At 69.1% G+C, this 56611-nt stretch carries 54 protein-coding genes (2 of these 54 running past the window's edge); 25 read left to right on the forward strand and 29 right to left on the reverse strand.

Features of this window, described 5'->3' with window-relative positions; all coding sequences use genetic code 11:
* The 3 genes in view from K883_RS07225 to K883_RS07235 are tightly spaced (at most 20 nt apart) and all read left to right on the forward strand, a layout consistent with a single transcriptional unit that may run on beyond the window.
* Positions 1 to 678, forward strand: partial view of a PPE family protein gene (locus K883_RS07225; protein ID WP_036454140.1) — the 3' portion only. The gene continues 573 nt to the left of window position 1, outside the view; only the last 678 of its 1251 coding nucleotides appear in the window; its start codon lies off the left edge, out of view; the stop codon is at positions 676 to 678.
* A gap of 14 nt (positions 679 to 692) precedes the next feature.
* Positions 693 to 2063 carry a PPE family protein gene (locus K883_RS07230; RefSeq protein WP_036454142.1) on the forward strand — a complete coding sequence of 457 codons (1371 nt, stop codon included), beginning with the start codon at positions 693 to 695 and terminating at the stop codon, positions 2061 to 2063.
* A gap of 20 nt (positions 2064 to 2083) precedes the next feature.
* Positions 2084 to 2434, forward strand: a complete 351-nt coding sequence (locus K883_RS07235; protein ID WP_020823774.1) for a DUF732 domain-containing protein — start codon at positions 2084 to 2086, stop codon at positions 2432 to 2434.
* Between the two features lie 24 nt (positions 2435 to 2458).
* On the opposite strand, the gene K883_RS07240 is transcribed toward K883_RS07235, so the two are convergent.
* The gene (locus K883_RS07240) at positions 2459 to 3613 is read right to left on the reverse strand and encodes an NAD-dependent formate dehydrogenase (protein ID WP_020823775.1); all 1155 of its coding nucleotides are present in this window, start codon (positions 3611 to 3613) and stop codon (positions 2459 to 2461) included.
* A 109-nt stretch (positions 3614 to 3722) separates the two neighbouring features.
* Positions 3723 to 4634 (reverse strand): LysR family transcriptional regulator, encoded by a 912-nt coding sequence (locus tag K883_RS07245; RefSeq protein WP_008261812.1) that lies wholly within the window; start codon positions 4632 to 4634, stop codon positions 3723 to 3725.
* A gap of 87 nt (positions 4635 to 4721) precedes the next feature.
* Between K883_RS07245 and K883_RS07250 the strand changes: the two genes are divergently transcribed.
* Together K883_RS07250 and K883_RS07255 are read left to right on the forward strand one after the other, a co-directional pair.
* A complete protein-coding gene (locus tag K883_RS07250; RefSeq protein WP_020823776.1) occupies positions 4722 to 4934 on the forward strand; it encodes a hypervirulence associated TUDOR domain-containing protein in 213 nt (70 codons plus the stop codon).
* A gap of 19 nt (positions 4935 to 4953) precedes the next feature.
* Positions 4954 to 5511 (forward strand): DUF488 domain-containing protein, encoded by a 558-nt coding sequence (locus K883_RS07255; protein WP_020823777.1) that lies wholly within the window; start codon positions 4954 to 4956, stop codon positions 5509 to 5511.
* A 45-nt stretch (positions 5512 to 5556) separates the two neighbouring features.
* Here the strand turns inward: K883_RS07255 and K883_RS07260 are convergent, their stop codons facing one another.
* Positions 5557 to 6261, reverse strand: a complete 705-nt coding sequence (locus K883_RS07260; RefSeq protein ID WP_020823778.1) for a helix-turn-helix transcriptional regulator — start codon at positions 6259 to 6261, stop codon at positions 5557 to 5559.
* A gap of 167 nt (positions 6262 to 6428) precedes the next feature.
* Between K883_RS07260 and K883_RS07265 the strand changes: the two genes are divergently transcribed.
* Together K883_RS07265 and usfY are read left to right on the forward strand one after the other, a co-directional pair.
* Positions 6429 to 6866 carry a hypothetical protein gene (locus tag K883_RS07265; RefSeq protein ID WP_230487594.1) on the forward strand — a complete coding sequence of 146 codons (438 nt, stop codon included), beginning with the start codon at positions 6429 to 6431 and terminating at the stop codon, positions 6864 to 6866.
* Between the two features lie 16 nt (positions 6867 to 6882).
* Positions 6883 to 7158, forward strand: coding sequence for a protein UsfY (usfY, locus tag K883_RS07270; RefSeq protein WP_225336761.1), 276 nt, complete (start codon positions 6883 to 6885; stop codon positions 7156 to 7158).
* Positions 7159 to 7193: 35 nt separating this feature from the next.
* On the opposite strand, the gene K883_RS07275 is transcribed toward usfY, so the two are convergent.
* Entirely contained in the window at positions 7194 to 7667 is a 474-nt protein-coding gene (locus tag K883_RS07275; RefSeq protein WP_020823780.1) for a DUF309 domain-containing protein, read from the reverse strand.
* Positions 7668 to 7685: 18 nt separating this feature from the next.
* A complete protein-coding gene (locus K883_RS07280) occupies positions 7686 to 9335 on the reverse strand; it encodes an acetolactate synthase large subunit (RefSeq protein ID WP_020823781.1) in 1650 nt (549 codons plus the stop codon).
* Positions 9336 to 9415: 80 nt separating this feature from the next.
* On the opposite strand from K883_RS07280, the gene K883_RS07285 reads away from it, so the two are divergent.
* A complete protein-coding gene (locus K883_RS07285; RefSeq protein WP_036429637.1) occupies positions 9416 to 10834 on the forward strand; it encodes an NADP-dependent succinic semialdehyde dehydrogenase in 1419 nt (472 codons plus the stop codon).
* Between the two features lie 4 nt (positions 10835 to 10838).
* On the opposite strand, the gene K883_RS07290 is transcribed toward K883_RS07285, so the two are convergent.
* From K883_RS07290 to K883_RS07300, 3 genes are all read right to left on the reverse strand, one after another.
* On the reverse strand, positions 10839 to 11780 hold the full coding sequence (locus K883_RS07290) for a R2-like ligand-binding oxidase (protein ID WP_008261828.1): 942 nt from the start codon (positions 11778 to 11780) through the stop codon (positions 10839 to 10841).
* Entirely contained in the window at positions 11777 to 12463 is a 687-nt protein-coding gene (locus K883_RS07295; RefSeq protein WP_008261830.1) for a TetR/AcrR family transcriptional regulator, read from the reverse strand. The genes K883_RS07290 and K883_RS07295 overlap by 4 nt, the downstream gene beginning before the upstream one ends.
* Before the next feature lie 189 nt (positions 12464 to 12652).
* Positions 12653 to 14362 carry an acyl-CoA dehydrogenase family protein gene (locus K883_RS07300; protein WP_008261831.1) on the reverse strand — a complete coding sequence of 570 codons (1710 nt, stop codon included), beginning with the start codon at positions 14360 to 14362 and terminating at the stop codon, positions 12653 to 12655.
* Between the two features lie 124 nt (positions 14363 to 14486).
* Here K883_RS07300 and K883_RS07305 point away from each other — a divergent pair, with 124 nt between their 5' ends.
* The 3 genes from K883_RS07305 (at position 14487) to K883_RS07315 (ending at position 18156) form a co-directional block, all read left to right on the forward strand.
* Positions 14487 to 15467 carry a phosphotriesterase family protein gene (locus K883_RS07305; RefSeq protein WP_008261832.1) on the forward strand — a complete coding sequence of 327 codons (981 nt, stop codon included), beginning with the start codon at positions 14487 to 14489 and terminating at the stop codon, positions 15465 to 15467.
* Positions 15460 to 16941, forward strand: coding sequence for an AMP-binding protein (locus K883_RS07310; protein WP_008261833.1), 1482 nt, complete (start codon positions 15460 to 15462; stop codon positions 16939 to 16941). The genes K883_RS07305 and K883_RS07310 overlap by 8 nt, the downstream gene beginning before the upstream one ends.
* A 192-nt stretch (positions 16942 to 17133) precedes the next feature.
* A complete protein-coding gene (locus K883_RS07315) occupies positions 17134 to 18156 on the forward strand; it encodes a methyltransferase (protein ID WP_008261834.1) in 1023 nt (340 codons plus the stop codon).
* Positions 18157 to 18209: 53 nt separating this feature from the next.
* On the opposite strand, the gene K883_RS07320 is transcribed toward K883_RS07315, so the two are convergent.
* The gene (locus K883_RS07320) at positions 18210 to 18653 is read right to left on the reverse strand and encodes a hypothetical protein (protein ID WP_008261835.1); all 444 of its coding nucleotides are present in this window, start codon (positions 18651 to 18653) and stop codon (positions 18210 to 18212) included.
* 88 nt (positions 18654 to 18741) lie between these two features.
* Entirely contained in the window at positions 18742 to 19977 is a 1236-nt protein-coding gene (locus K883_RS07325) for an acyltransferase family protein (RefSeq protein WP_085976860.1), read from the reverse strand.
* 119 nt (positions 19978 to 20096) lie between these two features.
* On the opposite strand from K883_RS07325, the gene K883_RS07330 reads away from it, so the two are divergent.
* A complete protein-coding gene (locus K883_RS07330) occupies positions 20097 to 21410 on the forward strand; it encodes a cell envelope lipid trafficking protein PgfA (protein ID WP_157884951.1) in 1314 nt (437 codons plus the stop codon).
* Positions 21411 to 21430: 20 nt separating this feature from the next.
* Entirely contained in the window at positions 21431 to 23149 is a 1719-nt protein-coding gene (locus K883_RS07335) for an MmpA family trehalose lipid delivery protein (RefSeq protein WP_008261839.1), read from the forward strand.
* Here K883_RS07335 and K883_RS07340 read toward each other — a convergent pair.
* The 3 genes from K883_RS07340 to K883_RS07350 are packed head-to-tail and all read right to left on the reverse strand — an operon-like array spanning position 23133 to position 26228.
* Entirely contained in the window at positions 23133 to 24299 is a 1167-nt protein-coding gene (locus K883_RS07340; protein WP_008261840.1) for a glycosyltransferase family 4 protein, read from the reverse strand. The two genes, K883_RS07335 and K883_RS07340, sit on opposite strands and share 17 nt — an antisense overlap.
* A gap of 46 nt (positions 24300 to 24345) precedes the next feature.
* Positions 24346 to 24957, reverse strand: coding sequence for a DedA family protein (locus tag K883_RS07345; protein ID WP_008261841.1), 612 nt, complete (start codon positions 24955 to 24957; stop codon positions 24346 to 24348).
* Positions 24958 to 24998: 41 nt separating this feature from the next.
* Entirely contained in the window at positions 24999 to 26228 is a 1230-nt protein-coding gene (locus K883_RS07350) for a TerC family protein (RefSeq protein ID WP_008261842.1), read from the reverse strand.
* A 117-nt stretch (positions 26229 to 26345) separates the two neighbouring features.
* Here K883_RS07350 and K883_RS07355 point away from each other — a divergent pair, with 117 nt between their 5' ends.
* The 4 genes from K883_RS07355 to K883_RS07365 all read left to right on the forward strand — a co-directional run bounded on the left by K883_RS07355 (position 26346) and on the right by K883_RS07365 (position 29760).
* A complete protein-coding gene (locus K883_RS07355; RefSeq protein WP_008261844.1) occupies positions 26346 to 27116 on the forward strand; it encodes a class I SAM-dependent methyltransferase in 771 nt (256 codons plus the stop codon).
* Between the two features lie 103 nt (positions 27117 to 27219).
* Entirely contained in the window at positions 27220 to 28689 is a 1470-nt protein-coding gene (locus tag K883_RS07360) for an aldehyde dehydrogenase (RefSeq protein WP_008261845.1), read from the forward strand.
* A gap of 277 nt (positions 28690 to 28966) precedes the next feature.
* On the forward strand, positions 28967 to 29098 hold the full coding sequence (locus K883_RS28170; protein WP_014381414.1) for a hypothetical protein: 132 nt from the start codon (positions 28967 to 28969) through the stop codon (positions 29096 to 29098).
* On the forward strand, positions 29095 to 29760 hold the full coding sequence (locus K883_RS07365) for a TetR/AcrR family transcriptional regulator (RefSeq protein WP_172417544.1): 666 nt from the start codon (positions 29095 to 29097) through the stop codon (positions 29758 to 29760). Before K883_RS28170 ends, K883_RS07365 begins: the two co-directional genes overlap by 4 nt.
* Positions 29761 to 29765: 5 nt before the next feature.
* On the opposite strand, the gene K883_RS07370 is transcribed toward K883_RS07365, so the two are convergent.
* The 3 genes from K883_RS07370 to K883_RS07380 form a co-directional block, all read right to left on the reverse strand.
* Entirely contained in the window at positions 29766 to 30062 is a 297-nt protein-coding gene (locus K883_RS07370; RefSeq protein ID WP_008261847.1) for a hypothetical protein, read from the reverse strand.
* Between the two features lie 20 nt (positions 30063 to 30082).
* Positions 30083 to 31600, reverse strand: coding sequence for a class I adenylate-forming enzyme family protein (locus tag K883_RS07375; protein ID WP_008261848.1), 1518 nt, complete (start codon positions 31598 to 31600; stop codon positions 30083 to 30085).
* A 178-nt stretch (positions 31601 to 31778) separates the two neighbouring features.
* A complete protein-coding gene (locus K883_RS07380) occupies positions 31779 to 32321 on the reverse strand; it encodes a methyltransferase family protein (RefSeq protein WP_008261849.1) in 543 nt (180 codons plus the stop codon).
* 98 nt (positions 32322 to 32419) lie between these two features.
* Between K883_RS07380 and K883_RS07385 the strand changes: the two genes are divergently transcribed.
* Positions 32420 to 33010 carry a TetR/AcrR family transcriptional regulator gene (locus K883_RS07385; RefSeq protein WP_008261850.1) on the forward strand — a complete coding sequence of 197 codons (591 nt, stop codon included), beginning with the start codon at positions 32420 to 32422 and terminating at the stop codon, positions 33008 to 33010.
* On the opposite strand, the gene K883_RS07390 is transcribed toward K883_RS07385, so the two are convergent.
* The 5 genes from K883_RS07390 to K883_RS07410 form a co-directional block, all read right to left on the reverse strand.
* On the reverse strand, positions 33007 to 33783 hold the full coding sequence (locus tag K883_RS07390; protein WP_008261853.1) for a crotonase/enoyl-CoA hydratase family protein: 777 nt from the start codon (positions 33781 to 33783) through the stop codon (positions 33007 to 33009). The two genes, K883_RS07385 and K883_RS07390, sit on opposite strands and share 4 nt — an antisense overlap.
* 126 nt (positions 33784 to 33909) lie before the next feature.
* On the reverse strand, positions 33910 to 35319 hold the full coding sequence (locus K883_RS07395; RefSeq protein WP_008261856.1) for a WS/DGAT/MGAT family O-acyltransferase: 1410 nt from the start codon (positions 35317 to 35319) through the stop codon (positions 33910 to 33912).
* A 44-nt stretch (positions 35320 to 35363) separates the two neighbouring features.
* Positions 35364 to 36569, reverse strand: a complete 1206-nt coding sequence (locus K883_RS07400) for an alpha/beta hydrolase (protein WP_014385999.1) — start codon at positions 36567 to 36569, stop codon at positions 35364 to 35366.
* Positions 36570 to 36737: 168 nt separating this feature from the next.
* A complete protein-coding gene (locus tag K883_RS07405; RefSeq protein ID WP_008261863.1) occupies positions 36738 to 37400 on the reverse strand; it encodes a class I SAM-dependent methyltransferase in 663 nt (220 codons plus the stop codon).
* A gap of 226 nt (positions 37401 to 37626) precedes the next feature.
* Positions 37627 to 38400 (reverse strand): alpha/beta fold hydrolase, encoded by a 774-nt coding sequence (locus tag K883_RS07410; RefSeq protein WP_071196530.1) that lies wholly within the window; start codon positions 38398 to 38400, stop codon positions 37627 to 37629.
* Between the two features lie 129 nt (positions 38401 to 38529).
* Here K883_RS07410 and K883_RS07415 point away from each other — a divergent pair, with 129 nt between their 5' ends.
* Positions 38530 to 39429 carry an alpha/beta hydrolase gene (locus K883_RS07415; protein WP_008261865.1) on the forward strand — a complete coding sequence of 300 codons (900 nt, stop codon included), beginning with the start codon at positions 38530 to 38532 and terminating at the stop codon, positions 39427 to 39429.
* An 8-nt stretch (positions 39430 to 39437) separates the two neighbouring features.
* Here the strand turns inward: K883_RS07415 and K883_RS07420 are convergent, their stop codons facing one another.
* From K883_RS07420 to K883_RS07430, 3 genes are read right to left on the reverse strand one after another with little or no spacing between them, the layout of a single operon-like run.
* Positions 39438 to 40751, reverse strand: coding sequence for an amidohydrolase family protein (locus tag K883_RS07420; RefSeq protein ID WP_008261866.1), 1314 nt, complete (start codon positions 40749 to 40751; stop codon positions 39438 to 39440).
* On the reverse strand, positions 40745 to 41935 hold the full coding sequence (locus K883_RS07425) for a CoA transferase (protein WP_008261867.1): 1191 nt from the start codon (positions 41933 to 41935) through the stop codon (positions 40745 to 40747). Before K883_RS07425 ends, K883_RS07420 begins: the two co-directional genes overlap by 7 nt.
* A 23-nt stretch (positions 41936 to 41958) precedes the next feature.
* On the reverse strand, positions 41959 to 42975 hold the full coding sequence (locus K883_RS07430; protein ID WP_014712515.1) for a MaoC family dehydratase: 1017 nt from the start codon (positions 42973 to 42975) through the stop codon (positions 41959 to 41961).
* Positions 42976 to 43099: 124 nt separating this feature from the next.
* On the opposite strand from K883_RS07430, the gene K883_RS07435 reads away from it, so the two are divergent.
* Together K883_RS07435 and K883_RS07440 are read left to right on the forward strand one after the other, a co-directional pair.
* Positions 43100 to 44245 (forward strand): acyl-CoA dehydrogenase family protein, encoded by a 1146-nt coding sequence (locus tag K883_RS07435; protein WP_008261869.1) that lies wholly within the window; start codon positions 43100 to 43102, stop codon positions 44243 to 44245.
* 85 nt (positions 44246 to 44330) lie between these two features.
* Positions 44331 to 44828, forward strand: a complete 498-nt coding sequence (locus K883_RS07440) for a CD225/dispanin family protein (RefSeq protein ID WP_008261870.1) — start codon at positions 44331 to 44333, stop codon at positions 44826 to 44828.
* Positions 44829 to 44868: 40 nt separating this feature from the next.
* Here the strand turns inward: K883_RS07440 and K883_RS07445 are convergent, their stop codons facing one another.
* On the reverse strand, positions 44869 to 45810 hold the full coding sequence (locus tag K883_RS07445; RefSeq protein WP_008261871.1) for an enoyl-CoA hydratase/isomerase family protein: 942 nt from the start codon (positions 45808 to 45810) through the stop codon (positions 44869 to 44871).
* A gap of 3 nt (positions 45811 to 45813) precedes the next feature.
* Complete coding sequence (gene fadD4 / locus K883_RS07450) at positions 45814 to 47343, reverse strand: fatty-acid--CoA ligase FadD4 (protein ID WP_008261872.1); 1530 nt, start codon at positions 47341 to 47343, stop codon at positions 45814 to 45816.
* A gap of 191 nt (positions 47344 to 47534) precedes the next feature.
* Between fadD4 and K883_RS07455 the strand changes: the two genes are divergently transcribed.
* Complete coding sequence (locus tag K883_RS07455) at positions 47535 to 48620, forward strand: GGDEF domain-containing protein (protein ID WP_008261873.1); 1086 nt, start codon at positions 47535 to 47537, stop codon at positions 48618 to 48620.
* Here the strand turns inward: K883_RS07455 and K883_RS07460 are convergent, their stop codons facing one another.
* From K883_RS07460 to K883_RS07470, 3 genes are all read right to left on the reverse strand, one after another.
* On the reverse strand, positions 48621 to 50447 hold the full coding sequence (locus tag K883_RS07460) for a phosphoenolpyruvate carboxykinase (GTP) (RefSeq protein WP_008261874.1): 1827 nt from the start codon (positions 50445 to 50447) through the stop codon (positions 48621 to 48623).
* A 139-nt stretch (positions 50448 to 50586) separates the two neighbouring features.
* Entirely contained in the window at positions 50587 to 52143 is a 1557-nt protein-coding gene (locus K883_RS07465; protein ID WP_014383464.1) for a hypothetical protein, read from the reverse strand.
* On the reverse strand, positions 52140 to 53240 hold the full coding sequence (locus K883_RS07470; RefSeq protein ID WP_008261876.1) for a hypothetical protein: 1101 nt from the start codon (positions 53238 to 53240) through the stop codon (positions 52140 to 52142). The genes K883_RS07465 and K883_RS07470 overlap by 4 nt, the downstream gene beginning before the upstream one ends.
* Before the next feature lie 156 nt (positions 53241 to 53396).
* Between K883_RS07470 and trmB the strand changes: the two genes are divergently transcribed.
* The 3 genes in view from trmB to K883_RS07485 are tightly spaced (at most 58 nt apart) and all read left to right on the forward strand, a layout consistent with a single transcriptional unit that may run on beyond the window.
* Entirely contained in the window at positions 53397 to 54179 is a 783-nt protein-coding gene (gene trmB, locus K883_RS07475) for a tRNA (guanosine(46)-N7)-methyltransferase TrmB (RefSeq protein ID WP_170320636.1), read from the forward strand.
* A gap of 14 nt (positions 54180 to 54193) precedes the next feature.
* On the forward strand, positions 54194 to 54916 hold the full coding sequence (locus K883_RS07480) for an NYN domain-containing protein (RefSeq protein ID WP_008261879.1): 723 nt from the start codon (positions 54194 to 54196) through the stop codon (positions 54914 to 54916).
* Between the two features lie 58 nt (positions 54917 to 54974).
* Positions 54975 to 56611 carry the 5' portion of a trehalose monomycolate exporter MmpL3 gene (locus tag K883_RS07485; protein WP_008261885.1) on the forward strand. Its footprint extends 1216 nt past the window's final position, so only the first 1637 of its 2853 coding nucleotides appear in the window; its start codon is at positions 54975 to 54977; its stop codon lies beyond the right edge, outside the window.

The following is a 56611-nucleotide window of genomic DNA, read 5'->3' on the forward strand; positions in this document are numbered from 1 at the left end:
TCGGCGAGTTCGAACGTGGAATCCGCGGTCTCCCAGGCGCTCTCGCAGGCCCCGGCCGCGGCACAAACCGCGGCGACGACGTCGCCGGGAATCTCGCTCGGTCTCGGGGAAGCCACGGGGGGCCTCAAGAGTTTCAACAGCTTCCTCAGCACCCTTACCGGGCCCTACTCGCCGCTCGGGGTCGCAGACGCGGGGAAGGGTTTCTATCAGCTTGCGCTCAACACCAAGGCGATGGGCGGCAACGTTCAAAGTGTCGACCCCACACTGCATCCCAAGGGTCTCCATGGGGTTCTGGCGCCGTTGCTGCACAGCGATCTGCTGACCGGCTCCACCTCCTTTCAGGCGCCGAGTGCGGGAACGGTGTCGGCGGCGGTGGGCCGTGCCGGTGTCGTCGGATCGCTGTCGGTGCCCGCGAACTGGGCCTCGGCCGCGCCCGCGATCAGGACCCTGGCCGCCGAGCTGCCCGAGACGATGCTGGACGCCGCACCGGCGATGACCGTCAATCCCGGCCAGGGCCTGTTCGGCCCCACCGCCCTGTCGAGCCTGGCCGGACGCGCCGTCGGGAGCAGCGCCACCCGCGCGGTGGCCGGGCCGGCGGTCCGGGTGCCCGGGGCGGTGGCCGTCGATGACCTCGCCACCACCTCCACGGTCATCGTGATCCCGCCGAACCCGAAATAAGGAAAGGCACCGCCATGGTTTTCACCGATTTCGCAGCGCTCCCACCAGAGGTCATCTCCACCCAGCTCTACGCCGGCCCCGGCGCGGCGCCCATGCTGTCCGCGGCCGCCGCATGGCAGGCGCTAGCCGCCGAATTACATGCCACCGCATCCTCCTACGGCGCGGCGATCTCCGAACTCATCGGCGAGGACTGGCAGGGCCCGTCGTCGGCCTCCATGGCGTCCGCCGCCGCACCGTACGTGAACTGGATCTCGACCACGGCGGGCCTCGCTGAGCAGACCGCCGCCCAAGCCCAGGCCGCGGCCAGTGCCTATGAGTCCGCGCTGGCCTCCGTCGTCCCCCCCGAGCTGATCGCCGCCAACCGCACCCAGCTGGCAGCGCTGCAGGCGACCAACCTGTTGGGCCAAAACGGCGCGGCGATCGCGGCCACCGAAACCGAATACGCCCAGATGTGGTCCCAAGACGTCACCGCGATGTTCGGCTACGCCGCCGCCTCCCAGTCCGCCGGGGAGCTGGCGCCGTTCGAGCAGGCACCCGCTGTCAGCAAGGACACCGGGTCGGCGACCCAGGCGAGCACCACGGCCGCCGCGGCGTCGAGCTCGTCGTCGTCGTGGATGCAACAACTGCAGGACTACATCAACTCGCTTTCCACGGGATACACCCAATCGTGGCAGAAGCTGATCGAGGGCATGACCGGCAGTAAGGAGGTCGCGCCGCTGTGGGAGGCGCTGTTCTCCAGCGTCAAGGGCGTCGGCGGGCAGGCCACCTGGACCAACGTCGTCGGCGCCAGTGGCGGCCTGGGCGTCTCGGAATGGAAGGGGGCCTTCGTCTACGCCCCCTGGAGCGCCGGCTTGCCCAAAGCGTCACTGGGCGCGGGTCTGGCCTCCCCCGGAGGCCTTGGCGCCGGCGTCCCGGTGCGTCCCGTATCGGCGGTGCTGGGCACCGCGCCGACCGTGGGAAAGCTGTCGGTGCCCTCGAGCTGGGCCACCGCCGCCCCCGCCATCCGGCTGGCCTCCACCGCACTGCCGGCCACCAGCGCGGCCGCGGCCGCCGCGGCGGGTTTCCCCGCCGAGCTGGTCAACGACGCCACCCTGGGCAGCCTGGCCGGCGGCGCACTCGGCGGCCCCGCCGCCCGCGTCCTCAACACCACCACCGCCATCCAGACCCGCGCGATCGCCGGCCAACGCCGCACCCAACCGGTCAAACTCGACCGCATCATCGCCCAACTACAAGAAATGCCCGACCAGGTGCAGCACTGGAACGTCGACGAGGCCGGCCTCGACGACCTGGTCGCCCAACTGCGAACCACACCCGGAGTGCACGCCGTGCACGTCAACGACGAACCGGCGCCCGCCGCCGCACACCCCGAATCCCAGCTGGGATAACCACACCGAAGGAGGCTCCAATGAAACGGCTGCTCGCGCTTCTCACCGTATCGGCGGGCATCACGATCGCGGCACCCGCACACGCCACGCCGGGCGAGGACGAGGCACCCGCCGATGACAACAACGGATCCTTCCTGTCCGACCTCCACACCGTCGGGATCAGCTTCAAGGACCCGGGCCAGGCCGTCGCCGCGGGAAAGTCGGTATGCGGCATGATCACTCGCGGCGTATCCGGTCTACAACTGCTCACCGACATCCGCGACAACAACCCCGCCCTGACCACCAGCGGCGCCGCCCAATTCGCCACGATATCGGCGAAGGCCTACTGCCCCGGACAACTCGAAGAGAGCAAGGGCAAAGGCGGGGGCTGAGCGCCAACCGGCAGATGCCCGCGACTACTTCTGGTAGGACAGCGCCCCGGTGCCCGCGAGCCTGCCGCCCTCGACGATCAGGTACTCCGGACGGATCGGCGTGCCGGCGAACCAGCTTTCCAGGATCTCCCGGGTGCCGGCCGCGTAGCGCGCCTGCGCCGACAGGGTCGTCCCCGAAACATGCGGCGTCATCGCGTTATTCGGCATCGTCCGCCACGGATGGTCGACCGGCGGGGGCTGCGGGTACCACACGTCGCCGGCGTAGCCGCCGAGTTGCCCGCTGCTCAGCGCGTCGGCAATCGCTTCCGGGACGGTCTCCTCGGCGCGGGCGGTGTTGACGATGTAAGAGCCACGCCGCATCGTCGAGATCAGCTTCTCGTCGAACATCGCGCGGGTGTCCGCGTACAGAGGCGAGTGGATCGAGACCACGTCGACCGCCCGCACCAGCTCCTGCACCGTGGGATGGAACGTCACGTTCAGTTCCTTTTCGACCTCCGGTGCCAACCGGCGGGTGTCGGTGTAGTGCAGGTTGACGTCGAACGGCGCCAGCCGGCGCAGCACCGCACGCCCGATCCGTCCGGCGGCGATCACACCCACGTCCATGCCCTCGAGGTCGTAGGCGCGTTCGACGCAGTCGGCGATGTTCCAGCCGCCCTCGGCGGCCCACCGGTGGGACGGGACGAAATTGCGGACCAGTGCCAGGATCTGCATCACCGCGTGCTCGGCGACGCTGATGCTGTTGCTGTAGGTCACCTCGGCCACGGTGATCCCGCGCTCCTTGGCCGCATCCAGATCCACGTGGTCCGAGCCGATGCCGGCGGTCAGGGCCAGCTTGAGCTTGGGCGCCTTGGCGATGCGCTCCTTGGTCAGGTAGGCCGGCCAAAACGGTTGCGAGATCACGATTTCGGCGTCGGGCAACGCGCGTTCGAACTCCGAGTCGGGTCCGTCCTTGTCCGACGTCACCACCAGTTCGTGGCCCGCGTCTTCGAAAAACTTGCGCAGCCCGAGGGCGCCCGACACGCAGCCGAGCAACTCACCGGGCGTGAAATCGATCGTTGACGGGGTCGGCACGGTGCTGCCGTCGGGGTATCGGTGGATCGTCGGGATGCTGTCCCGCGCGTAGGCCGGCGGGTATCCGTCGACGGGGTCGGGATAAAGCACCATCACACACTTGGCCATTGAATTCTCCTTAGCTGGCGATCAACCCCAGTCTCACGGCGCGGCCACGGGCTGTCCAAGATGTGATTCCGACTGGCTGATAGGCGGCGCCGATCAGTGGAGACGGGGGCTAGGACCGCTCGGAGAGCGTGGCGCCGATGCGGGCCTCGCGCGCGGTCCGCCGCAACGCCCGCGCCAGCAACGAACCCGGCTCGGCCCGGTTGGTGACCAACGCGATCAGCGCGGTGACCGAGGGCCGGCGCAGTCGCAGCACGCTGGCCCCGGCGGGGATGCCCAGGGTGTGGATCCACGGTTGGGGCACGATGCTCGCCCACCGGCCGGTGCGCACGTGCGCGAACAACGCTGCCACGGAGTCGGTTTCCAGCTGCGGTGTCACCTCGAGGCCGTGGGTGGCCAACGCGTCGTCGATGACCCGGCGCCCGCGCATGCCCTGGGTGAGCAGGCACAGCGGCAGCTGCACGGCATCCGACCACGCGATGGTGTCCGACTCGCCGCCCAGCAGCTCGGCGGCGGCGATGAGCACCGGCTGTTCGTGGTAGAGCGGGGTGACCAGCAGGTCGGCCGTGTCCTGTTGGTCCGGATAGAGGATGCCCGCGTCCAATTCGAACTTGCGGACGCGTTCGACGATGCCGGCCGAACGCAGATTGACCTCGAGCCGGACCCGCACCAGGGGATGCGCGGCACAGAACGGATCCGTAAGCAGCGCAACGGTGGTCGAGGCCGCCGGGACCACCCCGAGCCGCAACTCGCCGGTCAGCCCGGCCTGCAGCGCGGTGACCTCCCGTTTGAGCGAGTCGCGGTCGGCCAGGATGCGCCGTGCCCAGGGCACCAGCCGCTCGCCTTCGGGGGTGAGGCCTTCGAACCGCTGCCCCCGCCGCACCAGCGGGACGTTGAGTTCGGATTCGAGCTTGCGGATGGCCTCCGACAGCGCGGGCTGCGACACGTAGCACGCCCGCGCGGCGCGCGCGAAGTGGCGCTCTTGCGCGAGCGCGACGAAGTACTCCAGCTGACGAAACAGCATGCGCCCATTCGACCACGCGCACGGTTACTCGTCGCGGTGGTGGGGGAACCCACGGAGCGAACGCAACGCACGCGAAGGAGGCGCACGGTGGCCAAACAGTTCGAGGTCGGGGACCACGTCCGATGGAATTCGGAAGCCGGTCACGTCAGCGGCGTGATCGTCAAGAAGCACACCCGCGACACCGAGTACAAGGGCCACAAACGGCACTGCACGAAAGACGACCCGCAATACGAGATCAGAAGCGACAAAACCGACCACATCGCGATGCACAAGGGCGACGCCCTGGAGAAGATCGACTAGGACACGCCGCGACACCACCATGACCGACGACGGCGAGATCTGGACGATCGGGCATTGGACATGCCCGGTGCCCACCTTCCTGGAACCCCTCGATCAGGCCCGCATCGACCTGCTCGTCGACGTGCGCGCCCAGCCCGGCTCGCGACGCAATCCCCAGTTCGGCAGTGCGGAGATGGCGCGCTGGCTCGGCGACGCCGGCATCGGCTACCTCCACCTTCCCGCGCTCGGGGGACGACGCGGCCGGCAAAGCGTCGACCCCACCATCAACGCGGGCTGGCAGAACGCCAGCTTCAAGAATTACGCGGATTACACCCTCACCGACGAATACGGGCGCGGCCTGGCGGAACTGATCACGCTCGCCCGCTCCCACCGGGTGGCGATCATGTGCGGTGAGCCCGTGCCGTGGCGATGCCATCGGCAATTGATCGCGAACAGCCTTGTCGCCCAGGGCTGGACGGTATGGCACCTCATCAGCGGGTCCGCGCCGCGTGAGCATCGACTCGGGCAATGGGGCGCCACACCCGTCGTCGACGAGCGCAACCGTGTGACGTACCCGGCGAACGCCGGCAGCGCCTGAATAGTGCACTGACGCAACGGGTTTGGCACGCGGCGGCGCCGTGAGCTAGTCAGCGCTTGCTGCGACCACCACACAGCACCGGCCCGGCGTCGGCTGCAGCCGGGCATCCAGGCAATGCGGGGTCATCGCGTCCACCATCCCGTTGATCAGCGCGTGGTTCATGCCGCAGGCCAATTCGGTCTGTTCCTGAGCCAGCGCATGGAACGGGCAGTTGACCAGATACACGCCGTCGTCGTCGTGGCCCGGTTCATAGCCATACTCCCGCAACAAGCGGGCCACCAGTTTCAGCGCCGCACGCGCGTCGGCCGGCCGCCGGCGGGCCGCGCTCAGCGCGCTCTCCGCGATGCTTCGGCCGTAGTCGTGGGCGTTGCGGTGCAACACCTCTACGACGGGCGCGCCGCTCTGCTGGGATTGGACGATGGCCCGGCCCATCAGCCGCCCGGCCAACTCGTACTGACGTTGCGGCAAACTGACGGCGATGTCGCGACGGACACGTCGGTACAGTTTCGAGGTGCGCCCCGCTCCCGGGCCGGTCCGGCCGGTCAACCGGGCGTAGTCACATTCCAGCAGGCCTTCGGCCGTCAGCCGGTCGAGATGAAACTTCGCCTGGTGCCGGGCGATTCCCACCACTTCGGCCGCCTGATCGCGGCTCACCGGTCCGGGCTGCGAACACACAAACTGATACAGCTCGTAGCGCACGGGGTCGGCGAGGGCGCCGATTCCGGCGGCATCGCGTTGCAGTTGGTCCATCGCGCCCACTTCTAAATCACAAGAGTCTTGACGTTACAGCGCATAATTTCTAAAGTTTAATTACTTATCTGTTAGTTTTCAGGAGCCGCCATGGTCACCTTGCCAACCAGCGCCGCCCACATCCATCGGTTCGACGATCAGGCTACCCGCGCGCATCGTCGACCACGATGCGATATCGCCGTGGTAAAGCGCCCGGTGTCGTGAAGCACTTTGTGCTGCGGACCGCTGCGCGGTCGGCCACCTGGACCATCGGGTTGGCGCTGGCGGCGAGGACCGTTCCCCACGTTGTGCTGACGGCATCGGGTCTCATCGTCGCCGTGGTGTTCTTCTCGGTAACGCAGACCACCCTGTCGGTGAAGATCTTGAAATTGCCCCATGGATACGCGTCGCTGCTGCTGGGCTGCACCGGCCTGACCCTGACCATCGGCGCGATGAGCCTTGCTTCGGTGTCCACGCACGGACTCAGCATCTACGGCGGCGCATCGTGGCTCGCCGCGACGGTCATGGTCTGGCTCGTGACGACGATCGGCGCGATCCTGCTGTTCGACGTCTACCTTCCCCGTGATATCGGCTTCCCCAAAGTTGCCGAGTCACTACGGAATTGACCGACGAGAGGGAACCATGGGAGACACGCATCACGACCCGACCGATCGTCATCGCACGGCGCATCCGCGCGCCGGTCTCACGATGAAGGACAACTTCTTTTGGCCCGGGTTCATTCTGCTGGGGGTCGCATTGTGCGGCATCATCGCCAGCTTGGCTGTCGCCGCCTACCAGCATTACGAATGGCTCAGCACGGTGGCGATCATCGCGCTACTCGCCACCGTCGCCGCAACCTTGTGGTTCGTTGTGGAACTTCGTCGGGTCACGCTGTTGGAGAATCAACAAGACTGGTAACGGGACGCGCCGATCCCGTTGGCGCACCGCGTATTTCAGGCCAGCAGGCGGGGCCGTAGCCGCGATGCGGTGATATCCGCCCCGGCGGCGAGGGCGTCGATCAGCGCATCGGCGAAGTCCACCAGCCCGGCCGCATCAACGGCGTGCGGCGCCGGCCGATCCTGCTGCGCCAGATGGGCGCGGGCACGGCTGAGCAGCGTGGTCGCACCCTTGACGTTGCCACGCTGCGCGTGGGTGATCCCCACCGCGAGCTGCGTCAGGCCTTGCCACAGGGCCTGCTCGTCAGCCGGTCCGTTCTTCCAGGCGGCCTCGAGCACCTCATGGGCGTTGAAGGCGAGGCCTCGGTCCAGCAGATCCTGGGCGTACGCCAGCGTCTCGACCGGCGCCAGCGCCAGGTCGTCCGGAATGCGTGGAACGCCTTCGCTGCCCGGCGGCAGGGGCCGGCCCAGGGCGTCGCGGGGTCGGGCGCTGCGCGGCCGGCCCGATTCGTCGCGATCACGCTCGGTCATCGGCAATGGATTCCCGAATCACAGCGTTTCGTCCAGCTCGCCGAGCCGGTCGGTCAGCCGCAGGTTCTCCGAGTAGTCGACCGGGCAGCTGATCAACGAGACGCCCTCGTCGTCGAGCGCGGCGCGCAGCGTCGGGAGCAGTTCGTCGGCATGAGAGATCCGATATCCCTTGGCGCCGAAGCTTTCCGCGTACGTCACCACGTCCGGGTTGTTGAATTTCACGTAGTAGTGCGCCCCGAGTTCGAGGTCCATCTTCCATTCGATGAGTCCGTACCCGCCGTCGTCCCAGATCAGCACCACCAGCGGTATCCGCTCGCGCACGGCGGTCTCGATCTCCTGCGAGTTCATCAGGAACGCGCCGTCGCCGACGACGGCCAGCACCTTGGACTCCGGCTGCGCCAGCTTGACGCCGAGCGCCCCCGGAAGCGCAAAGCTCATGGTGGACAGGCCGTTTGAGATCAGGCAGGTGTTCTTTTCGTACGTCGGGTAGAGCCGGGCCATCCACATCTTGGTGGCGCCGGTGTCGACCAGGACGACGTCGCTGCGGCCCAGCGCCGCGCGGGTGTCGGCGACCACCCGCGCCGGCGCCAGCGGGTAGCGCGAATCCTGTTGCCCCCGGGCGAATTCCTCGGCGAGCAGGCCCGACCCGGGGACGTCGGCGGCGTGGCTGAAGCTGTGACCGGATAGCGCGTCGGTGAGGGCGTTCAGCGAATCGCTGATGTCCCCGATGATCCCCACGTCGACCGAGTAGTGCGCGTCGACCTCGGCGGGGAACCGGTGAATGTGGATGATCTTCTTGTCGGCCTGGGGGTTGATGCGGACCGGGTCGAATTCCTGCAACTCGTAGCCGACGGCGATGACGACGTCGGCGTTGTCGAACCCGAAGTTGACGTAGTCGTGCCGCATGAAGCCCAGCGTGCCGATGCTGTTGCGGTGGTCGTCGGGCATGACGCCCTTGCCGTGGAAGGTGTTGGCCACCTGGATGCCGAACTCGTCCGAGAAGCGCACCAGGGCTTTGGTGGCGTCGGCGCGCGCGGCGCCGTGCCCGGCCAGCACCACCGGGCGCTTGGCGTTGCGCAGGATTGCGACGGCGCGTTCCACCTGGCGGGGCGCCGGAGCGTCGGGGCGCACGACGTTGCGCGGCAACGGCCCCAGGTCGGAATAGTCGGCGGCATCTGCATCTATGTGCTCGGGCACCGCGAGATAGACCGCGGCCGGGCGTTCGGACTCGGCGAGCTTGAACGCCTTGCGCACCATCTCCGGGATGGCGCGCGGGGTCGGGATGCCGGCCGCCCACCGGGTGATCGGGGCGAACATCGACACCAGGTCGACGTATTGGTGCGACTCCTTGAATTCCCGGTCGTGGCCCACCTGCGCGGAGATGGCGACCAGCGGGGTGCTGTTGGTGGTGGCGTCGGCGACGCCGAGCTGCATGTTGATCGCGCCGGGCCCCAGGGTGGCCGACACCACCGCCGCCCGGCCGGTGACCCGGCCGTACATCTCGGCCATGAAGGACGCGGCCTGTTCGTGCCGGGTGAGCACGTAGCGGATGGGCGACGCCGCCAGCGCCTGCACGAATCGGATGTTCTCCTCGCCGGGCACCCCGAACACGACGGAAACACCCTCGTTTTCCAGGCACTTGACGATCAACTCGGCGGCTCTGCTCATCCGGCACCTCCCTTGAAGGAACGATAGTGGCAGGGTGGGTGTTGGACTTTTCAGCTACTCATCCGATGAAGGAGGGCCAGGTGCCCATCGCCACCATTAACCCGGCTACCGGCGAGACAGTGAAAACCTTCACCCCGGCCACCGATCAAGAAGTCGATGCCGCGATCGCCCGTGCCTACGAACGCTTCCTCGACTACCGCCACAACACCACGTTTGCCCAGCGCGCGGGGTGGGCAAACGCCACCGCCGACCTGCTGGAAGCGGAGGCCGACGACGTCGCCGCCATGATGACGCTGGAGATGGGCAAGACCCTGAAATCGGCCAAGGCCGAGGTGTTGAAGTGCGCCAAGGGTTTTCGCTACTACGCCGAGCACGCCGAGCAGCTGCTCGCCGACGAGCCGGCCGACGCCAAGGCGGTGGGCGCGAAGAAGGCCTACATCCGCTATCAACCGCTCGGCGTCGTGCTGGCGGTGATGCCGTGGAACTTCCCGCTGTGGCAGGCCGTGCGGTTCGCCGCCCCGGCGCTGATGGCCGGCAACGTCGGGATCCTCAAGCACGCCTCGAACGTCCCCCAGAGCGCGCTGTATCTTTCCGACGTCATCACCCGCGGGGGCTTCCCCGAGGGCTGCTTCCAGACCCTGCTGGTCTCCTCCAGCGCCGTCGAGCGCATCCTGCGCGACCCGCGCGTCGCGGCGGCCACCCTGACCGGTAGCGAGCCGGCCGGCCAGTCGGTGGCGGCCATCGCCGGCGACGAGATCAAACCGACGGTGCTCGAGCTCGGCGGCAGCGACCCGTTCATCGTGATGCCCTCGGCGGACCTGGACGAGGCCGCCAAGACCGCGGTCACCGCCCGGGTGCAGAACAACGGCCAATCCTGCATCGCCGCAAAGCGGTTCATCGTCCACACCGACATCTACGACGCGTTCGTCGACAAGTTCACCGAGCGCATGGCCGCGCTCACCGTCGGCGACCCGACCGACCCCGACACCGACGTGGGCCCGCTGGCCACCGAGTCCGGCCGCGACGAGATCGCCAAGCAGGTCGACGACGCCGCCGCCGCGGGCGCCACCATCCGCCTCGGCGGCAAGCCCATCGACGGGCCGGGCTGGTTCTACCCACCGACGGTGGTCACCGACATCACCAAGGACATGGGCCTCTACACCGAAGAGGTGTTCGGCCCCGTCGCGTCGATGTACCGCGCCAAAGACATCGACGAGGCCATCGAGATCGCGAACGCCACCACGTTCGGCCTGGGGTCCAACGCCTGGACCAACGACGAGGCCGAGCAGCAGCGCTTCATCGACGACATCGAGGCCGGCCAGGTCTTCATCAACGGGATGACGGTGTCCTACCCCGAGCTGGGGTTCGGCGGCGTCAAACGGTCCGGCTACGGACGCGAACTCGCGGGCCTGGGCATCCGCGCGTTCGTCAACGCCAAGACCGTCTGGGTCGGCGAATCCGAAAGCGGCTCCTCGTCGGGCGACGACAAGGTCGAGTGAGCTGCTAGGCCGACGCGCCCGCCAGCGCCTTTTCGTCCTCGTCGGCGAACGTGTCCTCGAGCTGCAGCGGCGAGTAGTCCAGGTCGATCTCGCCGAGCGGCCGGCCGCGGGCGCTGGAGATGGTGCCGAACCGCCGCATCCCCTTGTCGGAGGCGTAGGCCATGAACTCGTCGACCGACAGGCCGAAGGGCATCGGGTCGTAGAGGGCGAAGCCCTCCTCGATCAGCCGCAGCCCGAGCGGCATGAGTTCGTTCATGCGCGTTTCGAAGACGCCCCAGTTGGCGTCGTCGGCGGCCACGTGGCGACGGCACGTGAAGGTGCCCCACGCCATGTGGCGGCGCTCGTCGTCGCCGATCCGCCGGACCAGCTCCTGCATGCCGGGCAGGATGCCGCGCTCCACGCAGATCTTGTGCCAGCCGAAGTAGCCGGTCAGCGCCAGCATGCCCTCGACCATGTGGTTGTAGGTCACCGACGCCCGCACCTGGGCGGCCGGCGACGGATCGAGCGTCAGCGCGTTCAGACACTCCGGCAGTTCCTCGTAGAAGATGGTGCGGTAGGTCGGGACGTCGTCGAGGAAGTAGTGCAGGTCCTCGGTGATGCCCACGGCGTCGAGCCACATGCGGAACACCTGGACGTGCTTGGCTTCCTCGAAGGCGAACTGCGTCAGGTACATCTCGTCACCCAGCCGGCCTTCGGCCCGCATCGCGGCCATGAACGGCTGGATGTCCTGGGTCACCGATTCCTCGCCGGCGATGAACTCGGCGCACAACCGCGTCGCATAGCTGCGTTCGTCGTCGGTGAGGCGCTCCCAGTCCTCCCGGTCGCGGGAAAAGTCGATGTCGGCCGGATTCCAGAATTTCGCGTTGCCGCCCGCAAACAGCTTGAGCGGCAAGCTGTCCCAGTTGAGGCCGCCCTCGGCCATCGAGGCGATTCGGGTTCGATTCATGAGACCTCCTCAGATCGTTGGGGGGCTGAATTGACGGAGGAGTCCTCCGAGAACGCCGCGGCCAGCACGCCGACGAGCCTGCGCACGGCCAGCGCCGGCTGCTCGGGGGTGGGCTCGTCGAGCCCGAGGACCGGGTCCAGCCCGCGCATGTAGGGCGCCAGCGCCAGGTGCGGAAAGATCAACAGCAGCAACGACAACAGCGCGTCGGTGTCCGACTCGGCGCGCAGGTCGCCGCGCACGTGCGCGTCGCGGACCAGCGGGCGCATCACTTCCAGGTAGTGGCGGTGGATGACGTTCTGCACGCTGACGCGGGCCTCGGTGTCGACTTCGAGGGTCGCCGCGGCGTGCAGCGCGCGCTCGTGCGGGTGGTCGGCAAAGTAGGCCACCCAGGCGTCAAGCCAGTCGGTCAGGAACTCGAAGAAGGGCCGGCTCGGGTCGAGTTCGCGGATGCGCCCCTCCATGTAGGCCCGCACCCGCTGGCTGGCGATGTCGGCGATGAACGCGTACAGGTCGCGCTTGTCGGCGAAGTACTGGAACAGGCTGCCCTTGGCGACGCCCGCGCGGCGCGCGATGACGTTGAGGCTGCCGCGGGAGAAGCCGTGCGCCCCGAATTCCGCCTCCGCGGCTTCGATGATCGCGGCGCGACGAGCGGGGTCGACGCGCGCCCAGGTGACCGTCGGCAATGCTGGCTCCTCGCTTCGATGACCACTGGTCATACTACGGTGACCTGCGTCACAGTCAAGGGGTGTCGGGTCTCGGGTGTCGGGTCTCGGGTCCAGCCGCCCCGCCGAGTGCCCGGCGGCCCGGGCGCTCGAATCCCAACGCCCGGCCGGCCGGGCGCTCGGCGAGCGAACTTCAGGGGCGCAACGAACCTAGGGGCGCATCTGGTAGGCGCCGCTGAGCGGAAGGACGTGCTCCTTCCAGATCTGCGCGTACCGCGACGGGTCGTGGACCGGGCGGCGGATCATCCGCATCGCGTAGCGTGCCTGGGCGTCCGTCGTCGCGGGCTTGTCGCTCAGCTCCACGGCGTAGGCGTTGAAGTCGCGGACCAGCACGGCGAAGATCTCGTCGAGCAATCCCTCGTCGATGCTCTTGTCGGAGCCCGAGAGCCCGGCCTCCTCCAAGATGAGCTGGGCGTAGGGCACCGTGGCGAACAGTTGACCGACGGCGAACGCGAAGTCGATGTCCTTCTGCTGCGCGGCATCCGGAGTGGCGCTGGCCAGCATCTCGGCGAGCACGTCGACCTGCGAGCGCAGCAGCGCGACGTTGGGCAGGTGGCCGAAGCTCTCGAACGGCGCGCGCCAGTCGTGGAAGCGCACCTTGCCCAGGCCGCCCGTCGGGCCCTGGTCGAACAGGAACGAGTCGTCGGCCGCGTCGTCGCGGCGCGGAAGCACCGGCAATTCGGTGCTGGGCGCGAACAGGAAGTTGGGCATGAACTTGCCCAGCAGCCCGATGTTGATGTGGACGGTGCCCTCCAGCCGGGGCAGCAGGCCGATCTCCCGGGTCATCGCCTCGAAGATGGTGTCCTTCTCCACGCCCTTGGCGGCGATGACGTCCCACAGCGCGGTGATGACGCGCTCGCCCTCGCTGGTGATCTTGGCCTTGGTGAGCGGGCTGTACAGCAGGTAGCGGCGGTCGGTGCCCGACGCGCTGCGCATGTAGTCGCAGGCGCGCGTGGCGACCATCCGCATCGCGACCAGCCGCGCATACGCGTCGGTGAGCAGTCGCCGCACATGCGTGAAGTCGGTGACGACGGTCCCGTACAGGATGCGGTTGGACGCGTGGGTGACCGCCTCGTACATCGCGTGGGTACACATGCCGACCGCGCCCCAGCCGAGGTTGTACTTGCAGACGTTGACGGTGTTGAGCGCGGCGTGGAAGGCCTCCGTGCCGCGGTGCAGGATGTCGGCCTCGGTCACCGGGTAGTCGCGCAGCGCGTAGTTGGCGACGTAATTCTGCGAGTTCACCACGTTCTTGATCAGGTCGTAGCGCTCGTGCTGGGAGTCGGCGGCGAAGAACACGTACTCGTTGGTGCCGGCGAACTTGCCGAAGGTGGAGACCATCCGGGCGACGTTGGCGTTGCCGATGTAGTACTTCTCCCCATTGGCGACCCAGCCCCCGTCGGAGGGCGCCAGGTTCATGTCGGTCTGGTAGACGTCGGCACCGTGCGTCCGCTCCGACAGGCCGAACGCGAACACCTCGCCGGCCTCGAGCAACCCGGCGGCCTTGCGCTTGGCGTCGGCGTTGGCGCTCATCCAGATCGGGCCCAGGCCCAGGGCGGTGACCTGGAAGGGGTACCAGTAGTTGAGCCCGTAGAAGCCGACGATCTCGGCGAACGCGCTGATCCGGTAGGTGTCCCAGCGGCAATCGTCGACCCCGTAGTCCGAGGGCGTCAGCAGCGACGCGAAGATGCGCTCGCGGCCGATGTGGTCCAAAAACTCGGAGTACCAGACCCGTTCGTGGTCGTCGGACTTCAACCGCGCCTTGCCCCGGGACTCGAAGAAGTCCACCGTCGAGGCCATGATCTCCGCGGAGCGGCGGTCCGGGTACTGGCGTTGCAGGTGATTGGGATTGAGCAACATGGCGGGACTCCCAGCGGTTCTCGACGCAGACGAGGGTGACGGTACTGCAACGGCGCGGCCGTCGGGGCGCACCGGAACAAAACGACCCTGTTCGTCACGTGCCCGTCGACCTAGCATCAGTGGCGTGTCAGAACTCAATACCGCCCGCGGGTCCATCGACACCGCCGCACTGGGCGTCACGCTCATGCATGAGCACGTGTTCATCATGACCACCGAGATCGCCGAGAACTATCCCGAAGCCTGGGGCGACGAAGAACGGCGGGTGGCCGACGCCATCGACCGGCTCAACGAGCTCAAGGCCCGCGGCGTGGACACCATCGTCGACCTCACGGTGATCGGCCTGGGCCGCTACATCCCGCGCATCGCCCGCGTCGCGGCGGCCACCGAGCTGAATATCGTTGTGGCGACCGGGCTTTACACCTACAACGACGTGCCGTTCCGGTTCCACTACGAGGGCCCCGGCGGGCTGCTGGGCGGCCCGGAGATCATGACCGAGATGTTCGTCCGCGACATCGAGCAGGGCATCGCCGACACCGGCATCAAGGCCGGAATCCTCAAGTGCGCCACCGACGAGCCCGGCATCACCCCCGGCGTCGAGCGGGTGCTGCGCGCCGTCGCCCAGGCGCACAAACGCACCGGGGTGCCGATCTCCACGCACACCCACGCCGGACTGCGACGCGGCCTCGAGCAGCAACGCATCTTCGAGGAGGAGGGCGTCGACCTGACCCGGGTGGTGATCGGCCATTCCGGCGACAGCACCGACATCGGCTACCTCGAGGAGTTGATCTCCGCCGGCTCCTACCTCGGCATGGATCGGTTCGGCCTCGACGTGATCTCGCCGTTCGAGGAGCGGGTGCGGATCGTGGCGGAGATGTGCGAGCGTGGGCACGCCGACAGGATGGTGCTCTCCCACGACGCCAACTGCTACTTCGACGCGCTCCCCGAAGAGCTGGTGCCGCAGATGGCCCCGAACTGGCATTACCTGCACATCCACAACGACGTCATCCCCGCGCTCAAGGAGCGCGGCGTCACCGACGAGCAGCTGCACACCATGCTGGTCGACAATCCGCGCCGCATCTTCGAGCGTCAGGGTGGCTATGAGTGAGCCGGTCCCGCCGATCGGCACCCAGATTTCGCAGCTAGCCCAACTCGCCCCCGACGAGCCGGCCGTCACCTGTGACGGGGTGACCCTGACCCGGGCCGAGCTCGACCGCTCGACGAATCGATTGGCCCGGGCCTACGCCGAGCGGGGCGTGGGTGTCGGCGACTACGTGACCATGGTGCTGCCGAACTCGATCGAGTGGATCCAGGCCGCCGTGGCCTGCTGGAAGCTGGGCGCGGTGCCCCAGCCGCTGTCGGCTCGGCTGCCCGACGCGGAGTTGGCGGGCCTGCTCGAATTGCGGCCACCGGCCTTGTTGGTGGGGCGTGATCATGTCGAATTCCCCTGTGTGCCAGCGGGTTTCGTGCCCAATCCGGCGCTGCCGGACGGCGCGCTGCCCGAGGCGGTGTCGCCGGTGTGGAAGGCGATGGGATCCGGCGGCAGCACCGGGCGGCCCAAGCTGATCGAATCCGGCGGCGACAGCCGGATACCGCCGCTGATCGGCTACCCGCTGGGCGCCCAGGAGGGCGACACCACGCTGGTGCCGGTGCCGCTGAGCCACAACACGGGCTTCACCACGGCCACCATCGCCCTGCTGATGCGCCATCACCTGGTGCTGATGAGCCGGTTCGATCCGGTTCAGTTCCTCCGGCTGATCACCGATCATCGCGTCACGTTCCTGACGACGGTGCCGACGATCATGCAGCGGACGCTGCCGGTCTATCACGCCGACCCCGGCTCCTACGACCTGTCCTCGCTGCGGCGGTTCTGGCACCTGGGGGCGCCGTGCCCGCCGGCCATCAAGCAGGCGTGGATCGACCTGCTGGGCCCGGAGAAAGTGTGGGAACTCTACGGCGGCACCGAATTACAGGCGCTGACCTTCATCTCCGGCGACCAGTGGCTGGCGCACCGGGGTTCGGTGGGCGTGGTCGTCGCCGGCGAGATGAAGGTGCTCGACGACGACGGCAACCCGTGCCCGCCCGGTGTGGTCGGCGAGATCTACATGCGGCCCGGGCCCGACAGCGCGCCCACCTACCGCTACGTCGGCGCCACGGCGAAAAGCCGCGACGGCTGGGACTCGCTGGGCGACCTCGGGTATTTCGACGACGACGGCTTCCTGTACCTGTCGGACCGCCGCGTCGACATGTTCACCGTCGGCGGCCGCAACGTCTACCCCGCCGAGATCGAGAACGCGCTGTCGGCGCACCCGGAGGTGTTGTCGTGTCTGGTCGTCGGAGTTCCGCACGGGGACCTGGGCCAGGTGCCCTACGCCCTGGTGCACACGGCCGACGGCTCCACCCTGGATTCCGTTGGCGTGCAGGCTTTCCTGCGCGAACACCTGGCGGCGTACAAGGTTCCACCCGGCCCCGACTTCATTGAATTCGTCGACACCCCGTTGCGTGACGACGCCGGCAAGGCCCGCCGCTCGGCGGTCCGGGACCGGATCCTGCAACGGCTTCAGACCGCGGAAGCCCGCTGACCCGACACCTTCGAAATCGACGGCAAGCCACCCGATATGAGGCGGCGGGGGGCGCTCGAGAGCAAGAAGTGATACTTGTCGAGTCCTGTCATCACCGGGTAATGGAGAACGATGCCGCCTAAGTCACCGACATCGACCCCGAAACTGCCGCCCGCCCGGGTGGCTCGCGCGGTCGAACGAGTCCGTCATCACGTGGGGCGGCTACACCAGCGACTGGCGCCTCCGCCGATCGCGGTCATCGATCTCATCTTCGGAGCCTTTCTGTCGCAGGCCATCTCGGCATCCGCGCAGCTGGGTATCGCCGACGCGCTGGCCGCGGGCCCGCTGACCAAGGAGGAACTGGCGGGGCGCATCGGGGCCGACCCGGACAGCGTGGCGCGGCTGATGCGGTTGCTGATCAGCCGCGGCGTGTTTCGCAGGCGCCGCGACGGCCGTTTCGCACTGAACGCGCTGGCCGACACGTTGCGCACCGATTCGCCGGTCTCGACGCGTGGGGCCGCCCTGCTATTCGGCTCGCCGCAGCACCGGGCGAACTGGACGCGGCTGGCCGACGCGGTGCGCACCGGAGAGCCGAACCCCTCAAAAGTGTTCGGTAAGGACTTCTTCGACTATCTCCGCGACGACCCGGAGTTCGCGGAGATCTTCAACAGCGCCATGACCTCCACGTCGTCGGTGCTGGAGGCGGCGGTGGTCGCCGCCTACGACTTCACCCAATTCGGTGTCATCGCCGACATCGGTGGCGGCCACGGCCGGTTACTGTCGTCGATTCTCACCGCCGCCCCCGATGCCCGCGGCGTGCTGTTCGACCTCCCCGAGGCAGTCGAGGGGGCGCAACCGGTGTTGACCGCGCACGGTGTCGCCGACCGAGTCACTGTGACGGGCGGGTCGTTCTTCGAAAGCGTGCCGGCCGCTGACGCCTATGTGATGAAGAACGTCATCCACGACTGGCCCGATGACACGGCCATCGCGATCCTGGGCACCATCAAAGCCGCGGCCCCTCCGGGCGCGACGCTGCTGCTGCTGGAGATGGTCGTCCCCGATCACGACCGCGAATTCCTGGGCCACTACGCCGATATGGAGATGCTCGTAATGGCGGGCGCACTGGAGCGCAGCCTCACGCAGTGGACCGACCTACTCCGGCAGGGCGGCTTCCGACTGCAGCGCGTGGTGCAGACGGCAGGCCCGCTCTGCGTCATCGAAGCCGTGCCCAGCTAGCGGTGTGTCATGCCAGTAGCACCAGCAGACGTCTAGGTGGACACCGATAGACGTCAGGCCGCCAACCCGTCGTAGACCTTCTTGTAGTACGACGACAGCAATCGTGGTCCGGCGAACCGCATCATCGCGACAGCGATCAGGCCGGTCAGATTCGCCGAGGTCTGTTCCCACACGCCGTGCACGGAACTGCCACCCGCGGGCCTGGGCGTGGCTTCGAGCGTCATGAAGCTGCCCGGCGCCTGCGCATCGCTTTCGACGACCGTCAGTGTGACCGAATTCGGCTTCGTCCAGTCGTAGTGCCATTTGGCCCACACCTTCGGAAAGTCTTGGCCCTCGCGCACGTCGGCCTCGGTCTCGCCGACGTGGTACACCTCGAACGCCTTGGCCGACAATGCCGGCCAGCGGTGCGGTCGGTTGGGCGAGAAATCGGTCATGAGTTCGACGACCTCATGAGGCGATGCCGTTGTCACGAAGTCGAAGTCGAATCTTGTGCGCACCCCGACGAACGTATCAGCTCGTCACCGCCGGTGAACCTGCCCTTAGGTTGGCCGCGGACGCGCTGGAACGATGGACGGACCGCAGCGGCTAGGGCGCGATCGCGTCCGCCTCCGCATCGACGGCCTGCGCGGAATCTGCGGGTCGCTCGCGTTTCTCCCAGCGCCGCAAGGCTTCTCGGCAGGGCGACTCCACCAGCGCGTAGCTGACGGCGGCGATCGCGAACCCGAAGACCAAGGTCAGCACCAACACCGTCGGCATGTTGCCGGTGAACGGGAACGTCCCGACGACCGGAAACACCATGGCCAGCGCGGCCAGGTGCCAGATGAACAGGCCGTAGGACCAGCGGCCCAGGGTGACCATCGCGGCGGTCCCCAAGATCCGGTGCGGCGTGTCGGGCCGGTCCAGCACCAGCGGCGCGACCAACGCGAAGGCCACCAGCGCGCCCATGGCGGTCTTCACCGCGAACTGCGCGGGCGTGCCGGGCACCAGACCCTCCGGGCCGGCCACTGGCGACGCCGCGACCAGGTAGGCCGCCGCCGCGACGACGGCCATCACCAGGCGGTGGCGCGCGATGCGGTGCGGGAACCCGACGCCGCTGTGGACCCACTCGGCCAGCAGCATGCCGGCGGCGAACCAGGAGAAGAACGCCGGCGGCCAGTTGAGCGGGTTGACGCCCTCGGCCGCGTGGCCCGGCACCCAGCCCCACGCCCAGCTCAGGGCGCCCAGCGTGGCGATCGCCGGCACCCGCGCGCGCACCGGGAGCCGGCGGGCCAGCAGCGCGAGCACCGGCAGCGCCAGATAGAAGCTGACCTCGACCGACAGGCTCCACATCTGGGTCAGCCCGCCGGTGAGCGTCAGCGGCACGTAAATCTGGGTGAGGGTCAGGTTGGCCAGCCACACCGTCGGGCTGGCGTGGTCAGCGTCGGGCAACAGAGTGAGGATCACGACGACGGCGACCACATAGGCCGGCATGATGCGCACGACCCTGGACCGCAGGTAGTGGCCGGTGCGGGGGCGGGGTCCCAGATCCCTTGCCGCCCCGGCATGCCCGCGCCACAGCAGGAAACCCGACAGCGCGAAGAACACCGCGACGGCGAGGTCGAACCGGCCGAACAGCCGGCCGGCGGCGCCGCTGGAGTGCCCGGTCTGGAAGGCGACGTGGGTGACCACCACGCCCATCGCCGCGCAGGCGCGCATCCCTTCCACCGCCGGCAGGAAGCTGCGCACCCCGCCCACCCGCTGGTCGTCGCCCACCACCACAGTGTGCCCGTGCTGGGTTGCCCGGCGAATGGGTACACCCGAAGGACCCGCCCGCACGAGCATCAGGTTCGTAAGCCGCCGCCTTACTTTCTGCTGTTAGGGTCAAACGAGTTTGCCCCGGGCTGCTCGCTCGGGTCGGGTCGCGGCTGAGAAATGCAAGGACATGAGGAGGGCACAGCGACGTGAACCGAGCAGTCATGTTGCGGTTCGCCGCATGCGGGATCATCGGACTCGGAGCCGCCCTGCTGATCGCCGCGCTGCTGTTGTCGACGTACACCACCAGCAGGATCACCAAGGTCCCCCTGGACCTCGACGCCACGCTGGTCGGCGACGGTACCGGGACGGCGCTGGACTCCGCGTCGTTGTCCACCGACCACGTCGTCGTCAACCAGAACGTGCCGCTGGTCTCCCAGCAGCAGATCAGCGTCGAGTCGCCCGCCAACGCCGACGTGGTCACCCTGCAGGTCGGAAGTTCGTTGCGGCGCACGGACAAGCAGAAGGACAGCGGGCTGCTGCTGGCGATCGTCGACACCGTCACGCTCAACCGCAAGACCGCGCTGGCCGTCTCCGACGACACCCACACCGGCGGCTCGGTCCAGAAGCCGCGCGCCGTGAACGACGAGAACCCGCCCACGGCGATGCCGCTGCGGCACGACGGGCTGTCGTACCGGTTCCCGTTCCACACCGAGAAGAAGACCTATCCCTACTTCGATCCGATCGCCCAGAAGCCGTTCGACGTCAACTACGACGCCGAGGAAGACGTCAACGGGCTGACCACCTACAAGTTCACGCAGAACGTCGGCTACAACGGCGATGGCAAGCTGGTGGCCCCGGTGGCGTACCCGTCGCTGCTGGCCGGCAACGAGGACGCCAAGCAGACCACGTCGGCGTCGATGTGGGGCGTCCAGGGCGGCGATCCGAACGAACAGATCACCATGACCCGTTACTACGCGGCGCAGCGCACGTTCTGGGTGGACCCGGTGTCGGGCACCATCGTCAAGCAGACCGAGCACGCCGACCACTACTTCGCCCGGGACCCGCTCAAGCCGGAGCTCACGCTGGCCGACTACAAGGTCACCTCGAACGAGGACACGGTCGAATCCCAGGTCAACGCGGCCCGCGACGAGCGCGACCGGCTGGCGCTGTGGTCGCGGGTGCTGCCGATCACGTTCACCGCGGTGGGGCTGATCGCGTTGGTGGGCGGGGGGCTGCTCGCCTCGTTCAGCCTGCGCAGCGAGAGCGCGTTGACCGACCCTGGCCTGGATCGCGGCGATCAGGACTTCTTCGGCCGCAGCGGCCTCGAGGAGCCGGTGCCCGGGGCCGAGGCCGAGACGGAGAAGCTGCCCACCCAGCGTCCCGATCTGCGCCAGGAGTCCGGCGGGGATCCGCCCGGCTCGGCCGGCTCGCCTGGGGCCCCCGGACCGTCCGGCCCCGACGAGCCCACCGAGGCCGGGCCCACCGAGTCGAATCCGCCCGGCCCGCACGACCGCGAATAGCCGGCCCGGATGCGGTAACCGTGCGCTGGACCCGACCCGGGTACGCACTGGTCCTGGCGCTGCTGGTGGTCGGGCCGCTGCTGGCCCCGGGGTACCTGCTGCTGCGTGACGCCGTCTCGACGCCGCGGTCATACCTGTCCGACACCGCCCTGGGGTTGACCTCGGCGCCGCGCGCCACCCCCCAGGATTTCGCGGTGGCGCTCGCCTCGCATGTGGTCGACGGCGGCATCGTGGTCAAAGCGCTGCTCGTGGTGGGGTTGTGGCTGGCGGGCTGGGGCGCGGCCCGGCTCGTCGAGGTGGCCCTGCCGCCTGCGGGCGCGCCCGGGCAGTTCGTCGCGATCACGCTGGCGATCTGGAATCCCTATGTCGCCGAACGACTTCTGCAGGGCCATTGGAGCCTGCTGGTCGGCTACGGCTGCCTGCCCTGGGTGGCGACGGCCATGCTGACGTTGCGCGCGGGATCCGGCTCGCTGTTCGGGCTGGCCTTCTGGATCGCGCTGGCCGGTCTGACCCCGACCGGGCTGCTGTTGGCCGCGACGGTGGCGCTGGTCTGCGTGGCCGCCCCGGGTGACGGCACGGCCGGGCCCTGGCCGCGCCGGTGGTGCGCCGCGGCGGCGCTGGGCGTCGCGCTGGTGGCCGCGCTGCCGTGGTTGGTCGCGTCGGCGCTGGGCGCTTCGCTGACCGCCCACACCGCGGCGAACCGGCTGGGGGTCGAGGCGTTCGCGCCGCGCGCCGAGCCCGGCCTGGGCACGCTCGCCAGCCTGGCCAGCCTCGGCGGAATCTGGAACGGCGACGCCGTACCCGCTTCGCGCGCCACGCTTTTCGCGGTGTCCTCGGCCGTGGTGCTGCTCGGGATCGTGGCGGCGGGCCTGCCGGCGGTCGCCCGCCGGTCGGTGGCGGTTCCGCTGCTGGTGCTGGCCGCGGTGTCGGTGCTGGTTCCCGCGGCGCTGGCCACCGGGCCGGGCCTGCACCTGCTGGGCGCGGTGGTCGACGCCGTGCCGGGATTCGGCGTGCTGCGCGACGGGCAGAAGTGGGTGGCGCTCGCCGTGCCCGGCTACACGGTGGCGGGCGCCGGCGCGGTGGTGACGTTGCGACGGCGGACGCCGCCGCCTGCGGACGTTGCGGCGGCGCTCGTCTGCTGCCTGGCGCTGCTCCTGGCGCTGCCCGACCTGGCCTGGGGGGTGTGGGGCAAGGTGTCGCCGGTTCACTACCCGCACGGCTGGACCGCCGTCGCCGCGGCGATCAACGCACGGCCGGCCGCGGTGGCGGTATTGCCGGCCGGGACGATGCGGCTCTTCTTCTGGTCGGGCGCCGCGCCGGTGCTGGACCCGCTGCCGCGCTGGGTGCGCGCCGAGGTGCTGAGCAGCGGCGACCTGGTGATCTCGGGGTCCACCATCGCAGGCGAGGGCGCGCACGCCCGCGAAGTGCAGCGGCTGCTTCTGGCCGGGCCCGATCCGTCGGCGCTGGCGGCGGCGGGCGTGGGATGGCTGGTGGTGGAATCGGACAGCGCCGGCGACATGGGGGCGGCCGCCCGCACCCTGGGCGCGCTGGCGCCGGTCTACCGGGACGACGCGATCGCGCTCTACCGGGTCGGCGGGCAAAGCGCCGGGGTGTCGGCCGATCGCCGGGCGGCGACGGTGATCGCCCATGCGGCGTGGCTGGCGTTGTTGGTCGCGGGCGGCGCCGGCGCGGGAATCGGCGCGTGGCGGCGCCGCGCCTCGGTCAGCCCCGCCCGGTGACTAGTCCGTGCACCGTGCGGCCGCAGTGCACCGCGTCCAGCACGCCGCGCATCGCGTCGGCGCTTTGCGCCCAGGAGAACTCGCCGCTGCGGGTGTGCGCCTTGGCGCCGAGTTGGTCGCGCAGCACCGGATCGGCGAGCAGTTCCTCGAGACGGTCCACCAGCTCGGCGTGGGTGTCCACCAAGATCCCGGTCACCTCGTCGACGATAGAGTCCGACAGGCCGCCCGAGGACCGGTAGCCGATGGTCGGCACCGAGTGCTGGGCCGCCTCGATGACCGCCAGCCCCCAGCCCTCCTTGCGCGAGGGCAGCACGTGCACCCAAGCCGCTTGCAGCACATGGTGTTTCGTCACGTCGTCGACGTGACCGTGGAACGTCACCGCGGCGCAGATGCCGAGCCGTCGCGCGTGCTCGACGAGCCGCTCGCGCCACCAGCCGTCCCCGACGATGTCGAGATGCAGGCCCGGCGTCCGCGGCAGCAGCGCCGCGACCGCTTCGAGCGCGTCCTCGATCTGCTTGTGGGGCACCAGCCGCGACAACACGACCACGCGCGGCGCGGCCGCGCGCGGGCCCGACAACGATTGCGCCGGCGCCAGATCCAGGCCGTTGCGCACCACCGCGATCTGCGCGCCATTGACGCCCAGGGTGACCAGGTCCCGCGCGGACGGCAGCGACACCGTCACGTACTGGTTGCGCCGGTTCACCCGGGGCGACAGCGTCGACTCGACGAACCAGCCGAGCCGGCCGAGCACCGGGCCGGCCACCGGCCACTGCTGGCGGTGGCAGTGATGCACCAGCACCACCACGCGGCGGCCGTAGACCAGCCGCGCCAGAAAGGGCAACCCGTTCTGGGTGTCGACGACCACGTCGGGCCGCACCTTGCGCAGCGGGCCCACCCCGAGCCGGGCCGCCGCCATCGCCAGCAACGCCCAGACGTACACCGAGTACCGGCCACCGGCGCGGTCGATCCGCACGCCGTCGACGACTTCGCGGCGCGCCGCGCCGGGATAGCGGGCGGTGCGCAGCGTGACGTCGATCCCCGAGGCGGCCAGCTGCGCACCGATGCGCTGCAGATAGGCTTCGCTGCCGCCGCCCTGCGGGTGCCCGGTATCGCGCCAGCACAGCAGCAGGACCGAGCGCAGAGCAGACATCACCGGTCAGCCTAATGGGAATCGGTCGGCGCGCCATGCGGGACCGCTAGCGCCGCACCCGCCCTTCCTGCCGGGCGCGACGGCGCACCCACCGGATCAGTTCGATGATCCCGGCCAGCGCCAGCGCCGTCCCGAACGCCACCGCGAACGCCGCGACCGTGTTATCGGCGAACGCGTTGCCGCCGATGTAGCCGATCAGGGTGTTGAGCGTCGCCCACACCACGGCGCCGATCGCGTCGAACACCACGAACTGGCGATAGGGGAAGTCCAGCACGCCGCAGGCGATGGTGGTGGCCGTGCGGCCCCCGGGCAGGAACCGGGCCACGATCACCAGCGGGCCCCCGTGCCGCTCCAGTTCCCGGTGGGCCCAGTCCAGGCTGCGCTGTCCCTTCTCGCCGCGGGTGATCCAGCGGCGGGCGAAGTCGTCGGCCGAGTGGCCGATCGCGTACGCGAGGTTGTCGCCGACGAACGCGCCGATGGCCGCCATGACGATCACCCAGCCCAGCAGCATCGAACCGTTGGCCGCGAGGATGCCGCCGGTCAGCAGCGCCGTCTCGCTCGGCAACAGGGGGAGGATGGCGTCGAAAGTGCACGAGGCCAGGATCAGCGGATACGCCCACCACGAGTTGCCGAGCGCATCAAGCAGGGAATCGAACACTAGAGCGCAACACTACACAGCGCGCGCCGGCGGCCGGCTTCTCAGGAGGTCAGGCCCATCCTGACGAACGGCTCGGCCTCGCCGCGGCCGACGGCTTCGTCGTGCTTGGCGGCCGCGCGGTCGAACAGGTCGATCAGCGCCGGCTCGTCGCGGACCAGCTGGCGGTACTTGGGACCGAGCGCGAGGATCTGGTCGCGCTCGTCCAGCAGCTTGCGGAAGATGCGCTCGCGTTCGCCCGCGTCGTGGGTGTATTCGGAGTCGAGATAGGCCGTCGCGTGCCGCCGGGCGCCGGCGATGGCCGTCCGGGCCTTGCCCATGGGGCTCAGCAACGAGGCGACGACGGTGACGACCAGAACGCCGACGATCACGGCCAGCGACAGGTAGGTGCTGATCTCGACCAGCGAGACCGGCTCGCCGTCGTTGATGAAGGGGACGTTGTTCTCGTGCAGCGCATGCAGGATCAGCTTGACGCCGATGAAGCCCAGAATCGCCCCGAGGCCGTACGAGAGGTAGACCAGCCGGTCCAGCAGGCCCTCGATGAGGAAGTACAGCTGGCGCAGGCCCAGCAGCGAGAAGGCCGTCGCGGTGAACACGATGTAGACGTTCTGGGTGAGGCCGAAGATCGCCGGGATCGAGTCGAGCGCGAAGAAGATGTCCGTTCCACCGATGGCCACCATGACCAGCAGCATCGGCGTCATCGCGCGCCGGCCATCCACCATCGTGAACAACCTGTCGTCGTCATAGTGCTCGGTGGTGTGCAGGACCTTCTTCGCGATCCGGATGACGACGTTGTCGGCCTTGTGGGATTCCTCGCGCTCGTCGGGCCGCAGCACGCCGCCGGCGGCGAGCAGCAGGATCAGCCCGAACAGGTAGAAGACCCATGCGAACGTGTTGATCAGCGTGGCGCCCAGAAAGATGAAGCCGGTCCGCGCGATCAGCGAGAAGACGATCCCGAACAGCAGCACCTTCTGCTGATCCTCGCGCGGCACCCGGAAGCTGGCCATGATCATCAAGAAGACGAACAGGTTGTCGACCGAGAGCGCCTTCTCGGTGACGTACCCGGCGAAGTATTCCGGGCCCTCCTCGTGGCCTCCGAACGCGAGCAGGCCGACGCCGAACAGCAGCGCGATGCCGACGTAGGCCATCGACCACAGCGCGGCCTCCCGCAGCGTCGGGGCGTGCGCCTTGCGGACATGGAAGAAGAAGTCGAAGGCCAACAGCCCGACGATGGCCAAGACGGTCAGGGCCCACACCCAATCGGGAACATCCATTTCGCTGCCTGAGCCACCTTCGTCGGAGCCGTCGTCTGGGTCTTCGTCGCTTCCGTACCCTCTTTGCCGCCACACTATGTGCGCGCCCGGTTGCGCGCCCGGCCGTAGGGTTGGCCGGTGGCCGTGACCGACCTCTTCGCTCGCCGGGCGACGCTGGCCCGCTCGGTGCGGTTGCTGTCGGAGTTTCGCTACGAGCAGACCGATCCCGCCCGCTTCTACGGCGCGCTGGCCGCCGACACCGTGGCGATGGTGAGCGACCTGTGGCGCGCCGCCCACGCGGACTCCCCCGCCGGCCGCACGCTGCTCGACGTCGGCGGCGGGCCGGGCTTCTTCGCGACGGCCTTCGCCCGCGCCGGACTCGACTACGTCGGCGTCGAGCCCGACCCGGGCGAGATGCACGCGGCCGGACCCGCCGACGCGGCGGCCGGGGGAACCTTCGTGCGCGCGTCGGGCATGGCGCTGCCGTTCGCCGACGATTCGGTGGACATCTGCCTGTCGTCCAACGTCGCCGAACACGTGCCGCGGCCCTGGCAACTCGGCGCCGAGATGCTGCGAGTGACCCGGCCCGGCGGGCTGGCCGTGCTGTCCTACACGGTCTGGCTGGGCCCGTTCGGCGGACACGAGATGGGCCTGACCCACTACCTGGGGGGCGAGCGCGCCGCGGCGCGCTACGCGCGCAAGCACGGCCATCCCGCCAAAAACAACTACGGGTCGTCGTTGTTCGAGGTGTCGGCGGCCGACGGCCTGACGTGGGCCGCGAACACCGGCGCCGCGCTGGCCGCATTTCCCCGCTACCACCCGCGATGGGCGTGGTGGCTGACGGGCGTGCCGGTGCTGCGCGAGTTCCTGGTGAGCAATCTGGTGCTGGTCCTGCAACCCCAAGAGTGAAACGTGTTCTCGTTTTGCCCTGGCTTGGGTAGGGTGGCGCGCATGCCCGCCGACGACGATGACAGGGCAGTGCGATCTGAACAAGCAGGAGGAGTGGCGGAAGATGACAGACGCTAAGACCGAATACGACAAGCTTTTCATCGGCGGCAAGTGGACGGAACCGTCGACCTCCGAGGTGATCGAGGTGACCTGTCCGGCCACCGGTGACTACGTCGGCAAGGTGCCGCTGGCCGCCGCGGCCGACGTCGACGCCGCCGTCGCCGCGGCCCGCGCGGCCTTCGACAACGGCCCGTGGCCGACCACGCCGCCGAAGGAGCGCGCCGCCGTCATCGCCAACGCGCTCAAGGTGATGGAGGAGCGCAAGGACCTGTTCACCCAGCTGCTCGCGGCCGAGACCGGCCAGCCGCCGACGACCGTCGAAACGATGCACTGGATGAGCTCGATCGGGGCGCTGAACTTCTTCGCCGGCCCGGCCGTCGACCAGGTCAAGTGGAAAGAGGTCCGCACCGGCGGCTACGGGCAGAGCATCGTCCACCGCGAGCCGATCGGTGTGGTGGGCGCGATCGTGGCCTGGAACGTGCCGCTGTTTTTGGCGGTCAACAAGCTGGGCCCGGCGCTGCTGGCCGGCTGCACGGTGGTGCTCAAGCCGGCGGCCGAAACACCGCTGAGCGCAAACGCTTTGGCGGAGGCCTTCGCCGAGGCGGGGCTGCCCGATGGCGTGCTGTCGGTGGTGCCCGGCGGGATCGAGACCGGGCAGGCGCTGACCTCCAACCCGGACGTCGACATCTTCTCCTTCACCGGCAGCTCGGCGGTGGGCAAGGAGATCGGCCGTCGCGCCGCCGACATGCTCAAGCCGTGCACCCTGGAGCTGGGCGGGAAGTCGGCGGCCATCGTCCTCGACGACGTCGACCTGCCTTCGGCGATCCCGATGCTGGTGTTCTCCGGGATCATGAACACCGGGCAGGCCTGCGTGGCCCAGACCCGCATCCTGGCTCCGCGCTCGCGGTACGACGAAATCGTGGACGCGGTAAGCACTTTCGTGCAGGCGCTGCCGGTGGGCCTGCCGTCGGACCCGGCCGCCCAGATCGGTTCGCTGATCTCGGAGAAGCAGCGGGCCCGGGTGGAGGGCTACATCGCCAAGGGCATCGAGGAGGGTGCGCGGCTGGTGTGCGGCGGCGGCCGTCCCGAGGGCCTCGACGGCGGCTTCTTCGTGCAGCCGACGGTGTTCGCCGACGTCGACAACAAGATGACGATCGCCCAGGAGGAGATCTTCGGGCCGGTGCTCTCGATCATCCCCTACGACACCGAGGAGGATGCGATCAAGATCGCCAACGACTCGGTGTACGGGCTGGCCGGCAGCGTGTGGACCGCCGACGTGCAGCGGGGCATCGAGGTCTCGGAGAAGATCCGCACCGGGACGTACGCGATCAACTGGTACGCGTTCGACCCGTGCTGCCCGTTCGGCGGCTACAAGAACTCCGGCATCGGCCGCGAGAACGGACCCGAGGGCGTCGAGCACTTCACCCAGCAGAAGAGCGTGCTGATGCCGATGGGCCACACGATCGAAAGCTAAATCCCGCGTCGAACGTGCACGCAGGGCGAGATATCTGCCGATTTTTCGCCGTGGGTGCGCGTTCGGCGTTTGGGGGGCCGTCCCTGGCCGCGTTCTAGCGGTTATGCAATAGAGCATATTTTCGGCCGGTTCACGCGGCCGCAAGTGCGGACCGCCGCGCCGACGCGCCCTGTTTGTGCGGCGTACGTCACATTTCGCCTGAGAAATTGCTTAATTTACGGATGTCTTATATGGTTCTTAGCATAATCAAGGGCCGCACACAGGCCGGGAGAACACCATGTGGATCATTGAGCTCAACGTCGCCGGCTATCAATTCACCCGCGAGATGCCAGAGTTGCGGCGCCGGACATTCCGCTTCAGCCCGCGTCATATGCACTGGCCGGCGCTGCGCCACTCGCACGCTGCATGACGCCAGCCTCGGGAGGTACGACAGTGCCGACTATCGGTGACGCCCCGACGAAGCGCGGGGACACCCGGACAAAAATGCTGGCCAGCGCCGCCGAGGTGATGCGTGAGCGCGGCGCCGCGGGCGTGACGATCGACGCGGTGCTCGCCCGCAGTGGCGCCCCGCGTGGCTCGGTCTACTACCACTTTCCCGACGGGCGCAATCAGATCCTGACCGAAGCGCTGCGCTACTCCGGCGACTCCATCACCGCCCTGATCGACGACGCCGCCGGGCGCGGCGCCCGGGAGTTGTTGGCCGAGTTCGTCGGGTACTGGGAGCGGCTGCTCACCGAGGGCGGCTTCACCGCCGGCTGCCCGGTGGTGGCGGCGGCGATCGGGTGTTCCGACGGTGACGGGCCCAAGCTCTCCACCGAGGCCGGCGCGATCCTGGGCCGCTGGTGCACCGCGCTCACCCGCGCGTTCGTCAATGACGGCTTCGACGACGCTGACGCCGCGTCGCTGGCCGTGATGTCGATCTCCGCGCTGGAGGGCGCCATCGTCCTGTCGCGGTCGACCCGCAACGCAGGCCCACTACACCAAGTGGGTGAGCAGCTCGAATTCCTGATCAAGGCAAAGGAATTCGTTCTCCGGAACAAGATCCCGGGCAAGCCTGCCGGCTCGCAGTGACGTCGTCAGTCGCTCGCGGGTAGCGGCTTGACCTCTTTGAGGTGCAGCGCGGTCTGCCCGATGCTCAGGCTTCCGGCGCCGGGCTTGGTCACCAGCACCTCGGCGCCGGATTCGTCCACGTAGCGCTTGCCCATGACCGTGCCGTCGGAGAACGCCGGGTCCAGTTCGCCCGAGCGCTCGGCGCCCACCGGCACCATCGGCGCACCGCCACACCGCAGGTCGTCGAGGCTGTCCGCGCTTCTGACGACGATCACCTGGGTGTCGCATACCTGGCTGGCGAGACGAGTTCCGTTCTTGATCATTGATTTCCGTCCTTGATCGCTTACTGCTGGGCCGGCGCGGAGCGCAATTCCGTGAGGGTCTGGATGATCTCCCGCCGCAACACCTTGCCGGTGGCGGTGGTGGGCAGCTCGTCGCGAAACACTACCTCGTCGGGGGTGCGTGATCCGCGCAAACTCTTGCGGACGAATTCGCGCAGTTCCGCGGGGTCGGGGTCGACGCCCGGCGCCGGCACCACCACCGCGACGATCGCCTGGCCCCACTGCGGATCCTCGACCCCGACCACGGCGACGTCCCGCACGTGGGGGTGCTCGACCAGGACCTCTTCGAGTTCGGCGGGCGCGATGTTCTCGCCGCCGCGGATGATCGTGTCGTCGCTGCGCCCACCGATGAACAGGTAGCCCTCGTCGTCGAGCATGGCGATGTCCTTGGTCGGGAACCAGCCGTTCTCGTCGAGCACCGAACCGATCCCGGTATAGCGGCCCGAGACCTGCTCGCCCCGCACGAACAGCTCACCGGTCTCGCCCGGCGGCAGCACGTTGCCGGCCTCGTCGCGGATCTGCAGCTCGATGCCCGCCACCGCCTGCCCGACCGACCCCAGCCGCCGCGCGCCCTCCGGAGTCGACGCCGCCAGCGCCGCGCGATGGTCGTCGGGTGTCAGCACCGCGATCGTCGAGCTGGTCTCGGTCAGGCCGTAGGCGTTGACGAAGCCCACGTCGGGCAGCAGCTCGAGGGCCCGGCGAACCAGCGGCAAACCGACCTTGGAGCCGCCGTAGGCGAGGTTGCGCAGCGACGGCAACTCGATGGCCGGCCCGTCCCCGTTCTCCAGCACCGTGACGATGCGGTCGAGCATGGTCGGCACCACCGTCGCGGTGGTCACGTTCTCCGTGTTGATCAGCCGAACCCATTCCTGCGCATCGAAATTGGGCAGGTACACCATCTTGCGGCCGGCATACAGATTCGACAGCGCGGCGCTGACCCCGGCGATGTGGTACGGCGGCACGCAGATCAGCGCGGCATCGGTGTCGGCGGCCGCCCCGAATTCCACCGTCCCGGTGACGTAACTGGTCAGGTTGTTGTGCGAGAGCTCGACGGCCTTGGGCTGCGAGGTGGTGCCCGACGTGAACAGCACGATCGCGACGGCGTCCGGATCGGGGAATTCCGCCGCGGGCTCGGCACCGCCGGCGGCGTCGAGGAAGTCGTCGGACACCATCACCCGGTCCGACACGCCGCCGATCATCTCCCGGTAGCGACCGTCGACCACCACCAACGGCTCGGGCAGCCGCTCGATCAGCGCCTGGATGCCCTCGGCGGAGAGCCGGTAATTGATCGGCGTGAACGCCACCCCGGCGCGCGCCGCGGCGAAGATCAACACCGGCAGCATCGCGCCGCCGGTGCCCACGTACACCAGGTGCTTGGCTCCCGAGGCCGCGACCACCCCCGCGCCGCCGTCGGCAAGATCGCTGAGCTGCTGCGTGGTCAGCCGCAAATCGCCGGACACCACCGCGGTGCGCTCGGCGTCGCCGGACACGGCCATCTCGAGCAGCAACGAAATGCTCATCCTCGATCCTTCTGGATTCCCGGCCCTTTACAAATCTCGTCTGCAGTGTAACTCAGCCGGATTGTCCCTCGATGCCGAGCTTGCCGCGCGACGGGCGCCCTGGTCACGGCGGGTCCCTCGACGGCAACGGTGGGACGGGAACCCCGAGTTGCGATCGGTGCCGGCGCTTGCCACCGCCTCAGGAGCGGGCGGGCGGATCCCAGGCCGAGACCCGCGGGATCCAGCGCGGCACGTTGCTTCGATAGTCGACGTATTCACGGCCGTAGCGCTCGGCGAGATGGGGTTCCTCCCAGAACCGGATGGCGATGGCCTGGAACGTGAAAAAGATTGCGAACCAAAGCAATAGCGGGCCCGATGCAATGATGGCCGCCTCGCCGAGCAGGATGCACAGCACGCCGGTGATCATCGGGTTCCGCACGTGCCGATACGGGCCCCGCACCACCAGATGGACCGGCTCCCCCATCACGTTGCCCAGCCCGAGCGTCCCCTCGCCCACCCGGTCGAACAGCACATTCGTCCAGATCATCAGGGCCAGGCCGGCGGCGATCAGCACGCAGCCGACCGTGATCAGCGCGATCGTCGGCGCGGCATCCAGGCGCGGCTCGTGCACGCCGGCCGTGCCGACGATCAGGGCCGGCACCACGAGCGTCATCGTCGCCGGGAACAACAGGACCGACATCAGGTGGCGCCACCACAGGCGTCGCCGCGTCCTCGTCACCATTGAAGGCCTCCTTCAGCTAATACTTCAACCTTCGTTCAACAACTAAGGTACGCCGCGCGACGGCATTCGCCAACGCTTGTTGAAGTATTCTGGTGCGCATGCCAGCAGCGCGGCGCGCCGGCCGGTGGCGCACCGGCCAAGTGAACAGACAGCGCATCATCGATGCGGCGCGCGAACGCTTCATGCGCGACGGGTACGAACGGGCCACCGTCCGCGCAATCGCGGCCGACGCCGGTGTGGACGTCGCGATGGTCTACTACTTTTTCGGCAACAAGGAAGGTCTGTTCACCGCGTCCACGCTGACCGGTCCCGAGCACCCGTTGCACCAGCTGGCCACGCTGCTCGACGAGGGGACCGAACGGGTCGGCGAACGGCTGGCGCGCCGCTTCCTCGAGCACTGGGAACAAGGCGCCGTGTTCGAGCCCTTCCTGACGCTGTGGCGTTCGGCGGCGATCCACCCCGAGGCGCGAAAGGTGTTGCACGACAGCCTCGCCGGCCCGATCGCCGAGCGGGTCGCGACGGAATTCGGGGTTGCCGATGCCGAGCTACGGGTCGAGCTGGTGGCCAGCCACCTGGCCGGGCTCGCCTTCGCGCGCTACCAGCTGAAGATCGAGCCGCTCGCGTCGACCAGCATCGAGGACCTGGTCGGCCGGCTGGGGCCGACGCTGCAGCGCTACCTGACCGATTAAGTGCCCGTCCACTTGGGCGGGCGCTTCTCGGCGAAGGCGATCGCGCCCTCCTTGGCGTCGTTGGAGGAGAACACCGGGGCGAGCAGCTTGTTCTGCTCGGCGAACATGGTCTCGGGGCTCCAGCCGCGGGACTCGACGATGATCTGCTTGGTGGCGGCCACCGCCAGCGGCCCGTTCGCGGCGATCTTCTCGGCCAGCTCGATCGCCGCGTCCAGCGCCGATCCGGGCTCGGCGAGGACGTTGACCATTCCCAGCGCGTGCGCGCGCTCGGCGCTCAGGTTTTCACCGGTCAGTGCCAGCTCCATGGCGATCGCGGACGGGATGCGTTGCGGCAGCCGCAGCAGCCCGCCGCCCCCGGCGACCAGGCCGCGCTTGACCTCCGGGATGCCGAACGCCGAGTCCTTGGAGGCCACGATCAGGTCGGTCGCCAACGCCAGCTCGGTGCCGCCGGCCAGCGCGTAGCCCTCGACCGCCGCGATCAGCGGCTTGACCGGCGGACGTTCGGTGAAGCCCATGCCGCGGCCCTCGACGATCGGGAGCTCGCCGCGGGCGAAGGCCTTGAGGTCCATGCCCGCGCAGAACGAGCCGCCCGCGCCGGTGAGGATGCCGACCGACAGGCCGGGTTCGTCGTCGAGCCGGTCGACGGCGGCGGCCAGGCCGTTGGCCACCGCGGAGTTGACCGCGTTCTTGGCCTTCGGCCGGTTGATCGTGATGATGAGGATCCGGTCCCGCTGTTCGACCAGGACTTCGGGTTCGTTGGCCTCTTCGCTCACGGTGCTCCCTTGTTCGTCACGCTACTGACTTGTCGGACCGATGGTAACGGTCGACGGGAATGGCGTTAACGGCCCGGCGAGATTCGGGTTACCGCCCGCGCGCGGTCAGCGACCGTGCCGACCCGGTCAGGCCGGCGCCATCGCGGCTTCGATTGTGGTGAGCTTCTCCGAAATCCCTGCGGCCCTGCGTATTTCGATGAAATCGTTGACCATGGCGTCGGTGACCTCGTGCGGGTCCTCGCACGTGGCCCCGTCGGCGAGCACCGAGATGTTGAGCTGATCGACATAGCTCCACACGGTGATGTTGAGCCCACTGCCGGCGGTCAACGGGCCCACCGAATAGATCTCGGTGACCAGCGCACCGCCCACGCGGCCGCGCTCGCGCGGCCCGGGGACGTTGGAGATGTTCAGGTTGAGGATCTTGTTGTGGCCATCGCGGCCGGACGCCCACCGGAAGAAGGCCTGTGTGGGGCCCGGCGGCATGTAGGCCGCCCACCGGCTGACCAACTCCGGTCCCATCAGCTGGTTGCTTTCCTTGGCGGCGATCGCGTTCTCGTGGCTGCACCGCACCCGCTCCAGCGGATCGTCGGAATCGGTCGGCAGGCCGACCAGCACGCCGGTGAAACGATTGCCGGAGATCCGCTCGGGCGAGAAGTCGAAACTCATTGGCACCGAAGCCAACAACGGCTCGGCCTTGCCGTCGTAGCGCAACAGCAGGGTGCGCAACGCGCCCGTCGACATGGCCAGCACCATGTCGTTGATCGTCGCCCCGAGCCGCTTGCCGGTCTCCTTGACGTCGGCCAGGGCCAGTGTGGCGGTGGCGAACCGGCGTTCCGGGGTGAGCTTGTGGTTAATGAACGTCGGCGGCGGCTCGAACGGCCGCGTCAGTTCCGGGGAGAACTTGCGTGTGCTGCGGCGCACCCGGCCCAAACCCTGCGCGGTGTAGCGGATCGTGTGCGGCAGCCGCCCAACGTGGCGGACGTGGTCGGCGAGCGCCGAGGCGACGAGCTGCCGCGTGGTCGGGGGCGGGTCGCACATGTACGGTCCGCCGTCCGGGCACGGCTGCAGGTCCATGCCGCGGGCCAACAAATTCGCGGATGCGACGCCGTCGGCGAGCGCGTGGTGAATTTTGCCGACGACCGCAATCCTGTTGTTGGCCAACCCTTCCACGAAGTACATCTCCCAGAGCGGGCGGCCGCGGTCGAGCGGGGTGCTGGCGATTTGCCCGATGGCTTCGTCCAGCTCGCGGCGGCCCCCGGGCGGCGACACTCGCCAGGGACGGATGTGATAGTCGAGGTCGACCTCGCAGTTTTCCCGCCACATCGGGTGGTGGAAGTTGAGGGGGACCTCGATGAGCTGGTAGCAGAACGGATCGAGCTTGTTCAGCCGGCCGGCGATGACTTGCCGGAACGCGTCGACGTCCAGGGAACGCCGATCAACGTCCAGTTCGATGACGGCGGCTTTGATGGTGTGCATGTGCACGTTCGGCGTTTCGCTGTACAGCAGCACCGAGTCCCAGCCGCTAAGCCTCTTCACCGCTGCCCCTTACCCATAGAGGGACCATACTCAGCGGCGCCGGCTCAGATAACCTCTTTTGCCCCGATCCGTGTCTTGGTGCGATAAACCTGGTTGAGGAACAGGGAGGCGACGTGTGCCGCCGCGCCGGCGCGCTCGCCGTCGATGAGGTCGTATCCGTGGCCCGCGCCCGGCAACTCCAGGTAGCCCACCGTCGAATGCGACACCGTCCGCAGCCGCTCGACGAAGCTGCGCGCCTGCTCCACCGGGATGACGCTGTCCTTGCTGCCGTGAATCACGAGGAAGGGCGGCGCATTACGGTGCACTCGGGCGATCGGCGAGGCGGCCCGGAATACTTCGGGATGACGGGCGATCGACTTTCTCACCACGACCCGTTCCAGGAATTCGACGAACCGGGCGCGCTCCGGCGTGGAGCGGTCCTCCCAGTCGTACCGGCCATAGATTCCGACGACCGCGTCCACCGACGTGTCCGCACCCTCGGGCAGCTTCGCCCGGTACTCCGGGTCGTCGGGGGTCAGCCCGGCCAGCGCGCACAGGTGGCCGCCGGCCGAACACCCCGCTATCGCAACGAAATTGCGGTCGCCGCCGAACTTGTCGACGTTGGCGTGCGCCCACGCGATGGCGGTTTTGACGTCGACGATGTGGCGCGGCCAGCGGTGGTGTGGCGCGACGCGGTAGTCGACCGCCAGGCACACCCACCCCTGCTCGGCCAGCCGCGACATCAGCGCGGACCCCTGACCCATGCACCTGCCGTGCACCCAGGCGCCGCCCGGCAGGAAGATCAGGACCGGCGCGGGTTGCGCGGGCAGGTCTTTGCGGCGCCAGACGTCGAGCACCTGTGCGGGGTGGTCCCCGTAGTGGACGCCCCGGCGATAAAGGTGGCGCCGCTGGCGCAGGCCGTCCCAGATCGGCGGTGTCCGTTCGGCCGCCGGCCAATCCATCTCGAGGTCCGCCGCCGACACGACCCCCCGCAACGCCGCGAGGGAGACCTGCCGCGTGCTCTCACGGTCCCGGCGCCGCGCGTCGTTGATCCCCGGCGTGAACCAGTCCTTTTTCGCCGCGGAGATCGCCTCGGGTGCGTGCCGCGCGCCCCACACGCCCATGGCGGTGATGCCGGCCAGCGGCTCGAGGTGTTTGCCGACAACCGGCAGCGACGCCCCGGCCACGCTCAGCGCCAGCGCATAGTCGGCGGGACCGGCCCGCAGCAACCACTTCATCCACGGTGTGAAACCCGGTCGGTTCGCCGTCATGTCGGGAACTGTACCCCCGGGCAGGTCGCCGAAACCGGTGTTTACGTAGAACCGGCTATGGTTGCGCTCACGCTTTGCCCAGGGGTGTCGCTGACGGGGTTATTCACCCTGTTTGGAACGCATTTGGCGGTTCGCTACGTGCGCCTGATTTAGCTGCGCGCGACACGCTCAGACCGCCGCCAGGCTGGCGATCACCCGGTCGCCGATCAGGCGGACGCCGGTCAGCGTCAGCCCCACCTGCGCGGCCAGCGCGGCGGCGCTGTCCACCCCGACGGTGGCCCAGCGAAACCAGGGCCCGACCTCGCACGACGACTCGAGGCGGACCCAGCGCGACCGGATGCCGATGGTCTCGGCTTCGAATTCGGCGATGCAACGGCCGCCGCGGGCCAACAACTCGAAGGCGCGCGCGAGAATCCGCAGCGGGTCTCCACCGAGCCCGACGTTGCCGTCGACCAGTAACACCGTCTGCCACAAGCCCGTTCCGGGCAGCTCCTCGAACACGTCACCCAACAGGGCCGGCGCACCGCCCCGGCCCGCCAGCTGGATCGCGGTCGCGGATCGGTCGATACCGAGTGCGGGGATGCCCCGCTGGATCAGTCTCGCCACCAACCGCCCCGGACCGCAGCCCAGCTCGATGGTCGGCCCGGTGCACATCTGGGTGACGGCCTCGTCGAAAACCTCGTCGACGGCGTCACCGGATCCGCCTGAGCCGTCGGGGGGACATCGCACCCCCAACCAGCGGTGCGCCGGCAGCGGCCGCAGTTCGCCGTCGTCATGGCGGATCCAACATCGCTCCCCGCCGAGTGCCCGATCGTATAGCTGCCCCAGCATGTCTCGCCCCTCGCGTCGCGGCCGATCGGGCGGCCTGCGACGCGCGGCCCCAGGCGGGACGTAGCGAACACGAGCCGACAAACCCCACAAGCTGACGGCAAGCACGTTCGCCAGCATTGCACCGATACCCCGATCGCGGTTCGGTTAATCCACTGCCTTGTGGGCCCTGCACGGGCCCGTTAGGGCTACGTGGCAACGCGTGTTTCGGTTCGATAGCGGCGCCGCGTCACCCGAACAGAAACGACTCCAGCAGCGCGTTCACCCGGGCGGGGTCCTCGAGCGCCGCGAGGTGCGCGACCCCGTCCAGGACGGTGAAGGACGCGGTAGGGATCGACTCGGCCATGGCCCGGGTTTCGGCCACCGGGAAGGTGGCGTCTTCCGCGCCGGCGACCACCAGCACCGGCGCCGTGACGCGCGCCAGCAGGGCGTGCTGATCGGGCCGGGCCGAGACCACGCTGCGCACCGCCCAGCGCACCGAATCGGCGTTCACCGCAGCCACGTTCGTCCGCACGGCCTCGACCACGTCCGGGCGGGTGCGCAGCGTGGTCGGGCCCAGGAAGGCGCGGATGCCCGACCGGGTCAGCGGCGGCCGGATGCCGCCGAGCAGTCTCGCCAGCCACAGCATGGCGGCGTACTGAATCTTTTGTGCGACACCGGCTTTGGAGGCGGTGCAATTCATCAGCACGGCGCGGTCGAGCCGTTCGGGGTGCAGCGCGGCGAAGGTGCCGCCGATCATCCCGCCCCAGGAGTTGCCCACGAAGTGGGCGCGGTCGATGCCGAGCCCGTCCAGCAGGTCGACGACGCAGCGCGCGCAGTCGGCGAAGCTGAAGGGCCCGCTCAGCGGCGCGCTGCTGCCGTGGCCGGGCGGGTCGACGAGCACCAGGCGATGGCTGTCGCCGAACCGGGCGGCCTGCCCGGCCCACAGGTCGCCCGTCATCAGCAGGCTCGGCCACATGAGGACCGCGGGACCGGTTCCGCCACTCACCTGGACCCGAAGCATCCCGAGCGTCGTGTCGACCAATCGCGTGGCGAGGTGGGGGACGTTTGCGGGCACGCGGCCTCCTCGTGTCATGAACGGCAGAACACCGATAGCGGTCCCTTCATTTTCCCCGTCGGTGATACTGGATCGGTGACGAACGACGCTGTTCATCCTGACCTGCAAAAACTCGCCCGCTTCGCTCCCCGGCGGCTCGTCGGCCCACGCACCCTGCCCATCATGCGGGCGGCGATGGACTGGCGGGCGCGGCTGGGCAAGCCCGTCCGCGACGTCGAGGTGATCACCCTCGAGTCCGGGGCCGGCGTCCGGCTGTTCCGGCCCGCCGGTGTCAGCGAGCCGACGCCCGCGCTGCTGTGGATTCACGGCGGCGGATACGTGATCGGCACCGCCCAGCAGGACGACCGGTTGTGCAGCGGGTTCAGCAGGCGGCTGGGCATCACCGTGGCGTCGGTGGAATACCGCCTGGCGCCCGAACATCCGTACCCCGCACCGCTGGAAGACTGCTACGCGGCGCTGACCTGGCTCGCCGGGCTGCCGTCGGTGGACCGGTACCGGGTGGCCATCGGGGGTGCCAGCGCCGGCGGTGGCCTCGCCGCGGCCCTGGCCCTGCTGGCCCGCGACCGCGCCGAGGTGAGCCCCTCGTTTCAGCTGCTGACCTATCCCATGCTCGACGACCGCAGTTCGGCGACCGAGCCCAGCGCGAACTACCGGCTCTGGGACAACCGCAGCAACCGATTCGGTTGGGCCGCATACCTGGGCGGCGCGGACCCGCAGGTCGCGGTGCCCGCCCGGCGCGACGACCTGAGCGGGCTGCCCCCGGCATGGATCGGTGTGGGCACCCATGACCTGTTCCACGACGAAGACTTGGCCTACGCCGAACGGCTGAAAGCCGCCGGGGTGCCGTGCCAGGTCGAAATCGTTCCCGGCGCCTTCCACGGGTTCGACCTGATCGCGCCGAAACTTCAAGTGTCACAACAGTTCTTCGGCAGCCAATGCGACATCCTGCGCGCCGCGCTCGCCCCGGCGTCCTGACCGCCGGGTCACATCGCGAAGTACACCAGCTCGCCGCCGATGACGGTGGCGGCCACCATGCCGGCGTCCAGCTCGGCCAGCGCCGTCGCCGGTGGCTCGCTGAGCACGCACAGGTCGCCCGGCTGCCCGGTGCGCACCGCGCGCACCCGGTCCGGTCGATCCGCGCACCCCAGAAACATCGTCAAAGCCGTTGACGGCGAGACACATTCGTCGGCGCCCAGAACGGCACCGCTCGGTGTGGTGCGGTGCACCGCGGCGCGCATCGCCGTCCACGGGTCGCCGTGGCCGAACGGCATGTCGGTGGACAGCGCGACCGGCACCCCCGCGTCGCGCAGCGCCGCGACGCGCCACAGCTGATCGTGCTCGGCGGCGGGAACCTCGGCGAGGTACTGATCGCCGCGCTCGGCGACGAAGTTGGGCTGGGTGACCACGGTGACCCCGAGCTCGGCGAGGTCGGCCACGTTGTCGTCGGGCACCACCGCGGCGTGTTCGATGCGGTCCTGCGGGTGGCCGCCGGCCGCGCGCAGGGCGGCGATGGTCACCACCAGCTGGGCCGCGGTCACGCAGTGCACGGCGACCGGTTGGCCCGTGTTGTGCTGCCCGGCAATCCATTCCGTGAGACCGTCGAGGTCGAGGCGGTCGTCGTGCAGGATTTTCTTGCCCGGGGACAGGAAGCTGACCCGTGGCCGGAACTCGCCGCGGCCGTGCGCCGCCGCCAGCGAGGCCCTGTCGTCGGCGTCGAGGTCGGGGGTGGCGTCGGTGACCCCGGTGACGCCGGTCGCCGTGATGCGGCGGCTGAGTTCGGCGAGGTCGGTTTCGCGTCGGTCCAGGGCCTGCGACCAGCCGTCGTCGGCGCTGCGCAGTCGCCCGTCGGGGTGTTCGGCCAGGCCGATCCGGCCCAGCGCCTCGGAGTTGAGGATCCACAGCGCGCCGCTGCGGTGCTGGATGCGCACGGGCACGCTGCGGACCATCGCGTCCAGAGCGGTCCGGTCGAGTTCCCCGGCGACCGAATCGTGGTAGCCGACGGCGCGAATCCACCCGTCGGGCCCGGGCGTGGCGTTCGCCAGCAACTGGGTGAGCTCGGCTTCGGTGCTGACCCCGGGCGGTCCGACGAAAAACGAATCGAGCGCCGAGGCCGCCGAGCGCAGGTGCACGTGGTGGTCGTGCAGCCCGGGCAGCACGGTTCCGCCGCCCGCGTACAGCACGCCCTCGCCGGCCCGCGGCGTCAGGCCCTCGCCCGAGGGCGCCATCTCCTCGATCTGCGCGCCAACGCGGATGTCGGTCACGGTCCCATCCAGCAGGGTCGCCTGACGAATCAGCATGACAGGCAACGTCTTTGGCCGACGAGGTGGCGCACCGCCGCGTTGTCGGCGCCCAGCCCGGACGCGGGAGGCGCCGCCGGCGGCATTAGCGGCGGTGACACCGGCGCGGGCGACTCCGAGGGCCCCGTGGGCAGCGCCGCGTAGGTCGCGGCGACGGCCGCCATGGAGAGGCGGATCAATTCGCCGCCGCCGCGCGCCAGGGATTCGGCCACCGCCAGCGCCGCCTGCAGGCCGGTCAGCGGGTCGGCGATGGCGTCGCCGCAGAACACCGGCCCCTCGGCGCTGGTCCCGACCAGGCCGCCACCGACGGCGGCGTCGTCCCCGAATCCCGGCCGGCGCCCGTCATAGGCGGTGATCTGCAACCAGATTCGGCCCGGTCGTGGCGCGACGTCGTCGGGCCCGAGGCCCCGGCGCGCCAGCCCGGCCGGGCGGGAGCCCTCGATGACGACGTCGCTGACCGTGAGGAGCTCGCGTAATTCGTCGGTCTGGCTGTCGAAATCGATGCCATAGCAGAGCTTTTTGTGGTTCATCCAGTCGAAGAAGGTTCGGTCCCCGGCGCGGGTGCCGTCCGGGCGGCGAGGGCTTTCGACCTTGACGACCGTCGCCCCGGCGTGGGCCAGCAGCCGACCGCACAGCGGTCCCGCCCACATCGAGGACAGATCGGCCACCAGCAGCCCCCGCGGCGCGCGCGGTGGCGCCGGCGGTCCGATGCGGCGTGTGTGCGACGGCGCGGCCGTCGCCTCACCCAGGCCCGCCGCCGGGATGTCGAGCAGCGCCGCCCGCTCGACGATGTCGGGGACCGCACGGGTGGCGGCCCACCGTCGCAGCTGCGGCCACGGGTCGACCGCGGCGTCGTCGACCTGCAGGAGCGCCGGGACGGCGGCGAGGTCGTCGGCGCGGGAGAGGGTGAGCGCGCACCAGCCGTCCCGCGCCGCGAGCAGGCGGGTGGCGCCGCCGGGCGACACCCGGCCGGCGCGGGTCAGGCCCCGTAGGGCGGCCCGGCCGGTCAGCAGCCCGGCCGCGTCGACGTCGATGCCCCAGCGGCCGCCGATCGCCGCGGCCACCTCGTGCGCGCGGGACAGCACGCGGGCGCGGGAGAAGTCGGCGGGTCCGTCGGGCGGGCCGGTCAGGTAGGCCAGCCCGCTGCTTCCCCAGGCGGTTGCGGCCGAGCTCACGCCCCCCATTGTGCTCGTGGCGCGCATCGTCGTTAGAACTGCAGCGCGCGAAACCGCCAGTCCAGCACCGGCCGGTCCGGCCCGCCGTCGGCGTCACCGGCGGCATACACCAGCGACCGCAACCCGAGCACTCCCCCATGCTCGGTCGGCTCGGCGGATTCGATGTGCAGCTCGCTGTAGAGGGTGTCGCCCTCGTGTACGGGACCTGTGTGATCGCACGACTCCCAGCCCAGCACCGTCACCAGATTGGGCAGCAGCCTGCCGGCCTGCGCGAGCGCCAGCCCGATGGTGTGTCCGCCGTACACCAGCCGGCGCCCGCCGACCCGCGAATCATGATGGGTCGCAGCGTTATTCAGGGTGAGCCGGGCGAGCTCGGGGGCATTGGTGACGACGTCGGCGGTGCTGTGCAGCACCGATCCCGCCAGAGCGGGATCGAAGTGCGGCCCGGGCACCTTGGTGCGGAAAACCTCACCGTCCCATTGCGCGGTGGGATCGTGGGCCGGGCCGGGCACGTCGGCGCCGATGGTGGACAGATCGTCGTGCGGTGCGTTGTCGGCATCGAAATCCGGTCCGGCGGGCAGCATCCCGCAACGGTAGAAGTCGAGTACCAACTGGTCGGCCTGGTCGATCGTGATCATCCGCAGCGCCACCAAGCCCGTCGGGGCCCGGCCCGGCTTGGGTGAATTGGCCCGCAGCCCAACCACTTCGGTGCGGGTGTAGAGGGAATCGCCGATGACGGGGAACCGGTGAAACACCAGGCCGCGATAGAACAGGTTGGCCTTGACCCGCTGGGTCACCAGCGTCGACTGGCCGATCGCCACGTCACACACCAACCCCGGGTGGGCCAGCGGGGCGGGCAGCCCCGTCACCGCCCCACACAGATCGGCGTCGAGCGCCAGGCGCAGCCGGTCGCCCACGATCGCCTGGTGCGCGCCCGCCAGGCCGGACGACAGCGTCATCGACGGCGCCCAGTCGAACACCTGCCCCACCGAGAGGTCGTCGAAGTACGGCCCACCCTCGCGAATCCGCGCATACCCGTCACTAGTCACAACGCCACATGCTGGCAGGCTGTGGAATCGAGGGTCAATCCGGATCAGGCCCCAACGTCGACCTGCTGGTGCCGATTTTCCCCAGCAAGTCGACGTTCGGCGCGAATCGACGAGGTGCTCATAGGTGAACGACGAAGAGGACATGCTGGTCGCGACGGTGCGGGCGTTCATCGACCGCGAGGTCAAGCCGAGCGTGCGCGAGACCGAACACGCCAATACCTATCCCGAGGCGTGGATCGAGCAGATGAAGCGGATCGGCATCTACGGGCTTGCCGTGCCCGAGGAGTACGGCGGCTCGCCGGTGTCCATGCCCTGCTACGTCCGGGTCACCGAGGAACTGGCGCGGGGCTGGATGAGCCTGGCCGGCGCGATGGGCGGGCACACCGTGGTCGCCAAGCTGCTGACGCTGTTCGGCACCGAGGAGCAGAAACGGACCTACCTGCCGCCGATGGCCGGCGGCGAGGTGCGCGCCACCATGGCATTGACCGAGCCCGGCGGCGGCTCGGACCTGCAGAACATGGCGACCACCGCCCTGAGCGACGACGCGGGCGGCCTGGTGATCAACGGGTCCAAGACCTGGATCAGCAACGCCCGCCGCTCCGGGCTGATCGCCCTGTTGTGCAAGACCGACCCGAACGCCAAGCCGCGCCACACGGGCATCTCGATCGTGCTCGTCGAGCACGGGCCGGGGCTGACGGTGTCGCGGGACCTGCCCAAGCTGGGCTACAAGGGCGTGGAGTCCTGCGAGCTGTCCTTCGACAATTACCGGGTGCCGGAAACGGCGATACTGGGTGGCGTTGCGGGCGAGGGCTTTTCACAGATGATGAAGGGACTCGAGACGGGCCGCATCCAGGTGGCGGCGCGCGCCCTGGGCGTGGCCACCGCCGCGCTCGAGGATGCGCTGGCCTACGCCCAGCAGCGGGAGAGCTTCGGGCAGCCGATCTGGCAGCACCAGTCGGTGGGCAATTACCTGGCCGACATGGCGACCAAACTCACCGCCGCCCGCCAGCTCACCCGCTACGCCGCCGAGCGCTACGACAGCGGTGAACGCTGTGACATGGAAGCCGGGATGGCCAAGCTGTTCGCCTCCGAGGTGGCGATGGAGATCGCGCTGAACGCGGTGCGAATCCACGGCGGCTACGGCTATTCCACCGAGTACGACGTCGAACGCTACTTTCGGGACGCGCCGTTGATGATCGTCGGTGAAGGCACCAACGAGATCCAGCGCAATGTGATCGCCCGGCAACTGGTGACCCGCGGCGGGATCTGACGCGGGCTTGTCAATCGCGCGGCGGCAGAACGGCGTTTGGGAGTATATTTGCCTGACTTCCGAACCAAAGGGAAAGGCAGCCGCCATGAGTTATCCTCCCGCGCCGCCCGGCGGTTCGCCTGAATGGCCCGGGCAACAACCGGAATGGCAAGGGCAACAACCGGAATGGCAAGGCCAACCGCCGCCGGACTGGCAAGGTCAGCCGCCGCCGGGGTATCCGCCGCAGCCGCCGCCGGCGTGGCCGGGTCAGCCGCCCGCGGGATGGCCCGCGGCCCAGCCGGGCTGGCAGGGCCAGCCGGAACCCGAGAACTATCTGGTCTGGGCGATCCTGTGCACGGTGCTGTGCTGCCTGCCGCTGGGGATCGTCTCGATTGTGTACTCCAACAAGGTCTCCGGGCTGTGGGCGCAGGGCCGCTACGCCGAGGCGCACGAGGCGGCCAACAACGCCAAGAAGTGGGCCATCATCGGCGCCATCGTGGGCGTCGTCGCGGCGGTGATCTTCGTGCTGATCTACGTCGTCGCCGGGGTGCTTGTCGTCTCCCATCTGCCCTCGACGACGACGACCACGTATTCGGGCTTCTGACGCCGACCCGGGCCACGTCGAGCGTGCCGCGGCGCGGTCGCTAGGCCTCGTCCACCAACCCCCAGGCCAACGCGGTCTCGGCGTCCACGGTGTGGCCGGACAGCACGAGATACGCCGTGCGCCACCGGCCTATCCGCCGGGTGACGCTGACGGTGCCGCCGGCGCCGGGGATCAGGCCGAGCGCCAATTCGGGTAGCCCGAACACCGCGTCGCCGCGGGCGGTGACCCACCCGCAAAACGCGGCCATCTCCAGTCCGCTGCCCATCACCCGGCCGTGCACCTCGGCGCGGCACGCGCGGCCGAGTCGCGCGGTCAGCGCGTCGAGCGCGAGGGCGGGGCTGTGCCGGGTGCGGGCGAGGTGGGCACTCGCCGGGTCGGCGAAGGTGCCGAATTCGGCGAGATCTCCACCGCTGCAAAACGATGGGCCGTTGCCGCTCAACACGATGCCGGTGACCGAGGGATCCAGCTGCGCGACGGACAGCGCCTCCAACAGCGCCGCGCGGGCGTCGGTGGAGAACGCGTTGTGGCGCTGCGGCCGGTTGAAGGCGATGCGCAGGATGTCGCCGTCACGGTCCGCCAGTACCGGGTCGGCGATGTCGGGCATGCGGACCCGGCCGCGCTCCTGTAGCCACCGCGCGAACTCCGGGCCGGACTGCAGCGTTGAATACCCCAGCGACTCGGCCACCACCCCGGCCAGCGTCGGCCCCTCGGGATCCACCGCGCGCAATACGTCGTCACAGATCCCGCCGGCGTGCGGCCAACGTCGACAGCGATCGGTCAGCTCGACCAGCGCGTCGGACACGGAATCGACGGTGATGACCCGGCGGTCGGCGCAGGCGTCCTCGGTCAGCGTGAAAGTCGCTGCGTCAAGCCAGGTTCCGGCCCTAGCGATGTCGTCGGCCGAGCCGACGGCGATGATCACGCCGGGCGGCGACGCCGGACCGTCCTCCGGCGCGCTCGACAGGTCGACCACCCGGAGCATCGGTCACACCGAGTACTTCTCGATCAGCCCATTCTTGTAGAGCTTGCCGGTGTCGGTGCGCGGCAGCTGCGCTTCGAAGGCGATCGATCGCGGACATTTGTAGTGCGCCAGGCGATCCCGCAGCCAGGCCAGCAGCTCATCGCCGAACGCGTCGGTGGCGTCCGCGGGGTCGACGGTCTGCACGACCGCGGTGACGCGCTGGCCCATCTCGTCGTCGGGAACGCCGAACACCGCCGCGTCCATCACCTTGGGGTGGGTGACCAGAAGGTTCTCGGCTTCTTGTGGGTAGATGTTGACCCCGCCGGAGATGATCATGTGGTGGCGCCGGTCGGTCAGGTACAGGTAGCCCTCGTCGTCGACGTAGCCGATGTCGCCGACGGTGGCCCAGCCGTGCTTGGAGCGCGATGACGCGGTTTTCGTTGGGTCGTTGAGGTATTCGAACGAATACCCGCCCTCGAAGTAGATCTCGCCGGCCTGGCCGGGCGGGAGCTCGTCGCCGTTCTCGTCCAGGATGTGCACGGCGCCGCCCATGGGCTTGCCGACCGAACCCGGATGCGCCAGCCAATCTTCGGCGGTGATCAGCGTCGACCCGTGTGCCTCGGAGGAGGCGTAGTACTCGTCGATGATCGGACCCCACCAGTCGATCATCTGCTTCTTGATCTCCACCGGGCACGGCGCCGCGGCGTGCATCACCCGCTGCAGGCTGCTCAGGTCGTACGAATGACGCACCGCATCAGGCAGTTTCAGCATCCGGGTGAACATCGCCGGCACGAACTGTCCGTGGGTGACCCGGTGCCGCTGGATGGCATCCAGGCAGCCCTCCGCGTCGAACTTCTCCATCACCACCGTGGTGATGCCGCCGGCCTGCGCGCTCATCGACCACACCGACGGCGCCGTGTGGTACAGCGGCGCGGGGCTCAGGTAGACCGAATCGGGCGTCATCCAGAAGCCGACCAGCGCCGACATCATGCCGGGGGCGTCGGCCGGGGGAACGTGCGGCAATTCGCGCTTGATGCCCTTGGGCCGGCCAGTGGTTCCGGACGAGTACTGCAGCAGGTCACCCTCGATTTCGTCGTCGATCGGGGTATCCGGTTGGCCGGCAACGCATTCCGGGTAGCGCTCCCAGCCCGGCAGGCCCTCGTCTTGCTTCTCGGCGGCGATCAGCAACAGTTCCGGTAGCCCGCGCGGCAGCTGCTCGGCGAGGCCGGCGCAGGTTTCGCGCAGCGCGGCCGAGCCGATGATCGCCTTGGCGGCGCTGTTGTCGACGATGTAGGCGGCCTCCGCCGCGGTCAGATGGGTGTTGATGGGCACGTAGTACAAACCGCTGCGGCGAGCAGCCCACATCACCGCGTGGATGTGCTCGTTGTTCTCCATCAGGATGGCGACCGTGTCACCCTCGCGCAGGCCCGCCTGACGGAACCGGTGCGCCAGGCGATTGGCGCGGGCCTCGAGGTCATCGAAGGTGACGACCGTGCCGGACGGGTACAGGATGACAGCAGGTTTGTCGGCGCCGATATACGGGCGGATCTGCATGCGCAGACTGTACCGCCGCCAAACTTGACGGGTGTTAAGTGGTGGGTGGACCCGGCGAGTTTCTGCGTCAATCCCGGCGCGGGGCGCGCGGCGCCAGCCATAATGCAGTCAAGTAGAGCGCCGTGGGCCCTGGAACCCGACCTTGGTCAGCAACGCGCGGCGGGATACGCCACTGCCGCACGGAGGTGCGCATGACCGCCGAGCAAGAATCGGAGCCTGCCGCATCTTCGTTCGCCGATTCCGACTATGTCGACGGCATGGAGCGGCTCGTGCACGCCATTCAGGAGCTGTCGCTGGCGCGCACCCTGCCCGACCTGCAGCGCATCGTCCGCTCCTCGGCGCGCGAGCTCACCGGTTGTGACGGCGCGACGTTCGTGCTCCGCGACAACGACAGCTGCTATTACGCCGACGAGGACGCGATCGCCCCGCTGTGGAAGGGCAGCCGTTTCCCCATCGGGTCCTGCATCAGCGGCTGGGCGATGCTCAACCGCGACGCGGCGGTGATCCCCGACATCTACGGCGACCCGCGCATCCCGCACGCCCTGTACCGCCCCACCTTCGTCAAGAGCCTGGTGATGGTGCCCATCCGCAAGCTCGAGCCGATCGGCGCGATCGGCAATTACTGGGCCAGCCGGCACCAGCCGGCCGACCAGGAGGTCCACCTGCTGCAGGCCCTGGCGGACTCGACGTCGATCGCGATGGAGAACGTGCGGGTGTACTCCGAGCTGGAACGGCGGGTGCGCGACCGCACCGCCGCCCTGGAGGACGCCAACGAGGAGATCCGCCGGCTGTCGGTCACCGACGAGCTGACCGGGTTGAACAACCGTCGCGGCTTCTACCTGCTGGCCGAGCAGAAACTGCGCGGGTCACACCACCTCGGCCACAATTGCGTGCTCGCCTTTCTCGACGTCGACGGCCTCAAAAAGGTCAACGACGAGCTGGGCCACGACATGGGCGACAAACTGATCAAAGACGTCGCCGGGGTGCTGCGCACCATCCGGCGCGAGTCCGACATCCTCGCCCGCATCGGCGGCGACGAATTCTGTGTGATGATCACCGAAAGCGACGGCGACACCCCGTCGCTCGAGGAGCGGCTCGCGCTCGCGTTCGGGAATTTCAACAAGACGAGTGAGCGGCCCTACCGTCTCTCGGCCAGCATCGGCTTCGTGCGGGCGCCGGTTTCCGACACCGCGAACGTGGGCGAACTACTCGCCCGCGCCGACGAGCTGATGTACGCGCAGAAGAAAGCCAGCCCCAATTCGCGGCTGGCGGGCTGATCAGCCCGCTTCGGACAGCCGCTGCTTGAGCGCCTCGAACTCGTCGCGGACGCCGGTCGGCAGCTTGTCGCCGACGAACTCGAACCACTCCTCGATCAGCGGCAGTTCCTCGCGCCACTCGGCCGGGTTGACCGCCAGCGCCTGGGCGACCTCGTCGCTGCTGGCGTCGAGCCCGTCCAGGTCGAGGTCCTCGGCCTTCGGCACGATGCCGATCGGGGTGTCCTGACCGCCGGCCTTGTGCTCGATGCGGTCGACGATCCACTTGAGCACGCGGCTGTTCTCGCCGAAGCCCGGCCACAGGAAGCCGCCGTCGTCGCCGCGACGGAACCAGTTGACGAAGAACACCTTCGGCATCTTCGACTCGTCGGCGTTCTTGCCCAGGTCGAGCCAGTGCTGGAAGTAGTCACCGACGTGGTAGCCCAGGAACGGCAGCATGGCCATCGGGTCGCGGCGGACGGTGCCGACCTTGCCCTCGGCGGCGGCGGTCTGCTCGCTGCCCATGGTCGCACCCATGAACACGCCGTGCTGCCAGTCGCGGGCCTGCGTCACCAGCGGGACCGTGGTCTTGCGGCGGGCGCCGAACAGGATGCCCGAGATCGGCACGCCCTGCGGGTCGTCCCACTCCGGCGCGAGGATCGGGCACTGCGACATCGGCGTGCAGTAGCGCGAGTTCGGGTGGGCGGCCTTCTCGTCGGAGTCCGGCGTCCAGTCGCGGCCCTTCCAGTCGATCAGGTGCTGCGGGTCGCCCTCGAGGCCCTCCCACCACACGTCGTTGTCGTCGGTGAGCGCGACGTTGGTGAAGACGGTGTTGCCGGCCTCGATGGTGCGCATGGCGTTGGGGTTGGACTTCCAGTTGGTGCCGGGCGCGACGCCGAAGAAACCGAACTCGGGGTTGACCGCGTACAGCCGGCCGTCCTTGCCGAACCGCATCCAGGCGATGTCGTCGCCGAGCGTCTCGGCGCGCCAGCCCGGAATGGTCGGCTGCAGCATGGCCAGGTTGGTCTTGCCGCAGGCCGACGGGAACGCCGCGGCGAAGTAGTACGCCTTGTTCTCCGGGGAGATGAGCTTGAGGATCAGCATGTGCTCGGCCAGCCAGCCCTCGTCGTGGGCCATGGCCGAGGCGATCCGCAGCGAGTAGCACTTCTTGCCCAGCAGCGCGTTACCGCCGTAACCCGAGCCGTAGCTCATGATCTCGCGGGTCTCCGGGAAGTGGGTGATGTATTTGGTGTCGTTGCACGGCCACGGAACGTCCTTTTGGCCCTCCTCCAGCGGAGCCCCCACCGAGTGCAGCGCCTTGACGAAGAACCCGTCGTCGCCCATCTTCTCCAGCGCGGCCTTGCCCATCCGGGTCATCACCTTCATCGAGATGACGACGTACTCGGAGTCGGTGATCTCCACACCCAGCTTCGGGTCGTCGGCGCCGAGCGGGCCCATGCAGAACGGCACCACCCACATGGTGCGGCCGCGCATGCAGCCGCGGTACAGGTCGGTCATGATGGACCGCATTTCGGACGGGTCCATCCAGTTGTTGGTCGGGCCGGCGCCGCTCTCCTGCTCGGTGCAGATGAATGTCCGCGACTCCACGCGCGCCACGTCGGACGGGTCGGACAGCGCCAGGTAGGAGTTGGGGTGCTTCTTCTCGTTCAGCTTCTTCAGCGTGCCGGCCTCGACCAGTTGCGCGGCCAGCCGGTTGAACTCCTCGTCGGAGCCGTCAGCGAACACCACCCGGTCGGGCTGGGTGAGCTCGGCAACCTCCTGCACCCATGACAGCAGGCCCTGGTGCTTCGTGGGTGCTGTGTCCAAACCGGGAATGGTCGCTGAGGTCATCGAACTCTCCTGGATCCGTTGCGTATCGGGCTTGTGTTGCTCGGTATGCCGTCGCCCACATAATTAAGGACTTGGTGGCGTTAACTACAGGTTATCGTGAGGAACTTGTCGGGGAAGTCTCGGGCAGGTATAAGCCTTCTCACAACAACGATTCAGAAGCTCCCGACGGGTCGCCATCTTCGCTCCTCGAAGCGGGTTTTTCGGTTTCGTCACCGTCGCCGGTTTCGGCGGGACTTTCAGCCGGTTGTATACCCGGTTCTCCGAGTTCTGCACGCACCGCCCGCAGGGCGGCGGCGACCGCGGGCATCTCCCGATCCCGCGCGGCCGCGGCCCGCGCGGCGGCCAGGGCGTGCTCGCGCAGTTCGGTGTCGATGACGCCGACGGCGGCGGACGCCTGCGCGTTCTCGGCCTCGTCGTGGGCGAGCAAGGCTTTGCTGAGCACCGACTCGGCGACCAGCACCCGGGTCGCGACCAGTTCCTCGACCACCGAGCGCAGCGATGCCGTCGCGTCGCCCGCCCAGCGGTCCAGCAGCGCCCGGTCATGCAGCAGGGCGCGAATGTTGATCACCAGGAAGGTGAGCGCCACCGAGATCGCCACGCACACCACCGCCGCGACGACCGCCAGCGCGGGGTTGAGCCGCGAGACCACGCCGCTCATCAGCCGGCTCAGCGTGAGCGCCACCCCCAGCCCGAAGCCGACGCCCAGCACGATCATCAGCCAGGTTTCCTGCCGGCGCGACTTCAGCGGCGGCGCCGAGACGTCGACCTCCGGCATCTTCTCGAGGGCCGGCAGGTCCACCGGCACACCCACCGCCTGCGCGACGTCGGACAGCTGCGTGTCCGTGCCGTCGCTGACCTCGGCCACCACCTCGTCGAGGCGGGCGCGGGTGTGCGCCTCGAACCCGGACATGTCGCGCCGCGACAACCCGGCCGCGTGTTCCTGCAGCTCGGTGCGCGCCGTCGCGCATTGGTTGCGCGCGGAGTGCGACAACTGCACCCGAGCCTGCTGGATCTGACCCCGCAGGGTGATGGTGCGTTCGCTCTTCGCCTGACGCCGCCGCTGCAACGCCGTGCTGCGTTCCTCGCGCAGCGCCTCGACCCGCGCGCGACGACCGGATCCCTCGACGTCGCGGTCGAACCGCCGTTTGACCGTCTGTAGGCGAGATTCCCACGCCCGCAACCTGTTTCGCCGGGCGAGGTCGGGGTCGTCGAGTTGCGCCGAAACGGCGGCGACCAGGGCGTCGACGTCCGGCTCACCGGCATCGGGCAGGGCGGCCGCGCCCACCCACGGCGCCCGGCCGTAGCGCGGCGAATGTGCGGCCAGCGCTTCGCGATTGGCGTCGACCACCTCACGCCAACCCCGGTGCACGTCGATCTTGGACACCACCCCCACCACCGCGTCGGTGTGCTCGGTCGCGGCGTCCAGCAGCGCGCAGTCGGAGGCAGTCAGGTGGGCCGCCGCGGACACGACGAACACCACCGCCATCGGCACCTCGCCGGGTCCCAGGTCCGTCGACTCCACGAACTTGTGCTGCGGCAGGCGGCCTTGCAGCGCCGTGGCCACCGCGCTGACCCCGGCCATCCACGGGCCGGTCACCAGGACCACGTCGCAGCGGTGCACGGCCGGCGGATCCAGGTCCGGCGCGACCGCGGCCACCAGCGCGTCCACCTGGGCGATGGGATCGCCGCCGCTCACCAGGATTCCCCCGGCAGTGACGCGCAGGCCTGCGACCACAGCCGCAGCGATCCGCGGGCGATGTCCGCGCCGCAGGCGCGGTGCAGTTCGCTGGCCGAGGCGCGGCTGTAGCGCTGCCACCGCACCGCGCGCGGCAGGTGCGCGGACGGGTCGCGGTCCACGCCGGCCGGCCCGGGGCCGCCCGGGTCCAGCCCGGCCGCCTCGGCCAGATCCACCGCGGCCGCCATCCGGGCGACCACCGTGTCGTCGCGGGACAGGAACCCGCCGATCCGCTCGCCGAGTAGGCCGCCACCGGCGGCCAGCGCCTCCAATTCCGCGACGGCCCCGAGCACCCGCTGGTAGCGCACCTCGGCGCCCAGCGCGCCGACCTTGGCCAGGACGGCGTCGACGCCGCTCATCCGGCGCAGCAGGGCGCGCACCTGCGCCGGGGTTCTGCCCTGGCGGATCGCGGCGACGGCCAGCGCGGTGCCGAACAGGTCGAGGGTGTCCAGCAGGCGCTGACGCACGCCGGTCGGCACCGGGCCGTCCGCCGCCAGGAACCCGGCGAACGAGCCGTCGAGGCACGCCGCGGCACCGGGGTGCGTGGCGAGCGTGTGCAGCGCCGCCCACAGCGCGTGGTCGTCGGCTTTGTCGAGTTCGTCGAGCGCGACCGCGAGCAGGCCGATCATCGGTTCCATGGGAGCGCCGATCAGCGCCGACAGATCGGCGCACCGCGCCCGGGCCGCCGCGATCGGCCCGTCGCCGCGCCGGCCCGACAGGTCGGCCTTGTTCAGCACCGCCACCACCGGCTGCGCGGCGGCCGCGATGGCGTGGGCGTCCTCGGGCTTGACCACCTCGGCGACCACGTAGACCACCGCGTCCGCGCCGGGATCGGGCGCCGACGCGCTCAGCTGGAGGTCGGCCGCGATCCCCGACGCGGTTCCCGCGCGGTCCAGCGCGCGGGCCACCGTGCGGCGGCCGACCCCCCGGCGGCCGCGAACCACGACGCGCAGGGGTGCGGCGGTTCGCCTGGCGATCGCCGTCACGCGCGGATCGACGACGCCGTCGGCAAACCGCGTCAGCTCGTCGACGAAAATCTGGTGTCCTTGTCCCCTCATACCCCGCCTGTTCGGTCCGAATGACCCGATCGCCCCGTCGGTCCCACCGAATGGTGGCATTCACGTCGCCAAGAAGCGAGCCACCGTTAATCAGTTACCAGTTCAAGGCAACTGTTGGGTATCAATCCGGACCAGGGGCGGCTACATCCGAGGTTTATAGGCCACCATGGACAAATGCATGCGCAGCGCGGGGTGGCGATGTCTGCCGACACGCCGATCGGGGAATCGGCCCGCCCCGACCAGCGCTACCTGCCCGCGACGGCGTTTCGGTCGCGACGATCCGCGCTGTCCGACGCGCAGCGCCAGACGTGGGAGCGGCGCTGGCCCGACCTCGGCCTGTCGGTGGGCGCCCCCGCCGACGGGACCGTCGGCGACGAGCCGCCGCTGGACACCCGCTCGTGGTTCGGGCGCCAGGCGCCGCTGGTGCTCGAAATCGGTTGTGGCAGCGGCACATCGACGCTGGCGATGGCCAAGGACGAGCCCGACGTCGATGTGATCGCGGTCGAGATCTACCGGCGGGGGCTGGCGCAGTTGCTGTGCGCGATCGACCGCGACGCGGTGGCCAACATCCGATTGGTCCGCGGCAACGCGCTCGACGTGCTGCAGCGGCTCATCGCCCCGGCTTCGCTGACCGGGGTCCGCGTCTTCTTCCCCGATCCGTGGCCCAAGGCGCGGCACCACAAGCGCCGGTTCCTGCAGCCGGGCACGGTTGGCTTGATAGCCGACCGGCTACTCCCTGGTGGTGTCCTCCACGTTGCGACGGACCACGCCGGCTACGCCGAGCACATCGCCGAAGTCGGCGCGGGCGAGTCCCGGTTGCGCCGGGCGGAGCCCGAAACCCCGCTGCCCATCTCGACTGTCCGCCCGACCACCAAGTACGAGACGAAAGCCCAAGAAGCGGGCAGCGCCGTCACCGAGTTCGTTTGGCTTAAACGATGAGTAGGCGATGAGTGATGAGCCTGACTGAGACGACCAACGCCGGAGCGGAACCCGTCGCGCCGCCGGCGGTGCTGCCGGACGACGGCGTGGGCGCCCTGGGCGGCTTTTCGCCGTCCGGCGGACGCGTGTTGCTGGTGTGGGACGCCCCCAACCTCGACATGGGTCTGGGCTCGATCCTGGGTCGCCGGCCGACCGCCTTGGAACGCCCGCGGTTCGACGCCCTGGGACGCTGGCTGCTGTCGCGCACGGCCGAGATCAGCGCGCAGCGACCGGGCGTCGTCGTCGAGCCCGAGGCCACCGTGTTCACCAACATCGCGCCGGGCAGCGCCGACGTCGTCCGGCCTTGGGTGGACGCATTGCGTAACGTTGGGTTCGCGGTGTTCGCCAAGCCGAAGATCGATGAGGACAGCGACGTCGACCGCGACATGCTGGCCCATATCGAACTCCGGCGGACCGAAGGGCTGGCGGCCCTGGTGGTGGCCTCGGCCGACGGACAGGCGTTCCGCCAACCGCTCGAGGAGATCGCCCGGAGCGGCACCAGCGTCCAAGTGATCGGATTTCGCGAACATGCGAGTTGGGCGCTAGCGTCGGATACCTTGGACTTCGTTGACCTGGAGGAGATCGCCGGCGTCTTCCGGGAACCATTGCCGCGGATCGGCCTAGATTCGCTGCCTGACCAGGGCGCATGGCTGCAGCCATTCCGGCCGCTGTCAGCGCTGTTGACCGCGCGTGTGTGACACTGAAAAACCAGTGCGCGGGTCGTTGACGACTAAGACGATCCAGTAAGGAGCTTGCGTGTTCGCCTGGTGGGGTCGAACTGTGTACCGGTATCGGTACATCGTGATCGGGGTCACGGTAGCTCTGTGTCTGCTCGGCGGCGTCTTCGGCATCAGCCTGGGCAAGCATGTTACACAGAGCGGCTTCTACGACGACGGCAGTCAATCCGTCAAAGCCTCGGTGCTGGGGGACGAGACCTACGGCCGCGACCGCACCAGCCACGTGGTCGCGACGTTCACCGCCCCCGACGGCAAGACGGTCGAGGACCCGGCGTGGCGGGACAAGGTCGTCGCCGAGCTCAACAAGTTCAAGGCCGATCATCCCGACCAGGTCGTCGGGTGGGCGGGCTGGCTGGCGGCCCCCAATAGCGACAACCCCGTGATCAAGGGGATGGTCAGCGAGGACAAGAAGCACACCTTCGTCAGCGTTCCGCTCAAGGGCGACGACGACGACAGCATCCTCAACAACTACAAGGCCATCGCGCCCGGCCTGCAGAAGCTCGGCGGCGGCAACGTGGAGCTGGCCGGCCTCGAGCCAATCGCCAACGCCCTGACCGGCACGATCGCGACCGACCAGCGCCGCATGGAGGTCCTCGCGGTGCCGCTGGTGGCAGTGGTCCTGTTCCTGGTGTTCGGCGGCGCGGTCGCCGCCGGCCTGCCGGCCATCGTCGGCGGGCTGAGCATTGCGGGCTCGCTGGGCATCCTGCGGCTCGTCTCCCTGTTCGGGCCGGTCCACTTCTTCGCCCAGCCGGTGGTCTCGCTGATCGGCCTGGGTATCGCCATCGACTACGGGCTGTTCGTCGTGAGCCGGTTCCGCGAGGAGATCGCCGAGGGCTACGACACCGAGGCCGCCGTGCGAAGAACCGTGATGACGGCCGGGCGCACAGTGACGTTCTCGGCGGTGCTGATCATCGCCTCGAGCGCCAGCCTGCTGGTGTTGCCCCAGGGCTTCGTGCATTCGCTGACCTACGCGATCTTCGCGGCGGTAGGGCTTGCCGCGCTGTTGTCGATCACGTTCCTGCCCGCGTGCCTGGGCATCCTCGGCCGCCACGTCGATGCGCTGGGCGTGCGGACCGCGTTCCGGGTGCCGTTCCTGCGCAACTGGAAGTATTCACGCGCCTACCTGAACTGGCTCGCCGACCGGCTGCAGAAGACCAAGACCCGCGAGGAGGTCGAGGCCGGCTTCTGGGGCAAACTCGTCAACTGGGTGATGAAGCGGCCGTTGGCGTTTGCCATCCCGATCGCCGTCGGCATGATCCTGCTGGTCATCCCGCTCGGCAACCTCTCGTTCGGCGGCATGAGCGAGAAGTATCTGCCGCCCGACAACGCCGTGCGCCTGGCGCAGGAACACTTCGACAAGCGATTCCCCGGCTACCGCACCGAGCAGCTGACGGTGGTGATCCAGAGCGACAACCACAGCAAGGTCACCGACCAGCAGGTGGCCGACATCCGCAACAGGATCTCCTCGATCGGCGGGTTCACCGACAAGCAATGGGAGGAGCGGGCCTGCCCGACCATCGCCGGCAATCCCTGCGTCGCCGGCCCGAACGGCACCACGGTGCCCAAGGACGGCTCGGTGCGGGTGATCCAGAACGGCCTGGTCAACAAGAATGACGCCGCCAAGAAGATCACCGAACTGCGGGCGGTCAACCCCCC

It is taken from the genome of Mycobacterium sp. TKK-01-0059, assembly GCF_000709305.1.
Classification (GTDB): domain Bacteria; phylum Actinomycetota; class Actinomycetes; order Mycobacteriales; family Mycobacteriaceae; genus Mycobacterium; species Mycobacterium intracellulare.

Coding starts and splice junctions, on each gene's coding strand:
- K883_RS28170 (WP_014381414.1), top strand. CDS start 28,967: ATGTGGATCATTGAGCTCAACGTCGCCGGCTATCAATTCACCCGCGAG.
- K883_RS07385 (WP_008261850.1), top strand. CDS start 32,420: ATGCCAGCAGCGCGGCGCGCCGGCCGGTGGCGCACCGGCCAAGTGAAC.
- K883_RS07365 (WP_172417544.1), top strand. CDS start 29,095: ATGACGCCAGCCTCGGGAGGTACGACAGTGCCGACTATCGGTGACGCC.
- K883_RS07410 (WP_071196530.1), bottom strand. CDS start 38,400: ATGCTTCGGGTCCAGGTGAGTGGCGGAACCGGTCCCGCGGTCCTCATG.
- K883_RS07300 (WP_008261831.1), bottom strand. CDS start 14,362: ATGTTGCTCAATCCCAATCACCTGCAACGCCAGTACCCGGACCGCCGC.
- K883_RS07240 (WP_020823775.1), bottom strand. CDS start 3,613: ATGGCCAAGTGTGTGATGGTGCTTTATCCCGACCCCGTCGACGGATAC.
- K883_RS07470 (WP_008261876.1), bottom strand. CDS start 53,240: ATGAGGGGACAAGGACACCAGATTTTCGTCGACGAGCTGACGCGGTTT.
- K883_RS07370 (WP_008261847.1), bottom strand. CDS start 30,062: ATGATCAAGAACGGAACTCGTCTCGCCAGCCAGGTATGCGACACCCAG.
- usfY (WP_225336761.1), top strand. CDS start 6,883: ATGGGAGACACGCATCACGACCCGACCGATCGTCATCGCACGGCGCAT.
- K883_RS07420 (WP_008261866.1), bottom strand. CDS start 40,751: ATGCTGATTCGTCAGGCGACCCTGCTGGATGGGACCGTGACCGACATC.
- K883_RS07480 (WP_008261879.1), top strand. CDS start 54,194: ATGAGCCTGACTGAGACGACCAACGCCGGAGCGGAACCCGTCGCGCCG.
- K883_RS07400 (WP_014385999.1), bottom strand. CDS start 36,569: ATGACGGCGAACCGACCGGGTTTCACACCGTGGATGAAGTGGTTGCTG.
- K883_RS07340 (WP_008261840.1), bottom strand. CDS start 24,299: ATGTCTGCTCTGCGCTCGGTCCTGCTGCTGTGCTGGCGCGATACCGGG.
- K883_RS07350 (WP_008261842.1), bottom strand. CDS start 26,228: ATGGATGTTCCCGATTGGGTGTGGGCCCTGACCGTCTTGGCCATCGTC.
- K883_RS07235 (WP_020823774.1), top strand. CDS start 2,084: ATGAAACGGCTGCTCGCGCTTCTCACCGTATCGGCGGGCATCACGATC.
- K883_RS07265 (WP_230487594.1), top strand. CDS start 6,429: ATGCGATATCGCCGTGGTAAAGCGCCCGGTGTCGTGAAGCACTTTGTG.
- K883_RS07460 (WP_008261874.1), bottom strand. CDS start 50,447: ATGACCTCAGCGACCATTCCCGGTTTGGACACAGCACCCACGAAGCAC.
- K883_RS07455 (WP_008261873.1), top strand. CDS start 47,535: ATGACCGCCGAGCAAGAATCGGAGCCTGCCGCATCTTCGTTCGCCGAT.
- fadD4 (WP_008261872.1), bottom strand. CDS start 47,343: ATGCAGATCCGCCCGTATATCGGCGCCGACAAACCTGCTGTCATCCTG.
- K883_RS07380 (WP_008261849.1), bottom strand. CDS start 32,321: ATGGTGACGAGGACGCGGCGACGCCTGTGGTGGCGCCACCTGATGTCG.
- K883_RS07375 (WP_008261848.1), bottom strand. CDS start 31,600: ATGAGCATTTCGTTGCTGCTCGAGATGGCCGTGTCCGGCGACGCCGAG.
- K883_RS07245 (WP_008261812.1), bottom strand. CDS start 4,634: ATGCTGTTTCGTCAGCTGGAGTACTTCGTCGCGCTCGCGCAAGAGCGC.
- K883_RS07255 (WP_020823777.1), top strand. CDS start 4,954: ATGACCGACGACGGCGAGATCTGGACGATCGGGCATTGGACATGCCCG.
- K883_RS07405 (WP_008261863.1), bottom strand. CDS start 37,400: ATGCTGGGGCAGCTATACGATCGGGCACTCGGCGGGGAGCGATGTTGG.
- K883_RS07445 (WP_008261871.1), bottom strand. CDS start 45,810: ATGCTCCGGGTGGTCGACCTGTCGAGCGCGCCGGAGGACGGTCCGGCG.
- K883_RS07290 (WP_008261828.1), bottom strand. CDS start 11,780: ATGAATCGAACCCGAATCGCCTCGATGGCCGAGGGCGGCCTCAACTGG.
- K883_RS07230 (WP_036454142.1), top strand. CDS start 693: ATGGTTTTCACCGATTTCGCAGCGCTCCCACCAGAGGTCATCTCCACC.
- K883_RS07260 (WP_020823778.1), bottom strand. CDS start 6,261: ATGGACCAACTGCAACGCGATGCCGCCGGAATCGGCGCCCTCGCCGAC.
- K883_RS07360 (WP_008261845.1), top strand. CDS start 27,220: ATGACAGACGCTAAGACCGAATACGACAAGCTTTTCATCGGCGGCAAG.
- K883_RS07440 (WP_008261870.1), top strand. CDS start 44,331: ATGAGTTATCCTCCCGCGCCGCCCGGCGGTTCGCCTGAATGGCCCGGG.
- K883_RS07325 (WP_085976860.1), bottom strand. CDS start 19,977: ATGCTCGTGCGGGCGGGTCCTTCGGGTGTACCCATTCGCCGGGCAACC.
- K883_RS07425 (WP_008261867.1), bottom strand. CDS start 41,935: ATGGGGGGCGTGAGCTCGGCCGCAACCGCCTGGGGAAGCAGCGGGCTG.
- K883_RS07280 (WP_020823781.1), bottom strand. CDS start 9,335: ATGAGCAGAGCCGCCGAGTTGATCGTCAAGTGCCTGGAAAACGAGGGT.
- K883_RS07310 (WP_008261833.1), top strand. CDS start 15,460: ATGAGTGAGCCGGTCCCGCCGATCGGCACCCAGATTTCGCAGCTAGCC.
- K883_RS07275 (WP_020823780.1), bottom strand. CDS start 7,667: ATGACCGAGCGTGATCGCGACGAATCGGGCCGGCCGCGCAGCGCCCGA.